Source organism: Streptomyces sp. NPDC028368 (assembly GCF_055565615.1).
On the sequence record NZ_JBVHTY010000001.1, the window covers coordinates 55,296 to 110,982 of the forward strand.

The 55,687-nt window shown below is 72.4% G+C and carries 51 protein-coding genes and 1 pseudogene (1 of these 52 running past the window's edge); 31 read left to right on the forward strand and 21 right to left on the reverse strand.

Features of this window, described 5'->3' with window-relative positions:
• On the forward strand, nt 1-169 hold the final stretch of the coding sequence (locus tag ACZ4S3_RS00290; RefSeq protein WP_467923975.1) for a LysR family transcriptional regulator. Its footprint begins 749 nt before the window's first position; only the last 169 of its 918 coding nucleotides appear in the window; its start codon lies off the left edge, out of view; the stop codon is at nt 167-169.
• 45 nt (nt 170-214) lie between these two features.
• Here ACZ4S3_RS00290 and ACZ4S3_RS00295 read toward each other — a convergent pair whose 3' ends face one another.
• Entirely contained in the window at nt 215-643 is a 429-nt protein-coding gene (locus ACZ4S3_RS00295) for an ATP-binding protein (protein ID WP_467923977.1), read from the reverse strand.
• A 219-nt stretch (nt 644-862) separates the two neighbouring features.
• Nucleotides 863-2,077 (reverse strand): 8-amino-7-oxononanoate synthase, encoded by a 1,215-nt coding sequence (locus ACZ4S3_RS00300; RefSeq protein ID WP_467923979.1) that lies wholly within the window; start codon nt 2,075-2,077, stop codon nt 863-865.
• A gap of 169 nt (nt 2,078-2,246) precedes the next feature.
• Here ACZ4S3_RS00300 and bioB point away from each other — a divergent pair, with 169 nt between their 5' ends.
• The 4 genes from bioB to ACZ4S3_RS00320 all read left to right on the forward strand — a co-directional run bounded on the left by bioB (nt 2,247) and on the right by ACZ4S3_RS00320 (nt 6,230).
• The gene (gene bioB, locus ACZ4S3_RS00305) at nt 2,247-3,407 is read left to right on the forward strand and encodes a biotin synthase BioB (protein WP_467923981.1); all 1,161 of its coding nucleotides are present in this window, start codon (nt 2,247-2,249) and stop codon (nt 3,405-3,407) included.
• Complete coding sequence (locus ACZ4S3_RS00310) at nt 3,400-4,707, forward strand: adenosylmethionine--8-amino-7-oxononanoate transaminase (RefSeq protein WP_467923983.1); 1,308 nt, start codon at nt 3,400-3,402, stop codon at nt 4,705-4,707. The genes bioB and ACZ4S3_RS00310 overlap by 8 nt, the downstream gene beginning before the upstream one ends.
• Before the next feature lie 31 nt (nt 4,708-4,738).
• Nucleotides 4,739-5,440: a dethiobiotin synthase gene (bioD, locus tag ACZ4S3_RS00315; RefSeq protein ID WP_467923984.1), complete on the forward strand. Its 702-nt coding sequence runs from the start codon at nt 4,739-4,741 to the stop codon at nt 5,438-5,440.
• Nucleotides 5,441-5,558: 118 nt separating this feature from the next.
• Nucleotides 5,559-6,230, forward strand: coding sequence for a class I SAM-dependent methyltransferase (locus ACZ4S3_RS00320; protein ID WP_467923986.1), 672 nt, complete (start codon nt 5,559-5,561; stop codon nt 6,228-6,230).
• Nucleotides 6,231-6,241: 11 nt separating this feature from the next.
• Here the strand turns inward: ACZ4S3_RS00320 and ACZ4S3_RS00325 are convergent, their stop codons facing one another.
• Both ACZ4S3_RS00325 and ACZ4S3_RS00330 read right to left on the reverse strand, forming a co-directional pair.
• On the reverse strand, nt 6,242-6,613 hold the full coding sequence (locus ACZ4S3_RS00325; protein WP_467923988.1) for a fic family toxin-antitoxin system, toxin component: 372 nt from the start codon (nt 6,611-6,613) through the stop codon (nt 6,242-6,244).
• A complete protein-coding gene (locus ACZ4S3_RS00330; RefSeq protein WP_467923990.1) occupies nt 6,610-6,882 on the reverse strand; it encodes a hypothetical protein in 273 nt (90 codons plus the stop codon). Before ACZ4S3_RS00330 ends, ACZ4S3_RS00325 begins: the two co-directional genes overlap by 4 nt.
• A gap of 206 nt (nt 6,883-7,088) precedes the next feature.
• Between ACZ4S3_RS00330 and ACZ4S3_RS00335 the strand changes: the two are divergent.
• The 5 genes and pseudogenes from ACZ4S3_RS00335 to ACZ4S3_RS00355 all read left to right on the forward strand — a co-directional run.
• Nucleotides 7,089-7,570 (forward strand): annotated as a pseudogene (locus tag ACZ4S3_RS00335) (TIGR03621 family F420-dependent LLM class oxidoreductase); the annotation flags it as partial.
• 190 nt (nt 7,571-7,760) lie between these two features.
• Nucleotides 7,761-8,222, forward strand: a complete 462-nt coding sequence (locus ACZ4S3_RS00340) for a GNAT family N-acetyltransferase (RefSeq protein WP_467923992.1) — start codon at nt 7,761-7,763, stop codon at nt 8,220-8,222.
• Between the two features lie 232 nt (nt 8,223-8,454).
• Nucleotides 8,455-9,798, forward strand: coding sequence for a hemolysin family protein (locus tag ACZ4S3_RS00345; protein WP_467923994.1), 1,344 nt, complete (start codon nt 8,455-8,457; stop codon nt 9,796-9,798).
• On the forward strand, nt 9,795-10,817 hold the full coding sequence (locus ACZ4S3_RS00350; protein WP_467923996.1) for a hemolysin family protein: 1,023 nt from the start codon (nt 9,795-9,797) through the stop codon (nt 10,815-10,817). Before ACZ4S3_RS00345 ends, ACZ4S3_RS00350 begins: the two co-directional genes overlap by 4 nt.
• 608 nt (nt 10,818-11,425) lie before the next feature.
• Nucleotides 11,426-12,262, forward strand: coding sequence for an SGNH/GDSL hydrolase family protein (locus tag ACZ4S3_RS00355; RefSeq protein ID WP_467923998.1), 837 nt, complete (start codon nt 11,426-11,428; stop codon nt 12,260-12,262).
• A 108-nt stretch (nt 12,263-12,370) separates the two neighbouring features.
• Here the strand turns inward: ACZ4S3_RS00355 and ACZ4S3_RS00360 are convergent, their stop codons facing one another.
• Nucleotides 12,371-13,816, reverse strand: a complete 1,446-nt coding sequence (locus tag ACZ4S3_RS00360) for an aromatic amino acid ammonia-lyase (protein WP_467924000.1) — start codon at nt 13,814-13,816, stop codon at nt 12,371-12,373.
• On the reverse strand, nt 13,816-15,174 hold the full coding sequence (locus ACZ4S3_RS00365; RefSeq protein WP_467924002.1) for an MFS transporter: 1,359 nt from the start codon (nt 15,172-15,174) through the stop codon (nt 13,816-13,818). The genes ACZ4S3_RS00360 and ACZ4S3_RS00365 overlap by 1 nt, the downstream gene beginning before the upstream one ends.
• 175 nt (nt 15,175-15,349) lie before the next feature.
• On the opposite strand from ACZ4S3_RS00365, the gene ACZ4S3_RS00370 reads away from it, so the two are divergent.
• From ACZ4S3_RS00370 to ACZ4S3_RS00390, 5 genes are all read left to right on the forward strand, one after another.
• Nucleotides 15,350-16,171 carry an IclR family transcriptional regulator gene (locus ACZ4S3_RS00370; protein WP_467924004.1) on the forward strand — a complete coding sequence of 274 codons (822 nt, stop codon included), beginning with the start codon at nt 15,350-15,352 and terminating at the stop codon, nt 16,169-16,171.
• Nucleotides 16,172-16,287: 116 nt separating this feature from the next.
• Nucleotides 16,288-17,964, forward strand: a complete 1,677-nt coding sequence (gene hutU / locus ACZ4S3_RS00375) for a urocanate hydratase (RefSeq protein WP_467924006.1) — start codon at nt 16,288-16,290, stop codon at nt 17,962-17,964.
• Nucleotides 17,961-18,947, forward strand: coding sequence for a formimidoylglutamase (gene hutG, locus ACZ4S3_RS00380; protein WP_467924008.1), 987 nt, complete (start codon nt 17,961-17,963; stop codon nt 18,945-18,947). The genes hutU and hutG overlap by 4 nt, the downstream gene beginning before the upstream one ends.
• A gap of 150 nt (nt 18,948-19,097) precedes the next feature.
• Nucleotides 19,098-20,336 carry an imidazolonepropionase gene (gene hutI, locus ACZ4S3_RS00385; RefSeq protein WP_467924010.1) on the forward strand — a complete coding sequence of 413 codons (1,239 nt, stop codon included), beginning with the start codon at nt 19,098-19,100 and terminating at the stop codon, nt 20,334-20,336.
• 14 nt (nt 20,337-20,350) lie between these two features.
• The gene (locus tag ACZ4S3_RS00390) at nt 20,351-20,602 is read left to right on the forward strand and encodes a hypothetical protein (protein ID WP_467924012.1); all 252 of its coding nucleotides are present in this window, start codon (nt 20,351-20,353) and stop codon (nt 20,600-20,602) included.
• A gap of 385 nt (nt 20,603-20,987) precedes the next feature.
• Here the strand turns inward: ACZ4S3_RS00390 and ACZ4S3_RS00395 are convergent, their stop codons facing one another.
• Nucleotides 20,988-22,556 carry an SMI1/KNR4 family protein gene (locus tag ACZ4S3_RS00395; protein WP_467924014.1) on the reverse strand — a complete coding sequence of 523 codons (1,569 nt, stop codon included), beginning with the start codon at nt 22,554-22,556 and terminating at the stop codon, nt 20,988-20,990.
• Nucleotides 22,557-22,784: 228 nt separating this feature from the next.
• Here ACZ4S3_RS00395 and purB point away from each other — a divergent pair, with 228 nt between their 5' ends.
• Together purB and mug are read left to right on the forward strand one after the other, a co-directional pair.
• On the forward strand, nt 22,785-24,218 hold the full coding sequence (gene purB / locus ACZ4S3_RS00400; protein ID WP_467924016.1) for an adenylosuccinate lyase: 1,434 nt from the start codon (nt 22,785-22,787) through the stop codon (nt 24,216-24,218).
• Nucleotides 24,219-24,232: 14 nt separating this feature from the next.
• Nucleotides 24,233-24,784: a G/U mismatch-specific DNA glycosylase gene (gene mug / locus ACZ4S3_RS00405; RefSeq protein WP_467924018.1), complete on the forward strand. Its 552-nt coding sequence runs from the start codon at nt 24,233-24,235 to the stop codon at nt 24,782-24,784.
• A gap of 10 nt (nt 24,785-24,794) precedes the next feature.
• Here mug and ACZ4S3_RS00410 read toward each other — a convergent pair whose 3' ends face one another.
• Nucleotides 24,795-25,256, reverse strand: coding sequence for a hypothetical protein (locus ACZ4S3_RS00410; protein ID WP_467924020.1), 462 nt, complete (start codon nt 25,254-25,256; stop codon nt 24,795-24,797).
• A 171-nt stretch (nt 25,257-25,427) separates the two neighbouring features.
• Between ACZ4S3_RS00410 and ACZ4S3_RS00415 the strand changes: the two genes are divergently transcribed.
• Nucleotides 25,428-26,585: an ROK family protein gene (locus tag ACZ4S3_RS00415; protein WP_467924022.1), complete on the forward strand. Its 1,158-nt coding sequence runs from the start codon at nt 25,428-25,430 to the stop codon at nt 26,583-26,585.
• Between the two features lie 58 nt (nt 26,586-26,643).
• On the opposite strand, the gene ACZ4S3_RS00420 is transcribed toward ACZ4S3_RS00415, so the two are convergent.
• On the reverse strand, nt 26,644-27,399 hold the full coding sequence (locus ACZ4S3_RS00420) for a GntR family transcriptional regulator (protein WP_467924024.1): 756 nt from the start codon (nt 27,397-27,399) through the stop codon (nt 26,644-26,646).
• Between the two features lie 173 nt (nt 27,400-27,572).
• On the opposite strand from ACZ4S3_RS00420, the gene ACZ4S3_RS00425 reads away from it, so the two are divergent.
• The gene (locus ACZ4S3_RS00425; protein WP_467924026.1) at nt 27,573-28,238 is read left to right on the forward strand and encodes an aspartate/glutamate racemase family protein; all 666 of its coding nucleotides are present in this window, start codon (nt 27,573-27,575) and stop codon (nt 28,236-28,238) included.
• Here the strand turns inward: ACZ4S3_RS00425 and ACZ4S3_RS00430 are convergent.
• On the reverse strand, nt 28,190-29,074 hold the full coding sequence (locus ACZ4S3_RS00430; RefSeq protein WP_467924028.1) for an RNA polymerase sigma-70 factor: 885 nt from the start codon (nt 29,072-29,074) through the stop codon (nt 28,190-28,192). The two genes, ACZ4S3_RS00425 and ACZ4S3_RS00430, sit on opposite strands and share 49 nt — an antisense overlap.
• 266 nt (nt 29,075-29,340) lie before the next feature.
• Here ACZ4S3_RS00430 and ACZ4S3_RS00435 point away from each other — a divergent pair, with 266 nt between their 5' ends.
• The 3 genes from ACZ4S3_RS00435 (at nt 29,341) to ACZ4S3_RS00445 (ending at nt 33,359) form a co-directional block, all read left to right on the forward strand.
• Entirely contained in the window at nt 29,341-30,171 is an 831-nt protein-coding gene (locus ACZ4S3_RS00435; protein WP_467924029.1) for an alpha/beta fold hydrolase, read from the forward strand.
• A gap of 129 nt (nt 30,172-30,300) precedes the next feature.
• Entirely contained in the window at nt 30,301-31,875 is a 1,575-nt protein-coding gene (locus tag ACZ4S3_RS00440; RefSeq protein ID WP_467924031.1) for an alkaline phosphatase D family protein, read from the forward strand.
• 83 nt (nt 31,876-31,958) lie between these two features.
• Complete coding sequence (locus ACZ4S3_RS00445) at nt 31,959-33,359, forward strand: GNAT family N-acetyltransferase (RefSeq protein ID WP_467924033.1); 1,401 nt, start codon at nt 31,959-31,961, stop codon at nt 33,357-33,359.
• Between the two features lie 68 nt (nt 33,360-33,427).
• Here ACZ4S3_RS00445 and ACZ4S3_RS00450 read toward each other — a convergent pair whose 3' ends face one another.
• Entirely contained in the window at nt 33,428-34,273 is an 846-nt protein-coding gene (locus ACZ4S3_RS00450; RefSeq protein WP_467924035.1) for an SDR family oxidoreductase, read from the reverse strand.
• Nucleotides 34,270-34,830: a PadR family transcriptional regulator gene (locus ACZ4S3_RS00455; protein WP_467924037.1), complete on the reverse strand. Its 561-nt coding sequence runs from the start codon at nt 34,828-34,830 to the stop codon at nt 34,270-34,272. The genes ACZ4S3_RS00450 and ACZ4S3_RS00455 overlap by 4 nt, the downstream gene beginning before the upstream one ends.
• 195 nt (nt 34,831-35,025) lie before the next feature.
• Between ACZ4S3_RS00455 and ACZ4S3_RS00460 the strand changes: the two genes are divergently transcribed.
• The gene (locus ACZ4S3_RS00460) at nt 35,026-36,720 is read left to right on the forward strand and encodes a DUF885 domain-containing protein (RefSeq protein WP_467924039.1); all 1,695 of its coding nucleotides are present in this window, start codon (nt 35,026-35,028) and stop codon (nt 36,718-36,720) included.
• Nucleotides 36,721-36,805: 85 nt separating this feature from the next.
• The gene (locus tag ACZ4S3_RS00465) at nt 36,806-37,711 is read left to right on the forward strand and encodes an ATP-grasp domain-containing protein (protein ID WP_467924041.1); all 906 of its coding nucleotides are present in this window, start codon (nt 36,806-36,808) and stop codon (nt 37,709-37,711) included.
• Between the two features lie 5 nt (nt 37,712-37,716).
• Here the strand turns inward: ACZ4S3_RS00465 and ACZ4S3_RS00470 are convergent, their stop codons facing one another.
• Nucleotides 37,717-38,256, reverse strand: a complete 540-nt coding sequence (locus ACZ4S3_RS00470; RefSeq protein ID WP_467924043.1) for a rhodanese-like domain-containing protein — start codon at nt 38,254-38,256, stop codon at nt 37,717-37,719.
• Between the two features lie 94 nt (nt 38,257-38,350).
• On the opposite strand from ACZ4S3_RS00470, the gene ACZ4S3_RS00475 reads away from it, so the two are divergent.
• The gene (locus ACZ4S3_RS00475; RefSeq protein WP_467924045.1) at nt 38,351-38,797 is read left to right on the forward strand and encodes an Lrp/AsnC family transcriptional regulator; all 447 of its coding nucleotides are present in this window, start codon (nt 38,351-38,353) and stop codon (nt 38,795-38,797) included.
• Nucleotides 38,798-38,870: 73 nt separating this feature from the next.
• On the opposite strand, the gene ACZ4S3_RS00480 is transcribed toward ACZ4S3_RS00475, so the two are convergent.
• Together ACZ4S3_RS00480 and ACZ4S3_RS00485 are read right to left on the reverse strand one after the other, a co-directional pair.
• Entirely contained in the window at nt 38,871-41,981 is a 3,111-nt protein-coding gene (locus ACZ4S3_RS00480; RefSeq protein WP_467924047.1) for an AAA family ATPase, read from the reverse strand.
• The gene (locus ACZ4S3_RS00485) at nt 41,978-43,144 is read right to left on the reverse strand and encodes an exonuclease SbcCD subunit D (protein ID WP_467924049.1); all 1,167 of its coding nucleotides are present in this window, start codon (nt 43,142-43,144) and stop codon (nt 41,978-41,980) included. Before ACZ4S3_RS00485 ends, ACZ4S3_RS00480 begins: the two co-directional genes overlap by 4 nt.
• 365 nt (nt 43,145-43,509) lie before the next feature.
• On the opposite strand from ACZ4S3_RS00485, the gene ACZ4S3_RS00490 reads away from it, so the two are divergent.
• Entirely contained in the window at nt 43,510-43,995 is a 486-nt protein-coding gene (locus tag ACZ4S3_RS00490) for an ATP-binding protein (protein ID WP_467924051.1), read from the forward strand.
• 32 nt (nt 43,996-44,027) lie between these two features.
• On the opposite strand, the gene ACZ4S3_RS00495 is transcribed toward ACZ4S3_RS00490, so the two are convergent.
• From ACZ4S3_RS00495 to ACZ4S3_RS00510, 4 genes are all read right to left on the reverse strand, one after another.
• Complete coding sequence (locus tag ACZ4S3_RS00495; protein WP_467925169.1) at nt 44,028-45,401, reverse strand: cryptochrome/photolyase family protein; 1,374 nt, start codon at nt 45,399-45,401, stop codon at nt 44,028-44,030.
• Nucleotides 45,402-45,431: 30 nt separating this feature from the next.
• Nucleotides 45,432-46,955, reverse strand: coding sequence for an SDR family oxidoreductase (locus ACZ4S3_RS00500; protein WP_467924053.1), 1,524 nt, complete (start codon nt 46,953-46,955; stop codon nt 45,432-45,434).
• Nucleotides 46,956-47,056: 101 nt separating this feature from the next.
• A complete protein-coding gene (locus tag ACZ4S3_RS00505; protein WP_467924055.1) occupies nt 47,057-48,565 on the reverse strand; it encodes an APC family permease in 1,509 nt (502 codons plus the stop codon).
• Nucleotides 48,566-48,704: 139 nt separating this feature from the next.
• Entirely contained in the window at nt 48,705-49,331 is a 627-nt protein-coding gene (locus ACZ4S3_RS00510; protein WP_467924057.1) for a YigZ family protein, read from the reverse strand.
• Between the two features lie 245 nt (nt 49,332-49,576).
• Between ACZ4S3_RS00510 and ACZ4S3_RS00515 the strand changes: the two genes are divergently transcribed.
• Both ACZ4S3_RS00515 and ACZ4S3_RS00520 read left to right on the forward strand, forming a co-directional pair.
• A complete protein-coding gene (locus tag ACZ4S3_RS00515) occupies nt 49,577-50,362 on the forward strand; it encodes a type VII secretion system-associated protein (RefSeq protein ID WP_467924059.1) in 786 nt (261 codons plus the stop codon).
• Nucleotides 50,363-50,522: 160 nt separating this feature from the next.
• Nucleotides 50,523-50,702 carry a hypothetical protein gene (locus ACZ4S3_RS00520; RefSeq protein ID WP_467924061.1) on the forward strand — a complete coding sequence of 60 codons (180 nt, stop codon included), beginning with the start codon at nt 50,523-50,525 and terminating at the stop codon, nt 50,700-50,702.
• A 45-nt stretch (nt 50,703-50,747) separates the two neighbouring features.
• On the opposite strand, the gene ACZ4S3_RS00525 is transcribed toward ACZ4S3_RS00520, so the two are convergent.
• Nucleotides 50,748-52,259: a serine/threonine-protein kinase gene (locus ACZ4S3_RS00525; RefSeq protein ID WP_467924063.1), complete on the reverse strand. Its 1,512-nt coding sequence runs from the start codon at nt 52,257-52,259 to the stop codon at nt 50,748-50,750.
• 431 nt (nt 52,260-52,690) lie between these two features.
• On the opposite strand from ACZ4S3_RS00525, the gene ACZ4S3_RS00530 reads away from it, so the two are divergent.
• On the forward strand, nt 52,691-53,773 hold the full coding sequence (locus ACZ4S3_RS00530) for a PP2C family protein-serine/threonine phosphatase (protein WP_467925171.1): 1,083 nt from the start codon (nt 52,691-52,693) through the stop codon (nt 53,771-53,773).
• Here ACZ4S3_RS00530 and ACZ4S3_RS00535 read toward each other — a convergent pair.
• Complete coding sequence (locus tag ACZ4S3_RS00535; RefSeq protein WP_467924065.1) at nt 53,739-54,488, reverse strand: hypothetical protein; 750 nt, start codon at nt 54,486-54,488, stop codon at nt 53,739-53,741. The two genes, ACZ4S3_RS00530 and ACZ4S3_RS00535, sit on opposite strands and share 35 nt — an antisense overlap.
• Nucleotides 54,489-54,698: 210 nt before the next feature.
• Between ACZ4S3_RS00535 and ACZ4S3_RS00540 the strand changes: the two genes are divergently transcribed.
• Together ACZ4S3_RS00540 and ACZ4S3_RS00545 are read left to right on the forward strand one after the other, a co-directional pair.
• Nucleotides 54,699-55,106, forward strand: coding sequence for a CoA-binding protein (locus tag ACZ4S3_RS00540; RefSeq protein WP_467924067.1), 408 nt, complete (start codon nt 54,699-54,701; stop codon nt 55,104-55,106).
• Between the two features lie 25 nt (nt 55,107-55,131).
• Nucleotides 55,132-55,659, forward strand: a complete 528-nt coding sequence (locus ACZ4S3_RS00545; RefSeq protein WP_467924069.1) for a GNAT family N-acetyltransferase — start codon at nt 55,132-55,134, stop codon at nt 55,657-55,659.
• The last annotated feature ends 28 nt before the right edge of the window (nt 55,660-55,687 follow it).

The window sequence follows — 55,687 nt, forward strand, 5'->3', positions numbered from 1 at the left end:
GATGATGGCGACCGGTGCGGTGACCCCGCTGGGGATCCGCCATCTGGCCCCTCCCGAGCTGTCCCGCACGGTCTCGGTGGCGTACCGCTCCGGCGGCGGCACCCCCGCCGCGGACACCCTGCGGGCCCTCCTGCACGGCGCGTTCACCCGGAAGTCCGCGGCGCCGTGACCAGGGCCTGTCCGACCCTGATGCACCGGACAGGCCCTAGGGCGCTCAGCGCACGCCGGCCGTCCACGGCATCGCGATACTGACCGTCTTGCCGCCGCAGGGGCTGGGGATGACCGTGAGCCGCCCGCCGGATTCCGCAGCGAGCGAGCGGATGATCACCATGCCCCTGCCGTTGTCCTGCTGGACCGCGGCGGGCAGCCGCCGGGGCCGGCGCGGATGGCTGTCGGTGACGCCGATCCGCAGCAGCTCGTCGCGGTCGAGGCGGAGCGCGACGGTGAAGGTCGGGGACTGGCCGAAGGTGTGCTGGACGGCGTTGGTGGCGAGCTCGGAGACGATCAGGCGGATGGCGTCGGCGGTGTCCGTATCGGCGGGCAGGCCCCATTCGGCGAGGACGTTGAGTGCATGCCGTCGGGCGAGGGAGACCGAGGCCGGGGCGCTCGGCAGAGTGAGTGTGGATTCCTGATGGTCTGCCATCGCGACGCCGTCCCTTTCCCGCCGAGGCCCGGCTCCGGCGTACTGCCGTGGGAACCGGGACGCCGACCGGGGATCCGATTCGGCCTCGGACTGGTGTATTGCGTCAGAGTGCCACCGTTGCTGCCGGTGGTGTGGGCGATCCACCAAGTTATCCAGATATCTGTCACTCACGACGGTGAACTCTGCGACGGAAAAGCGTATTTGGGGCGCCGGATGGCCTCAGAGCGAGGGCGCCGTGGCCACGATCGTGGCGACGGCCGCGTTGATCTGATCATTCGTCAGGTCGGCCCGCGCGGTGAGCCGCAGCCGGGAGATCCCGTCCGGCACGGACGGCGGCCGGAAGCAGCCGACCACGAGTCCGGCCTCCCGGCAGTCGGCCGCCCAGCGGACCGCCTGCTCCGGAGAGGGAGCCCGTACGGAGACCACCGCGGCATCCGGCCGTACCGCCGTCAGACCGGCCGATGTGAGCCGGGTGTGCAGCTCCCGGGCGGCCTCACGGACCCGGGTGGCGCGCTCGGGTTCGCGGCGCAGCAGCCGCAGCGCGGCGAGGGCGCCGCCGACGGCCGCCGGTGCCAGCCCGGTGTCAAAGATGAACGACCGGGCGGTGTTGACCAGATGCTCGATGACCCGGGCCGGGCCGAGCACCGCGCCGCCCTGGGCGCCGAGCGACTTCGACAGCGTCACGGTGGTCACCACATCGGCGGCACCGGCGAGTCCGGCGGCCGCCATCGCGCCGCGCCCCCCGTCCCCCAGGACCCCCAGGCCGTGCGCGTCGTCGACGACGAGGGCGGCTCCGTGTGCCCGGCAGACGTCGGCGAGGGCGCGCAGCGGCGCGGCGTCGCCGTCGACGGAGAACACCGAGTCGGTGACGGCGAGCGCCCGGCCGTCGTGGCCGGTCAGCGCGGCGCGTACGGCCTCCGGGTCGGCGTGCGGGGTCACTTGCGTACGGGCCCGCGAGAGGCGGCAGCCGTCGATCAGGGAGGCGTGGTTGGCCGCGTCGGAGACGACCAGGGTGCCGGGGGCGGTGAGGGCGGTGACGGCGGCGAGGTTGGCGGCGTAGCCGGAGGACAGTACGAGGGCCGCCTCGACACCGCAGAACGCGGCCAGTTCGCTCTCCAGCCGGGCGTGCAGTTCGGTGCTCCCGGTGACCAGCCGGGAGCCGGTCGCGCCGGCGCCCCACTGCCGGGCGGCCCGCGCCGCGGCGTCGGTGACCTCGGGGTGCCGGGCCAGTCCCAGGTAGTCGTTGCCGGCGAGGCACAGCAGCGGGGAGTCGGCGGGGCGGGGCCGCAGCGTACGGACCAGCCCGGCGCGCCGGCGCTCGGCGTGCGCCTCGTCGATCCAGTCGAAGGCCGCGCCGTACGGCTGCCGGTCGGGCTCGGCGGGGCTCGCGGGCGAGGGGTCGCGAAGCAGCGACGGGGCGGAGTCGTGCGGCATCGGCGTCCTTCGTCCGGCGGCCGCGTCTCTCGGCCTCGATTGTGGGCTGTCGATAGACGTTAGCGGTCGTTCAGCACGGCCACGGTGTGGTGATACACACACCCCGATCGCGACGCGTTGTGGGAATCCTCCTTGGCCGGGGGCGGGGGTGTACGTCAGGATCAACGCCATGGACCTGCTGAACACACTGGTGGACAAGGGACTGCGGCGCGAGTTGCCGACCCGTGAAGAGGCGCTCGCCGTGCTGGCGACCTCCGATGACGAACTGCTCGATGTCGTGGCCGCGGCCGGAAAGGTGCGCCGCCAGTGGTTCGGGCGGCGGGTCAAGCTCAACTATCTCGTCAACCTCAAGTCGGGCCTGTGCCCCGAGGACTGCTCGTACTGCTCGCAGCGGCTGGGGTCGAAGGCCGAGATCCTCAAGTACACGTGGCTGAAGCCCGATGACGCCTCGAAGGCGGCCGCCGCCGGGGTGGCGGGCGGCGCCAAGCGCGTCTGCCTGGTGGCCAGCGGCCGCGGTCCGACGGACAAGGACGTGGACCGGGTCTCGGAGACCATCTCCGCCATCAAGGACCAGAACGAGGGCGTGGAGGTGTGCGCCTGTCTCGGCCTGCTCTCCGACGGCCAGGCCGGCCGGCTGCGCGCGGCTGGGGCGGATGCCTACAACCACAACCTCAACACCTCGGAAGCCACTTACGGCGACATCTGCACCACTCACGACTTCTCGGACCGGGTCTCGACCGTCCAGCAGGCTCAGGCGGCGGGCATGTCCGCCTGTTCCGGGCTGATCGCCGGCATGGGCGAGACCGACGCCGACCTGGTCGATGTGGTCTTCGCGCTGCGCGAGCTGGACCCCGACTCCGTACCGGTGAACTTCCTGATTCCCTTCGAGGGCACCCCGCTCGCCAAGGAATGGAACCTCACCCCGCAGCGCGCGCTGCGCATCCTGGCGATGGTCCGGTTCGTCTGCCCGGACGTCGAGGTGCGGCTGGCCGGCGGCCGCGAGGTGCATCTGCGCAGCCTGCAGCCGCTCGCCCTGCATCTGGTCAACTCCATCTTCCTCGGCGACTATCTGACCAGCGAGGGCCAGGCCGGCAAGGACGATCTCGCGATGATCGCGGACGCCGGGTTCGAGGTCGAGGGCACGGACACGACGACGCTGCCGGAACACCGTGCGCAAGAGGCGGAGTCGGACGACGGGGCCGCCCGAGCCGTCCAGGCCGACGAGTCCCCCGCCGCCACGGTCCCCGCGCCCCCTTCCGACGAGGCCCGCCGGGGCCTGGTCTCGGTGCGCCGCCGCGGCGCCGGCACCGAGCTCCCGCCCAATGCCTGAGCCGTCCCGCACCCCCGGCGAACTCCTCGCGCTCGACCGGGAGCATGTCTGGCATCCGTACGGGCCGATGCCCGGCCGGGCCGAGCCGCTGCTGGTGGAGTCGGCGTCCGGTGTACGGCTGCGGCTGGCCCAACCCGTCGAGGGGCAGGCCGAGTTGGTGGACGGCATGTCGTCGTGGTGGTCGGCGGTACACGGCTACAACCACCCGGTGCTGAACGACGCCGCGCGCGGCCAGCTGGAGCGGATGAGTCATGTGATGTTCGGCGGGCTCACCCACGAGCCCGCCGTACGCCTGGCGAAACGTCTCGTCGACATCACTCCGGAACCGCTCCGGCACGTCTTCCTCGCCGACTCCGGCTCGGTGTCGGTCGAGGTCGCCGTCAAAATGTGCCTGCAGTACTGGCGCTCCCTCGGAAAGCCCCGCAAACAGCGGCTGCTGACGTGGCGCGGCGGCTATCACGGCGACACCTGGCAGCCGATGGCCGTCTGCGACCCGGACGGCGGGATGCACGAGCTGTGGCAGGGCGTGCTGCCGCGCCAGATCTTCGCGGACGCGCCGCCGGCCGGCTTCGATGCCGCGCCCGACGAGGCCTATGCGGCGCATCTGCGCGAGCTGATCGGCCGCCACGCCGATGAACTGGCAGCGGTGATCGTGGAGCCGGTCGTGCAGGGTGCGGGCGGAATGTCCTTCCACTCCCCGGCCTATCTGCGAGTGCTGCGCGAGGCCTGCGACGCGCACGGCGTGCTGCTCATCTTCGACGAGATCGCCACCGGCTTCGGCCGTACGGGGGCGCTCTTCGCCGCCGGACACGCGGGCGTCGCCCCGGACGTCATGTGCCTCGGCAAGGCGCTGACCGGGGGATATCTCACCCTCGCGGCAACGCTCTGCACATCGGAGATCGCGAACGGAATCTCCCGCGGCGAACTCCCCGTGCTGGCACACGGCCCCACCTTCATGGGCAACCCGCTCGCCACCGCCGTCGCCGACGCCTCCATCGGTCTGCTGCTCTCCCAGGACTGGGGGCAGGAGGTCAAACGGATCGAGGCGGGTCTGCGGGAGGGGCTGGCGGCTGCGAAGAGCGTCGCCGGGGTGCGCGAGGTACGCGTGCTCGGCGCGATCGGCGTCGTCCAGCTCGACCACGAGGTGGACATGGCGGCCGCGACGGCGGCGGCGGTCCGCGAGGGCGTCTGGCTGCGGCCGTTCCGGGACCTGATTTACACGATGCCGCCGTACATCACCGGTGACGACGATGTGGCGCGCATCTGCGCCGCGGTGTGTGCCGCGGCGCGCGAGGGCTGACGGCTCAAGGCTGAACTGGAGAGGCGACAACATGTCGGTGCTGTTCGTGACGGGCACGTGCACGGAGATCGGCAAGACCGTGACCACGGCCGCGATCGCCGCCGCGGCGCTCGCCCGGGGCCGCTCGGTGGCGGTGCTCAAACCCGCCCAGACGGGGGTCGCCGCCGACGAGCCGGGCGACGCGGCGGAGGTCGAGCGGCTGGCCGGGCCGGTCACCACGGTCGAACTCGCGCGCTATCCGGACCCGTTGGCGCCCGCCACGGCCGCCACGCGGGCCGGCCTGCCCCCGGTGCTCCCCCATGAGATCGCCGAGGCCGCCGCGAAACTGGACGCCTCGCACGACCTGGTGCTGGTCGAGGGCGCCGGCGGTCTGCTCGTCCGCTTCGACGCCGACGGCAACACCCTCGCCGACGCGGCCCGTCTGGCCGACGCGCCCGTCCTGGTGGTCGCCCAGGCGGGCCTCGGCACCCTCAACGCCACCGCCCTGACGGCCCTGGCCCTGCGCTCGTACGGCCTCCGCTCCCCCGGCGTCGTCGTCGGCAGCTGGCCCGCCGAGCCCGGCCTCGCCGCCCGCTGCAACCTCGCCGACCTCCCCAAGGCGGCGGACGCCCCCCTCCTCGGCCTGATCCCGGAGGGCTCCGGCGCGCTGCCGCCGATCGCCTTCCAGACGGCCGCCGGAGACTGGCTGGCGCCGGAGCTCGGCGGGTCGGGGGCGTTGCGTATCCCGTCGTGACGGGCGGGAAGACGCAGCGGGAAGCGGCCGGGGCGGGGGCGCGGCGTCGGCGGACTTGCGGTCCGCTCAGTGGGGAGACTGAGAGGAGGAGCGGACACCGTCGGCGAAAGGGGCCGTCATGTTGCGGCGCAGAAGCGTTTCCCGGGCCACCGTGCACCACCCGATTTTCGCCCGCTGCTATGCGCGCTGCTGCGGTCCGGCCACCGACCAGCGGCTGGGGCTGGCGGCGCTGCGTGAGCGGTTGCTGAGGGGTGCCGCCGGGCGGGTCATCGAGGTCGGGGCGGGGACCGGGCTGAACTTCGCGCACTATCCGGGGACGGTGTCGGAGGTGGTGGCGATCGAGCCGGAGGCCACCTTGCGCAAGGCGGCGCGGTCGGCGGCGGCGCGGGCCGAGGTGCCGGTGGATCTGGTGCCGGGGGTGGCGGAGGCGCTGCCGGTCAAGAGCGAGGCGTTCGATGTGGCGGTGGCATCGCTGGTGCTGTGTTCCGTACGGGATGTGGGGCGGGCGCTGGCGGAGCTGCGGCGGGTGCTGCGGCCCGGTGCCGAGCTGCGGTTCCTGGAGCACGGCCGGGCGCCGGGGCGGGGGTTGTCGGCGGTGCAGTGGTCGCTGGACCGCACCGTCTGGCCGCTGCTGACGGGCGGCTGTCACACCTGGCGGGATCCGCTCGGCGAGATCCGTGCGGCGGGGTTCGACGTGGTGCGCCTACAGCGGCTGACGGTGCCGGAACGGGGGCCGGCGCTGCCGGCGTCCCCGGTGGTGCTGGGTGCGGCGCGGCGGCCCCTCGACTGAGGCGCGGGTGTTCACACCGTCCAGGTGCGCAGTGCGTCCGCGATGGTGCGGACGTCCGCGGTGCCTTCCTTGACCAGGCGGGCGAGGTCGCGGACCCGTTCGGGAGAGGTGGCGATCTTCAGTCCGCTGGCGATGAGGTAGCCGTAGGCGACGGCGGTCGCGAACATCGCGTTCGAGCGCTCCAACGCCGGTACCTGGATGAGGAGTTGGAGCAGGGCCGCGGCGCGGTCCTGGGGGTCGGGGTAGACGGGGACGCCGAATATTTCCGCTTCGTGGCGGCTGACGGCGGCCACCAGGGCGCCCCAGTCGGTGACCTGGGGGTCGGAGGGGGTGTGCTGTTCGGCGATCAGGAGAAGCCAGGCGAGGTCGATGCGCAGCGTCACGTTGTGCCCGGCTGCCCATCCCGGTGCGGCGCCGCCACGGGGCCGCCGGCCCCGCCGGGCTCCGGGCCGAATTCCTCGGCGAAGACCCGCTCGTACTGCTTCATGAAGTCGGCGGCGGCCTCGACGAAGGTCTGGCCGGCCTCACCCGCGTCCCGCAGGACGAGCTCCTCGATATAGCGGTTCATGCTCACTCCCCGCTGCAGGGCGCGCTCCCGCGCCGCGTCGGCGGTGGCTTCGTCCACTCGGACGTTCAGTTGAGTCTTCGCCACGCTCTCACGCTAGCGCGGATCCGCTAGCAGGAGCAAGCGGCCGGGCCGCCGGCTCCGCGGCCCGCGCCCCACGTCCGGTGCGCCGCTCCGGGAAACCGGCCGGGAACGGGAAGGGGTGCCATGGCCACCGCATTCGAACGATCATGGCGGCATGGGCCATGGCCGGTCACGGCCCGCGCCGCTCACCCGCCCTCCAAGGAGGTTCCATGCCACGCCCGTTCCGCTTCGGTATCAATATGCTCGCCTCGATGACGGCAGGTCCTGGCGCCGGAAGTGCCACCATGCGGAGGAGTTGGGCTACGACGTCCTGCTGGTCCCGGACCATCTGGGCAGGCCGGCGCCGTTCCCCGCGCTGGTCGCCGCGGCGGAGGCCACCGAGCGCCCCCGGGTGGGGACCTTCGTCCTGAACGCGGGCTTCTGGAATCCGGCGCTGCCGGCCCGTGACGTCGCCGGCACCGACGCGCTCACCAGCGGGCGGCTGGAGCTGGGGCTCGGTACGGATTACGTCCGTGCCGAGCACGAGGCGGCCGGGCTGCCGTGGGGCTCACCCGGTGAGCGGGTGGACCATCTCCTCCGCACCATCGAGGAGTTGGACCGGCTGCTGGGCGACCCCGAGCATCTGCCGCAGCCCGCGCAGCGGCCGCGCCCGCCGCTGCTGATCGGCGGCAACGGCCCCCGGATGCTGCGGGAGCGGCGCGAGCGCTTCGGTTTCTTGTACATCACCGTCCTCGACGGGTTCCTGGACGCGTTCGCTCCAGTACTGGAGGAACTGAAGGGCAGCTGACCGGGGCGGCGAGGGCAGCCGGTCGCGGTCTCGGCCGCATCACGGGGCCGGAAAACGGTCGACAGCCTCGCCGGCACGGTGATGGGATCGCGGTATGAGTGATCTTCACATCCGGGCCGCGACACCGGCCGATCTCGATGCCGTACTGGCCTTCTGGAAGGTTGCCGCCGAGGGCACCAGCATCAGCGATGACACCGATGGTGTGGCCCGGCTGCTGGCCCGCGACCCCGAGTCACTGCTGCTGGCCATGGCGGTCCCCCCGGCTCGGGAGCAGTCGGGAGCGCGAGAGGAGGCGGGCGAGCTGGTGGGCACGGTGATCGCCGGCTTCGACGGCTGGCGCGCCTCCCTCTATCGACTCGCCGTGCACCCCTCGCACCGCAGGCAGGGCATATCGAGAGCGCTCCTCGAAGCAGCCGAGGAGCGTTTCGTGAAGCTCGGAGGGCGGCGCGGTGACGCCATGGTGCTCGAAGCGAACGACCTGGCCCAGCACGCGTGGGCAGCGGCGGGATACCGGCGTGAGGAGCAGTGGCGGCGATGGACAAAGCCGCTGGTCTGAGCATGGCCGGCCCGAGCCCGCCCCCGAATGTCGGGGGCGGGCTCTCCCTTCTCCTCATTCCGCCAACACCACCACTTTGCTGATCCTTTACCATGGAGGGACTTCAGACATGAAAGGTGTGTGAGCGTCCAGTCATGGGCGAACCTCCCAGTTGCCCGGCCGACAGCCGGGCACCCTCCCGACAGAGGGCGAACGTCCCGATCCTGTTCGATCATGGGACGGAGGTGACCCGATGACCGACCTGCTTCTGCTGGGCGTGGCGCTCCTCCTGACCGTGGCCTGTGGCATCTTCGTCGCGGCCGAGTTCTCACTGACGACCGTCGAGCGCAGCGACCTGGAACGCGCCGCCGAGCGCGGTGAGCGCGGCGCGGACAGCGCCCTCAAGGCCGTCCGCGGCCTCACCTTCCAGCTCTCCGGCGCACAGCTCGGCATCACCGTCACCGGCCTGGTCATCGGCATGCTCTCCAAGCCGGCCATCGCCACCTTGCTGGCCGGACCGCTCGCCTCGATCGGGCTGCCGCACTCCGCCGTGGAATCGGTGGCCCTGGTTCTCGGCACGGCGATCTCCACGGTCGTCCTGATGGTCGTCGGCGAGCTGGCCCCGAAGAACTGGGCCATCTCCAGTCCGCTGACGATCGCCAAGAAAGTCGCCACCGCCCAGCGCGGCTTCAGCGCCGCCTTCAAGCCGTTCATCAGGCATCTCAACAACGCGGCGAACCACATGGTCCGCCGGATGGGCCTCGAGCCCGCCGAGGAGCTGGCGTCCGCCCGTGGCCCGCAGGAGCTGGTGGCGCTGGCCCGGCACTCCGCCAAGGAGGGCGCCCTGGAACCGGACACCGCCGAGCTGTTCGTCCGTACCCTCAGTCTCTCCGAGCTGACCGCGGAGAACGTGATGACGCCACGGGTGCAGGTCGTGGCCCTGGAGGTGCAGTCCACGGCCGAGGACGTCGCCAATGCGACCCGCGCCACCGGTCTGTCCCGCTTCCCCGTCTACCGCGGCAGCCTGGATGCCGTCGTCGGTGTCGCACACATCAAGGACGTGCTGACGGTCCCGGCCGAGCGCCGCCCCCGGCACCCCGTCTCCGAGCTGCTGCGCGAGCCGCTGCTGGTCCCCGAGACACTGACCGTGGACCGGCTGCTGGACCGGCTGTCCGGGAAGCGCACCATGGCCGTGGTCATCGACGAGTACGGCGGCACCGCCGGTGTCGCGACGCTCGAGGACATCGTCGAGGAAGTGGTCGGCGAGGTCCGCGACGAACACGACCCGCTGGAGACCCCGGACCTCGCGCCCGCCGGGACCGACGCGGACGGCCGCAGCCTCTATCAGGCCGACGGCGCCGCCCGTACCGACCAGCTCGAACGGATCGGCCTCCGGCTCCCCGAAGGGCCGTACGAGACGCTGGCCGGCCTGATCGCCACCGAGCTCGGCCGGATCCCGGTGCACGGCGACACACTGCACGTGGCCGGCTGGACGATGGACGTACTCGATGCGTCCGGCCACCGCGCCGCGCGGGTGCTGCTGCACGCCCCGCCGCCCGGCAGCACCGGCGAGAGCGACCCGGAGGCCGGCCGATGACCGCCCTCCAGCTCTTCGTGGGTCTGCTGACGCTGGTCGTCAACGCCTTCTTCGTGGGCGCCGAATTCGCGCTGATCTCGGTGCGCCGCAGCCAGATCGAGCCGCACGCGGAGCGCGGTGACCGCCGCGCCACCAGCGTGCTGTGGGGCCTGCAGCATGTCTCGGCCCTGCTGGCCGCCGCACAGCTGGGCATCACGCTGTGCACCCTGGTGCTGGGCGCGGTCGCCGAGCCCGCCATCGCCCATCTCCTGGAACCGGTGTTCCACGCCGTGGGCATCTCGGACGCCCTGATCCACCCGATCTCGTTCGTGATCGCCCTGTCCCTGGCCACGTATCTGCACATGCTCTTCGGCGAGATGGTGCCGAAGAACATCGCGCTGGCCGAGCCGGTACGGAGCGCGCTGGCGCTGGGCCCGCCGCTGGTCGCCCTGACCCGTGCGCTGCGTCCGGTGATCTTCGCGATCAACGCGCTCGCCAACGGGCTGCTGAAGCTGCTGCGGGTGGAGACCAGGGACGAGGTGGCCGCGACCTTCTCGGACGATCAGCTCGCCAAGATGGTCGAGGACTCGCGGGCCGCCGGCCTGCTGGACGAACGGGCCCAGGAGCGGCTGCGCGACGCCCTGGAGCTGGGCCGCCGCCCGGTGCGGGACGTGGTGCTGCCGGCCGAGCGTGTCGTCGCCGCGCGCATGGGGGTCACCCCAGAAGACCTGGAGCGACTGGCCGCCCGGTCCGGTTTCTCGCGCTTCCCGGTCGTCGACGACAACAGCCGCATCCTCGGCTACCTGCACGTCAAGGACGCGCTGGACGCCCTACCGCGCGACCTGCCGTTCCCGGTGGGCGCGCTACGCCCGATCGCCCGCGTCAAGGCGGCGACGCCGCTGGACGACGTCCTGACGGCGATGCGCGGATCCCGTACACATCTGGCCGCGGTCATCGGCGACGACGGAACGCTGGCCGGGCTGGTAACGATGGAAGACGTCCTACGCGAGCTGGTGCTGCAGCGGCCGCCTACGGTTTGATCCCTCCCCACGATTCCGCTGCGCTTGGCTTTTGGCCCCACGTTGTTTGCTTTCCCGCCGTGGGGGGTCGCCGTTGCGCCTGCGGCCCCTCCGCTGCGCTTGGCGGGCCTCCCACGTTGTTGGCTTTCCCGCCGTGGTGGTTGTTCGCCGTTGCGCCTGCGGCGGGCGTGGTTTTGTCGGGTGCGGTGCCACGCCTCCGGACTCCGTCCTGCGGCGCGGCCCCTCCCACGGGTGGGTGGAAAACCGGGCCGGTGGGGGCGAGCGTTTCGTGGTCGGGTGCAGCCTGTGATCCACGTGGTGCACCCGACCACTGACATTCGCCCCCACCGGCCGTTCTTCTCCCACCCTCAACGGGGAGGGGGCGGGCCGTAGCGGCGGAGCCGTGTAGGGCCGGTCCCGCAGCCGAACAGCCCCGCGCAGCGGACACCGCCCGCCGCAGGCGCAACGGCGAAACTCCACCACGGCGGGACGGCCGACAACGTCGGGCCCCGGCAAAGCGCAGCGGAGGGGCCGCAGGCGTCACGGCGAAGAACCCCCACGGCGGGACGGCCGACAACGTGGGGCCCAGGCAAAGCGCAGCGAACGGGCAGGATAGGATCACCCGCGCCATGGAGATGAATGCCCACTACACCCGTTTCGTCGCGGTCGGCGACAGCTTCACCGAGGGAATGTCGGACGGGCTGCCCGACGGCTCGTACCGAGGCTGGGCCGATCTGCTCGCCGCCCGTCTCGCTGCCGTCTCACCCGGCTTCCGGTATGCCAATCTCGCGGTGCGCGGCAAGCTCATCGGCCAGATCGTCGACGAACAGTGCGGCCCCGCGGCCGCGATGGGCGCGGATCTGGTGACGCTGGTCGGCGGCCTCAATGACGTCCTGCGGCCCAAGTGCGACGTGGACCAGGTGTGCGCGCGGCTGTCGGACGCCGCCGGGCGGCTCGCGAAGGGCGGCGGGCAGCTGGTGCTGATGCGCAGTCCTGGCCGGCAGGGGCCGGTGCTGGAGCGGTTCCGGCCGCGGATGGAGCAGCTGTTCGCGCACATCGACGAGGTGGCGGCGCGGCACGGCGCGGTGGTCGTGGATCTGTACGCGTCCCGGGCGCTGTCCGATCCGCGGCTGTGGGCCGACGACCGGCTGCACCTCAACGCCGAGGGACACCGCCGGGTTACCGAGGCCGTCTGGCAGGCGCTCGGCCTGGCCGCCGAGTCGGACTGGGACGCGCCGCTGCCGGCCGCTGCGCCACCGGGCTGGGGCGCGCGGCGGGCCGCGGATCTGCGGTTCGCACGCGAGCATCTGGTGCCGTGGATAGGCCGTCGGCTCACCGGCCGGTCGTCGGGCGACGGCCGGGCGGGCGCCCATGTCAGCCCCGATCTGGGCAAACCCTTCTGGGTCACCCCTGCGGACCACTCGAACCCCGGCCCTGTGCCGGACTGGGGACGAGTGGGGGCGTAACCCGGAGCCCCTGGCCGGCTGCCCCGGACGGGGCCGCCCCGAGCGGAGCCGGGGTCACTGGGGGCGCCGCGCGTCGCGCGTCGCGAGCCTCGACCGCCCGCGCGGGTGTCAGACGGCGGCCAGCAGTGCGGCCGCGGCCTCGATGTCCGCGGTGAGGTTACGGTCGGCGAGGGACGGGTCCAGCGCCCGCGCCGCGCGATCGTGGAAGTCACGCAGTTCGCCGTCGCCCGCCGGGACGAGGCCGCGCATCCGCAACGCGCGGACCGCCGCGACCAGTTCACAGGCCAGGACGAGCCGGAAGTGCTCCACCGACTCCAGCAGCCGCCGGGCGCCGGTGGAAGCGAAGCTCGCATGCTCCTCCACCCCACGCGATATCACCGCGTGGCCGAGCGTCACCGGCTGTGCCGCGCCGCGCAGTTCGGCCAGGGCGGACTGCGCCGCGTACTCGGTGATCATGATGCCGCTGCTGCCGTCCTCGCCCTCGGCAAGGAAGGGCGGCAGTCCGGTGAAGGCCGGTTCCACCAGGATGCCGAGCCGGGTGGTCGAGAGTTCCGCGGTGCCCAGGAGTCCCAGCCGGAGCTGGTCGAGGGCCAGCCCGAGCCGGGCCAGGTGGAAGCCGCCGTGGTGGTGGTAGTCCTCCGCGTCGGCGTTGAGCAGCGGGTTCTCCACGGCGGCGTTGATTTCCACGGAGAGCACCTGGTCCAGCGCGGACCAGGCGTCCAGCGCCGTGCCGTGCACCTGAGGGAGGCAGCGCAGGCCGAAGGGGTCCTGCACCAGCGGCGAGTCCCAGTCCGCGGGGGCCAGCAGCTCGCGCATCCGCGCCGCGAGCAGTTGCGCTCCGGCGTGCGGACGGACGTCGTGCACATGCTGGGCGTACGGCTCGGTGGAACCGCGCAGCGCCGTCAGGGTCAGCGCGGCAACCAGCGGCACCCGGTCCAGCAGGTGCCCCAGATCGGTGGCGGCGAGCGCGGACTGACCGATGGTCAGCGCGCCACTGGACATCAGTGGCAGTGCGTCCCAGCGGGTCAGTGTCAGCGGCATGGGGGCGGGTCCGGAACCGCCCCGCCAGGGCAGTTCGCCGGCCAGAGTGAGGCCGAGCTCGCCGAGTGCGGAGAGGTCCCCGGTCCCGATCGCGCCCAGGGCGTGCACGGTGGGCAGGTGGCCGTGGGTGAGCGCCTCGGCGATGCGGTCCAGCACGGCGACGTCGATCGCCGCGCCGCCGCACAGCAGTTGGTTCAGCCGTACGGTGAGCATCGCGCGGGTCTGTTCGTCCGGCACCACCGGGCCGACACCGCCGCTGTGGCTGCGCAGCAGCCGCATCCCGAAGACGTCCATCGCGGAGTCCGGCACGCTCGCCGTCCGGTTGGCGCCCACACCGGTGGTGTAGCCGTAGACCCTGCGGCGTGCGGTGATCCGCTCGGCGGTCTTGCGGGCCTCCCGGACCCGTTCGCGGGCCTTGCCGTCGAGCAGGGGCCGGGCCTGGCCTCGGGCGAGGGAGGAGACCTGGGCGGCGCTGAGCGCGTGCCCGTCGAGGGTGAGGTGCATGGTTGCCATCAGTGGTGCCAGTCTTCGGCGGTGAGGGTGTTGCGGGTCTCCGGTGCCCAGACCAGGCTGACGATCGTGCCGAGCAGCAGCACCAGCGCCATCCCGCCCATGGACCAGCCCACGCCGAGCTGGGTCAGGCTGACCGGCAGGACGAAGGTGCCCACGGCCGAGGTGACGCGGCTGGTGCCGTTGAGGAAGCCGACTCCGGTGCCGCGCAGCGCGGTGGGGAACAGTTCGGCCGGGTAGACCTGGGTGATGTTGGAGGCCCCGGCCATCACGAACGTGTAGATGAGGAAGGGGACCATCAGCGCCCAGCCGGAGGCGCCGTTGAGGACGGCCATCGCCGCCAGGCAGACGGTGAGGATCGCGAAGGTTCCGATGGTGAACGGGCGGCGGCCCATCCGCTGCACGGGCCACAGCCCGATGACCCCGCCGAGCAGCAGGGCGACGTTGAGCACCAGGTTCTGGTTGTCGGCGTCGGAGATGTGCATGGTGCTCAGGATCTGCGACATGAACGTGTAGATCGCGAAGTAGGGAAGGACCTGGGCGCTGTAGAAGATGACGCCGAACCAGGTCTTGGCCGCCTGGCCGCGGGCGAAGAGTTCGCGGTAGCGGGCGGCGGGCGGTTGTTCGGCGGCCGCGGCCTGCGCGGTCTCGGCGGTGGCCGCGGACTGGCCGAGGTACTTGCGGCGGATCTGAGCGGCCTCGGCGGCGCGGCCGCGCGTGGCCAGCCAGCTCGGGGACTCCGGGATGCCGATCCGCAGCAGCAGCACCATGAGGGCGGGCAGCGCGCCGCTGGCCAGCAGCCAGTGCGCGGCGGTGTCGGTGATCGGGATGTAGGTGCCCAGGACGTTGGCCAGTACGTAGCCGACGGTCCACAGGACGGTGAGCGAGCCCAGCAGAACGCCGCGCAGCCGCCGCGGGGCGAACTCGGAGAGCAAGGTCGGGCCGACGGCGTAGTCCGCACCCAGGCCGAAGCCGATGACCAGCCGGAGCAGGAAGAGGACCAGCGGGCTGTGCGCCCAGAACTGGGCGGCGGAGGCGATCGCGATCAGCACGAAGTTGTAGAGGTACAGCTTCTGACGCCCGATGACGTCCGCCACCCGCCCGAGCAGGATGCTGCCGAAGAACAGCCCGATCAGCGCGGAGGCGCCGAGCAGTCCCTGCCACGCTCCGGACAGCTGCATCGTCGTGCCGAGCACGGGCAGGACGGCGCCGATGATCCCGAGGGCGTAGCCGTCGGAGAAGTTCGCCCCGAAGGTGGTGGCCGTTACCCGGAGGTGGAAGCCGGTGAGCGGTTCCTTCGGGGCGGCCCCCGGGGGAGCCCCTGCTGTGCGGTCCTCTGCCGCCGCCGTGTCCGTTGACATGCGTGCCTCCCGGCTCTGTTGAGTGAGGGGGGTGGGGGTCGGTGGGCGACAGCATGTATGAATTCAATCCGTCAAACAATAGGTTGAATGAAAGTTCCCATTCAGTTGCGCCTCAACCGGCCTGCCGGGGGCCGCATGTATTTCAGTGGTATATGTGCCGACAAGAGGTGAGTCCGTGAGTGAACGCGCGACAGGATCGAGCACCTCACCGGCCGTGGGGCGCGCCCTGGACATCTTGCTGTACCTCGCCGGCCGTCCAGGTCTTGTGCAGACCGCGGCGCTGGCCCGCGACCTCGGCATCCCGCGATCGTCCGCTTACCACATCCTGTCGGTCCTGGTGGATCGCGGCTTCGTCACCTACGTCCCCAAAGAGCAGGCGTACGGCCTTGGCCTCGCATCCTTCGAGATCGGCTCCGCCTATCTGCGGCACGAACCCCTGGAACGACTCGCGCGCCCCATCCTGCGTGACCTGTCGAACCGGCTCGGCCAGACCGTTCACCTGGGCATCCTCTACGGCGCGGAGACGGTCTACCTGCTCAAGGAGCGCCCCGCCACGGGCCGGTCCGGCGAAGTCGACGCGGCCCTCGTCACCGACATCGGTGTCCGGCTGCCGGCTCATCTGACGGCGAACGGCCGCGCCATCCTGGCCCACTCCCCCGAGCCCCAGGTCCGGGCGCTCTTCCCCCGGCCGGGCAGCCTCATCACGCGCACCGGCAAAGGCCCGCGCTCGCTCTCCGAGCTGCTGGGCCTGCTGGCACGGGATCGTGATCGCGGCTGGTCGGAAGAGGTGGAGCTGGTCTCCGAGGGGTTCCGCTCGATGGGCGTGGCGGCTTTCGACCACAACGAACGGCCGGTGGCCGCGCTCAGCAGCACCTGGCACCGGCACTACAGCCGGCACGACCCGGAGCATGTGCGTGACGTCCTGCAGCACGGTGCGGCACGCCTGACTGCCGCGGTGTCCGGCCACGCCCCCTCGGGACGGCCCGGGAGTGACTGACGGGGCGGACGAATCGGTTCTCGGATCCGAGAAATCGGACGGGTGCCGCTTCTTCCCGCCCGTCCCGTCGCCTGTCATGGGGCGCGGAACAGACCGGACCCCTGTCAGGAGGCAGCATGACCAGCGTTTCCCCCGATGCCCGCCGCATCCGCGCTCCCCGTAGCTCCGAACTGAACTGTCTGGGCTGGCAGCAGGAGGGCGCCCTGCGGATGTTCATGAACAATCTCGACCCCGAGGTCGCCGAGCATCCAGAGGACCTGGTCGTCTACGGCGGCACCGGCAAGGCCGCCCGCAACTGGGCCGCGTACGACGCCATCGTCCGCACCCTCAAGACGCTGAAGAACGACGAGACGCTGCTCGTACAGTCCGGCAAGCCGGTCGGCGTCATGCGCACCCACGAGTGGGCACCACGGGTGCTCCTCGCCAATTCCAACCTCGTCGGTGACTGGGCGAACTGGGAGGAGTTCCGGCGCCTGGAGCAGCTCGGCCTGACGATGTACGGCCAGATGACCGCCGGTTCGTGGATCTACATCGGCAGTCAGGGCATCCTGCAGGGCACCTACGAGACGTTCGGCGCGGTCGCCCGCAAGAAGTTCAACGGGTCCCTGGCCGGCACCATCACCCTGACCGCCGGCCTCGGTGGCATGGGCGGCGCTCAGCCGCTGGCGGTGACGATGAGCGACGGTGTCGCGATCTGTGTCGACTGCGACCCCACCCGTATCGAGCGCCGTATCGCCCACCGCTACCTCGATGTCGCCGCGGACGACCTGGACGATGCGCTCCGGCTCGCCCTCGAAGCCAGGGACGCCCGTAAGCCGCTGTCCATCGGCCTGGTCGGCAACGCCGCGGAGGTGTTCCCGAAGCTGCTGGAGATCGGTGCGCCCCTCGACATCGTGACCGACCAGACCTCGGCGCACGACCCGCTGGCGTATCTCCCCGTCGGCGTGAGCCTGGACGAATGGCACGAGCTGGCCCGCAAGGACCCGGCCGCCTTCACCGAGCGTTCCCGCGCGTCCATGGCCCAGCACGTCGAGGCGATGGTCGGCTTCCTCGACGCGGGCGCCGAGGTCTTCGACTACGGCAACTCGATCCGCGACGAGGCCCGCAAGGCCGGCTACCAGCGCGCCTTCGACTTCCCCGGCTTCGTCCCGGCCCACATCCGGCCGCTGTTCGAGGAGGGCCTCGGCCCGTTCCGCTGGGCTGCCCTGTCCGGCGACCCCAAGGACATCGAGGCCACGGACAAGGCCATCCTGGAACTGTTCCCGGACAACGAACACCTCCACCGCTGGATCAAGATGGCCGGTGAGCGGGTGGCGTTCGAGGGCCTGCCCGCCCGCATCTGCTGGCTGGGCTACGGCGAACGCCACCGCGCCGGTCTGCGGTTCAACGAGATGGTCGCCTCCGGCGAGCTGTCCGCGCCCCTCGCCATCGGCCGTGACCACCTGGACTCCGGCTCCGTCGCCTCGCCGTACCGCGAGACCGAGTCGATGCTCGACGGGTCCGACGCCATCGCCGACTGGCCGCTGCTCAACGCGCTGGTGAACACCGCCTCCGGCGCGTCCTGGGTCTCCCTCCACCACGGTGGCGGCGTCGGCATGGGCCGCTCGATCCACGCCGGCCAGGTCTGCATCGCCGACGGCACCGAACTCGCCGCCCAGAAGCTCTCCCGCGTGCTGACCAACGACCCCGGCATGGGCGTCATCCGCCACGTGGACGCCGGCTACGAACACGCCACCTCCGTGGCGCGGCAGCGCGGAGTGCGCATCCCGATGGCGGAGGACGACGCGAAGTGAGAACGGACAACACCGTGGCGACGGCCGTGGACGTGGCGCCCGAGCCCTGGACGGGCCGGGACGACGGGCCCGGGGCCGACAACCTGCGCTGGCACCATGCGGTCGGGTTCGATGCCGACCGCGCCGAGCCGGGCGATGTCGCGCTCGTCGGCTTCCGCAGCGATGAGGGAGTCCGGCGGAACAAAGGCCGCCAGGGTGCGGCGGACGGCCCTCGCGCGCTCCGCGGTGCCCTCGCGTCCATGGCACTGCCGTCGCCGGTGCAGGTGCTGGACGTCGGTGATGTGGAGGTGGGCGACGGCGACCTGGAAGGCGGGCAGCGCCGTCTGGGCCGGGTGATCACCTCCCTCGTCGACCGAGGTCATCCGGTGGTGGTGCTGGGCGGCGGCCACGAGGTGGCCTACGGCAGCTATCTGGGGCTCGCCGGCAGCCGCGCGCTGCGCGCGGGGGGCCGTCTCGGGGTGCTGAACCTCGACGCCCACTTCGACCTGCGCGACGATGCGCGGCCCAGCTCCGGCACGCCGTTCCTCCAGATGGCGCGGAGCGAGGAACAACGCGGGCGGCGGCCGAACTACTGGGTGCTCGGCGTGAGTCAGCCGAGCAACACACAGCGGCTGTTCCACACCGCGGACAAGCTCGGCGTGCGCTATCTGCCCGATACCGAGTGCGGTCTGCTCGGCCTGGCGCGCGTGGACGAGTTCCTCGGCGAGTTCCTCGCGAGCTGTGATGTCGTGCATCTCAGCATCGATCTCGATGTGCTCCCCGCCGCGGTGGCTCCTGGCGTCAGCGCCCCCGCCGCCTACGGAGTGCCGATGGACATCATCGAGCGGGTATGCGGCACGGTGGCGGCCGCCGGGAAGCCGGCCGTGTGCGACGTCGCCGAACTCAACCCGGACCTCGACGCCGACAGCCGCACGGCGCGTGCCGGCGCCCGCCTGATCCACCGCATCGTGACGTCCAGGAGCGCACCGTCCCACCAGGCCTGACCGGGGCGCGGGAGCCCGCGACGGGCCGGAGGAGAGGGCCCATCCGCCGAATCCTCCGCGCCCGTGGCCACCGAGCAGGTCGCCGGGCCGCGTGATCCGGACAGCCGCAGCCCGGCGACCACCCACCGCCCTCACCCGGGAGTTCCCCGTATGACACAGCACCATCACGCCATCGCACCGGACCGCAGCACCGCCGGCCGGCCGGACAAGGGGACAACACTCCTCACGAACATCGGCGCCCTGGTGACCAATGACCCCTGCCGTGGCGACGGCGCCCTCGGCCTGATCCGCAACGCGGCACTCCTCATCGACGGTACGGACATCGCCTGGGTCGGCCCCACCGGCCAGGCACCGGCGGCCGACAGCCGAATCGACGCACAAGGCCGGGCGGTGATTCCCGGTTTCGTCGACTCGCACTCCCACCTGGTCTTCGCCGGCGACCGCACGGCGGAGTTCCACGCCCGGATGTCGGGCCGTTCCTATACCGCCGGCGGGATCCGCACCACCGTCGACGCCACCCGCGCCGCCACCGACGACGAACTGCACGCCATGGTGGACCGCCATGTACGCGAGGCGCTCCGGCAAGGCACCACCACCATCGAGACCAAGTCCGGGTACGGCTTGACGGTCGAGCAGGAAGCCCGCGCCCTGAGCATCGCGGCCTCCCACACCGATGAGGTCACGTTCCTGGGGGCGCACGTCGTACCGAGCGAGTTCGCCGACGACCCGGCCGGCTACGTCGACCTCGTCACCGGCCCGATGCTCGACGCCTGCGCACCGTACGCCCGCTGGGCGGATGTCTTCTGCGAGAACGGAGCCTTCGACGGTGACCAGGCCCGTGCCATCCTCGAGGCCGCGGCCGAGCACGGGCTCCTGCCCAGGATTCACGCCAATCAGCTGTCGTACGGGCCCGGTGTTCAGCTGGCGGTCGAGCTGGGGGCCGCCTCGGCCGACCACTGCACCCACCTCACCGATGCCGACATCGACGCCCTCGCACAGGGGCACACCGTCGCCACCCTGCTGCCCGGGGCGGAGTTCTCCACCCGTGCGCCCTATCCCGACGCGCGTCGTCTCCTCGATGCCGGTGCCCCGGTCGCCCTGTCCACGGACTGCAACCCGGGATCTTCCTTCACCAGCTCCCTGGCTTTCTGCATCGCGCTGGCCGTACGGGAGATGGGCATGACACCCGACGAGGCACTCTGGTCGGCGACCGCCGGCGGTGCGCTCGCACTGCGCCGAGGCGACGTCGGCCGCCTCTCCCCCGGGGCGCGTGCCGACCTGGTCGTCCTGGACGCCCCCTCCCACGTCCATCTTGCCTACCGCCCCGGGGTGCCGTTGGTCGCCGCCGTCTGGCGGGCAGGCCAACGCCTCGCCCCACGCGCCGTGTGAAAGGAACCAATCCGATGGGTGACACAGCCGCCGAGGCGGCAAGCCCGACCCCCGACCCGCTGACCGCCAGCGTGTACAACAGCGTCGGCCAGCTGCGCGCCGATGCCTGGAGCTCGCTGGCGGATGACCTGAACCGGGCGCTGGGGACCGATACGTACCGCAGTTCCCCACCCCTTCAGGACGGCCCCGAGGAGGGCAGCCGCCGAGGCACCGCAGGCCGGCGCCCCCGCGGCAAAGCCGTACTTCGAAGTCCTCGTCGTCGGTGATCTCGATGACGCCGAAGCGGACACGCTGCGCCAGGAACTGCGCCAACTGCGCCGCGATGAGGACGAGTTCGTCTACGACCTCGTCATGGCTCCCAGTTTCGAGGACGCGGTGATCACGGCGCTGGTGAACTCCAGCGTGCAGGCGGTGGTGATCCGCCACCGGTTCGCCGACCGGTCCCGGCACGACGTACAGGTGGTCCGGCACTTCTTCGACGGCATGGCCACTGAAGGCATCCCCGAAGAGCAGCGATACGAGCAGCAGTACGAGCAGCGGTACGAGCAGCGGGCACAGGCACTGGGCGCCCGGCTGCTGGCGCTACGGCCCGAGCTGGACCTCGGGGTCACCAGGGCCTCGAGCCGGTACGGGTCATCGAGATGCCGGGGCTCACCCGCCGTCAGATCCGAGGGTTCCGGTGGCGCGGAGCGCGTCCCCGGTGCTCAGTCCGAGGCGGGCCGACCAGGTGAGGGCCTCGTCGAGTGCGGCGTCGTTGTCGGCCAGGCGGGCGGCGGCGAGGGTCGGCGGCGCCTTGCCCTCGTCCAGCAGGACGGTCCACTGCCGTGCGGTGAGGGCCAGGTAGCGCAGGTCGGGGAGGTCGGCCAGGACGGTCAGGTCGCGGACGTCGGCCCCGGAGAGGTCCAGGCCGCGCAGGTGCGGGACGGTACGCAGCGGGGCGAGGTCGATCGGGGCGGTGGTCCCCAGGTTCAGGGAGGTGAGGGTGCGGTGGCCGGCAAGCGAGGTCAGGTCGCCGCCGTCCAGGGTGAGGCGCAGGGACTCGACGGGCAGCGTGCGGATCGGCGTCAGGTCGGCGGTGGCGCAGCGGTTGAGGTGCAGGAGCCGCAGGTGGGGGGCGGCGGCCAGGGGGGCCAGCCCGACCGGGCTCTCGGCATCGTTGAGGTGGAGGGCCTGAAGGCCGGCCGGGATCTCGTCGGGGATCTCGCCAATGATGCTGGTGGGGCCGAGCCTGCGGGCGGGCGCCGGCAGGGCGAGGTCGTCACCGTCCTTCTCGTAGGCTCCCCGCTCCAGCTGCTCCAGGTGGTGGCCGAGCAGCGAGGTGATCGAGTCGGCGACGTAGGCCGGGCCGTCGTCGTAGTCGCGGCCGATGCGGATGACCTGGCCGGGGCGGCCGTCCCGGGCCGGGGCCAGGTCCACCGCCAGGTAGTTGCCGTCCTCGCCGGAGCCGAAGGGCAGCCAGCCCGGGTGCCCTCCGCAGCGCCGGACGGTGTCGGACGGGTCGGTGTCCAAGACGACCGCGTCCCAGGCCAGGTCCCAGCCGTACCAGGCCGGCTCGCGCTGGTCGGCGTGGACGGCGACCAGGCGGTCCAGGGCCAGCCAGGCGTTGCCTCCGAGCAGGCAGCGGTGCTCGTAGCCGATGCCGTCGCCGTTGGCGATCAAGTACAGCGCCCGCAGGTCGGCGGGCAGCGGCCGCCCGATCCGGCGTTCGGCCTCGTCGAGCGCCGCGGCGGACACGGGCGGCGGCAGTTGCTCGGGCCGCCCCAGGATCGCGGCGCGCCGCTCCGTATAGGCGTGGAACCGGGCCGCCGCCAGCTCTGGATCGCCCTCCGGGGCAGCCGTCCCCTGCTCCTGGTCACCACCGGGCTGGGGCAGCCGGTAGCCGGGATCAAGGACGGCCTGAAATCCGCCGCCCTGCCCACGCAGGCTGGTGATCGCGTCGGTGAACGCGACGACTCGGTACTCTCCCGACGGCCGGCACTCGATCTCCAGAGTGGTTGACTCCCAGCCCCGGACCTCCCGCACCGCCTCCGCCAGCTTGCTCAGCTCCGCGAAGGGTGTCGGTACCGGGTTGCGCCACGGGAGCGTGCCGGGGACGTCGTAGACGCCGGACGCCGAGACGCGGCCCGGTCCCGCCGTGGCAGCCAGTACCGCCCGCGTCCAGCCCGTAGGCGCACTCGCGACGACCTCCTCGGCGATCCGCCGTGCGACCTGGTCAACCATGTCATGCTCCTGTCGTGTCGGCTCTGCCGGTCATCATGGCAGTGGGCTATGACAGGCAGTGAGCTATGACAGGCAGTGGGCCATGACAGGGACAAGCCGTGTGCCATGGCAGAAGGCCGGGCCTACGAGGGCCGACGCCGCGGATTGCGCTCGCTCCGCGGGCTTGGAGGAACGCACAGCCCAGGCCGGGGCGCTGGCCTGCGTAAACCGCCAGTAGACTCTGGCCATGTGACTGCTAAGCCTCGCATCCCCAATGTTCTGGCCGGCCGCTACGCCTCCGCGCAGCTGGCCGTGCTCTGGTCCCCCGAGTACAAGGTGAAGCTGGAGCGGAAGCTGTGGCTTGCCGTACTGCGTGCGCAGAAGGACCTCGGCGTGGAGGTCCCCGAGCAGGCGCTGGCCGACTACGAGCGGGTCCTGGAGAACGTCGACCTGGCCTCCATCTCCGAACGCGAGAAGGTCACCCGGCACGACGTCAAGGCCCGGATCGAGGAGTTCAACGCCCTCGCCGGTCATGAGCAGGTCCACAAGGGCATGACCTCCCGCGACCTGACGGAGAACGTCGAGCAGCTGCAGGTGCGGCTGTCGCTGGAGCTGATGCGGGACCGTACGGTCGCCGTCCTGGCGCGCCTGGGCTCGCTGGCCTCCCAGCACGCCGAGCTGGTCATGGCGGGCCGCTCTCACAATGTCGCGGCGCAGGCCACGACGCTGGGCAAGCGCTTCGCGACCGCGGCGGACGAGCTGCTGGTGGCCTACGGGCGGCTGGAGGAGCTGCTGTCCCGCTACCCGCTGCGCGGCATCAAGGGCCCGGTCGGCACCGCCCAGGACATGCTCGACCTGCTCGGCGGCGACGCCGCCAAGCTCGCCGAGCTGGAGCAGCGGATCGCCTCGCACCTCGGCTTCGGTCGGGCCTTCACCTCCGTCGGCCAGGTCTACCCGCGCTCGCTGGACTACGACGTGGTCACCGCGCTGGTGCAGCTCGCCGCCGCCCCCTCGTCCATCGCCAAGACCATCCGGCTGATGGCCGGGCACGAGCTGGTCACCGAGGGCTTCAAGCCCGGCCAGGTCGGCTCCTCGGCGATGCCGCACAAGATGAACACCCGCTCCTGCGAGCGCGTCAACGGCCTGATGGTGATCCTGCGCGGCTATGCCTCGATGGCCGGTGAGCTCTCCGGCGACCAGTGGAACGAGGGCGATGTGTCCTGCTCCGTGGTCCGTCGCGTCGCCCTCCCCGACTCGTTCTTCGCGCTGGACGGCCTGCTGGAGACGTTCCTGACCGTGCTCGACGAGTTCGGCGCCTTCCCCGCCGTCGTCGCCCGCGAGCTGGACCGCTACCTGCCGTTCCTCGCCACCACGAAGGTGCTGATGGGTGCCGTACGGGCCGGGGTGGGCCGCGAGGAGGCGCACGAGGCGATCAAGGAGAACGCGGTCGCGTCGGCGCTGGCGATGCGCGAGCAGGGCGCGGAGCGCAACGAGCTGCTCGACAAGCTGGCCGCGGACTCCCGGATCCCGCTGGACAAGGCGCAGTTGGACGCCCTGATGGCGGACAAGCTCTCCTTCACCGGTGCGGCCGCCGACCAGGTGGCGTCCGTCGTCGCCCGGATCGAGGAGATCGCCAAGCAGCACCCCGAGGCCGCCGCGTACACCCCGGGCTCCATCCTCTGAGCCGGTCCGCCGACGTGCGCTTCACCCCCGAAGAGCTGCAGGCCGCTCGCGATCGCCTCGTCCCGGACGTGGCCGCGAGCGGTCTGCGGGTCCTCTTCTGCGGTATCAACCCCGGGCTGATGACGGCCGCCACCGGCCACCACTTCGCCCGTCCCGGCAACCGTTTCTGGCCCGTCCTGCACGCGTCCGGTTTCACGCCCCGGCAGTTCCGGCCCGCCGAGCAGGAGGAACTGCTCGCGCACGGGCTCGGCATCACCAATGTCGTGGCCCGGCCGACCGCCAAGGCGGACGAGCTGACCGCGGAGGAGTACCGCGAGGGCGGACGGCTGCTGGCCGAGAAGGTGGCGCTGCTGCGGCCGCGCTGGCTCGCCGTCGCGGGCGTCACCGCCTACCGCGTCGCCTTCGGCGACAAGCACGCCGCGATCGGCCCCCAGGAACGCACCCTGGGCACCACCCGCATCTGGGCGCTGCCCAACCCCAGCGGTCTGAACGCCCATTGGACGCTCGCGACCATGGCGCAGGAGTACGGACGGCTGCGCGCGGCGGCCTTCGGCGACAACGCCTGACCCGGCGGGTTCACTCCCCTATCGCCCCCACCTCGGTCATCGCCCCCTCCTCGGCTATCGCCGCCAGCACCTGGCACGGCTGCTCCGGCCCGGCCTGCCCCGCCCCGACCGCCACCCAGCGGCCCTCGACCCGCCAGGTGTGCAGCCGGGGCACCAGCCCGCACAGGACATCCAGCGGCGGCCCGACCGGCAGCCCCATCGCCACCCGCTCCAGGGACCCCGCGAGATCGACGACGCCGGGCCCGCCCCACCGTAAGGACAGCACCTCGGTCAGCGCCGCCAGCCCGGCCGCGCACTCCTCGCGTATCTCCCCGGCGTCCGCCGGCTCCGCATCCCACAGCGGCCCGCTCTCCCACAGCCGCACCACATGGAACCCGGGCCCGCTGACGCCCGTCGCGGACCGCTCCCGCCGGGCCGGGAACGCCCGTCGGCGCCATGCGTCGATCACCGTCACCTGCTCACCAGTCGTCATACCGTCAGTAAACCGCCGGGGTCTGACAATTGACCGTTCGCCAACCGCCCCCGAAGGCCGCCGCCCCTCCCGTGGCCCGCACCACCGCCCGCCCCGCCACCGCCCAGGTCTCGCCGCACACCCGCTGACCGGCTACGATCCGCCAGACACGCGACGCGAGGGAGACTGACGTTGGGGCGGCTCACGGGTGGGGACCCCTCCCTGCTGCGACGGATCAACTCCGCGGTGGTGCTGTATGCCCTGCGCGCCGCGGACTCCCCCACGCTCACCCACCTCGTCCAGGTGACGGGGCTCTCCCGGCCGACGGTCGAGGGCGTGGTGGAAGGGCTCATCGAAGCGGGGCTGGTGGCCGAGGCGGCCGCCGAGGAGGGCGAGGCGCGCCGCCAGGGACGCCCGGCCCGCCGGTTCCGGTTCCGTACGGAGGCGGGCCATCTGCTGGGCATCGAGATCGGCCCGCACCGTATCGCGGCCCAGCTCTCGGACCTGGGCGGGCAGGTGCTGGACTCGGCACAGCGCCCGGTGGCGGAGACCGCCGCGGCCGACGAGCGGCTGGAGCGGGTCCGTACGGTCGTGGCCGATCTGCTGCGCCGCGCCGGCGTGCCGCGCAGTTCGCTGCGGGCGGTCGGCGTGGGCAGCCCGGGAATCGTGGAGGCGGACGGCACGGTACGGCTGGGGACGGCGCTGCCCGGCTGGACGGGCCTGCCGCTCGGCGAGCGGCTGCGGCGGTCCTTCCGCTGCCCGGTGCTGGTCGAGAACGATGCGAACGCCGCGGCGGTGGCCGAGCACTGGAAGGGTGCGGCGGCCGCGTCCGACGATGTGGTGTTCGTGCTGGCGGGGCTGAGTCCGGGGGCCGGTTCGCTGATCGGCGGGCGGCTGCACCGGGGGTTCGGCGGGGCCGCCGGGGAGATCGGCGCGCTGCATCTGCTGGGGCGGGAGGCGACGCCGGAGACGCTGCTGTCGACCACCGGGAAGCCGCTGCATCCGCTGGACGAGGCGCAGGTCGCGGAGGTCTTCGCGCTGGCCCGGGACGGCGATGTCCGGGCGCGGGAGGCGGTGGACCGCTTCATCCGGCGGCTGGTGCACGATGTCGCGGCCCTGGTGCTGGCGCTGGACCCGGAGCTGGTGGTGATCGGCGGCTGGGCGGCCGGACTGGCCGGCGTACTGGAGCCGCTGCGCGGGGAGTTGGCGCGTTACTGCCTGCGTCCGCCGGAGGTCGCCCTGTCGGCGCTGGGCGAGGCGGCCGTCGCCACCGGGGCGCTGCGGCTCGCGCTCGACCATGTCGAGGCCGAACTCTTCGCGGTGGAGGGCACGGTGACCGGGCGCCGATAGGGCCGACGCACGCGGGCCCGCGCCGAAGTCCCGGCGCGGGCCCGTGAAGCGGAACGGATCAGCCTGCCAGCAGCGCGACCGCGTCGCTCTCGCCGAAGGTGAGGCGGCAGGTATCTGCGCGGTACGTCGAGACGGCCACGGCGGTGGTGCGGCCTCCGGAGACGTAGCGGGTGGTGACGACGAGCACCGGCGCGCCGGGCAGCCGGTCCAGCTGCTTGGCGTCCTCCGCACGCGCCGAGCCCAGCTCGACGGTGCGGTCCTGGCCCTCCAGCTCGCGTTCCTGCAAGGCGTTCAGGACGGCACGGGCGCGGGCCGGGGCATTGAGCGCGGCCACCGTGGAGCAGCCGGGGACGACGGCCGAGGGCACGTACAGCAGCTCGGCGGCGACGGGCCGGCCGTCCGTGACCCGGCTGCGGCGGACGATGTGGACCCGGTCGCCGGGGGCCGTCTCCAGGAGGCGGGCGACGGTGGCGGGCACCGTCTCGGTCTCGGTGGCGTCCAGCGGCTGCCATTCGTCGCCGGGGCTGCCGGGGGCTCCGGGCCAGGTGTGCCGGGCGGGATCCACGGCGACGCCGACACGGGGCGGTGCGACGGTGGTGCCCACGCCGCGGCGGCGCTGCAGTCTGCCTTCCAGCTCGAGCTGTTCGAGCGCCTGCCGGAGCGTGGCCCGCGCGACGCCGAACCGCGCCGCCAGGTCCCGCTCGTTGGGTAGGATCTCGCCGACCGCGAACTCCGAGTCCAGCGCATCGCTGAGCACGGTCTTGAGGTGCCAGTACTTCGGCTCCGGCGCCGTTTCGAGCTGCGTGGTCCCCACCCTGTCCTCCGCACTGCGGCGCGCCCGGTGATGAGCGCTTCTTTATTAAAGGTTGTTGCAGTATCCCGACGATATGGCCGGTCCAAACCTTGGTCAAGACCAATCCGCGTCCGGTTTCGCGCCGTGACCGACGCGCTCGCCGTCCGCCGCGCCGCCCCGGTACCCTCACGATCATGCTCGCCCTGCTGCACACCTCGCCCGTCCATGTCCCGGTCTTCGACGCACTGCGCGACGAGGAGGCCCCCGGCCTCGCGCTCCGGCACCACGTACGCCCCGAACTCCTCGACCGGGCACGGAAGCAGGGGCCCGACGCGGTGGCGCAGGAGGTCGCGGCGGCGCTCGCCGGGGTGCTCCGCGAGGGGGCGCGGGCGGCGCTGTGCACGTGCTCGACGCTCGGTTCGGTGGCCGAGGCGGCCGGTGTCGCGCTCGGCCTGCCGGTGCTGCGGGTGGACCGGCCGATGGCCGCGGCCGCGGTGGCCGCGGGCCCGCGGATCGCGGTGCTCGCCACGGTGGCGAGCACGCTGGCTCCCACCCAGGATCTGATCGCCCAGGAGGCCGAGCGGGCCGGGCGCGAGGTGCGGGTGCACACGGTGCTCGTGCCGGGTGCCTGGGAGCGGTTCGAGGCGGGCGATACGGAGGGGCATCTGGCGGCGGTGGCCGCCGCGGCACGGGAGGTGCCGGCCGCCGATGTGATCGTGCTGGCGCAGGCGTCGATGGCGCCCGCGGCCGACCGTCTCGCGGACGGCGTGCCGGTGCTGTCAAGTCCGCGGCTCGGCCTGCGGGCCGCCGCTCAACTCGCCGCCAGCGACACCAGCTTGTCGGGATTGCGCACGATGTAGACCGTCTGGATCCGGCCGGCCTCGACGTCGAGCTGGATGACGGTGTCCGGCGTGCCGCCGATATGCGCCAACAGCGCCATCCCGCCGTTGAGTTCGAGGAAGGTGAACTCCGTACCGGGGGGCTGGGACTTGGCCACACCGAACAGGAACCGGGCGACCTTGTCGGCGGACTCGATGATCCGCAGCGGGGCCTTGGCCTTGCCCCCGCTGTCCCCGACCAGCCGCGCGTCCGCCGCCAGCAGCTTCAGCAGGGCCGCCAGGTCGTCGCCGGCCGCGGCCGCCATGAACCGCTCGGTCAGATCGCGCTGACGGTCCGGATCGACCTCGAAGCGCGGCTTGCCCTCCGCCACGTGCCGGCGGGCCCGCCCGGCCAGTTGGCGCACGGCGGCCTCGCTGCGGTCCAGGGCGGCGGCGATCTCCGCGTACGGATAACCGAAGGCCTCGCGCAGGACGAACACGGCGCGCTCCAGAGGGGAGAGCGACTCCATGACGACGAGTACGGCGAGGGTGACGGACTCGGTGAACACCGCCCGCTCGGCGGTGTCGGGTGCGGTGCCGCCGATGTCGGTGGCGAGGGGCTCGGGGAGCCAGGGGCCGACGTACGACTCGCGGCGGGACTGCACCTGGCGAAGGCGGTCGATGGCCAGCCGGGTGGTGATACGCACCAGAAAGGCGCGCGGTTCGCGCACCTCGGCGCGGTCGGCGGACGACCAGCGCAACCATGCGTCCTGCACGACGTCCTCGGCGTCGGCGACCCGGCCGAGCATCCGGTAGGCCACGCCGTGCAGCACGGGGCGGTGTTCTTCGAAGACATCGGTCGCGGAATCCGTCAGCACCCTTCCATCCCACCGGGTTCCCGCCCGCCTTGTCCAGCGCGAACGGCACGGAACGGCGGTACGGGAGCGTGGCGTACGGCACAGTGCGGCGCGGTCCCGGGCGGTACCGGGGCAGGAAGCGGGCTCGTCCCAGCCGCCCCATACCCCTCAGTAGCTATTGCTGGCATCGTGTCTGCGACCCGGTCCGCGAGCCGCCCGGCGACCGGATCCGCCCGCCCGCCGACAGCCCGCGTCACCCCCATGCCGTCTCCAAAGGAGCCCCCCTCATGACCGCCTCGGTCTCCTTCGCCCGTGTCCGCCCCGCCGGCCGGCCGCCGTTCACGGTCGCCTACGAGCGCAAGGGGGCGGGCGATCCCATCGTCCTGCTGCACGGCATCGGCCACCATCTGCAGGCCTGGCGGCCGGTCTGCGACATCCTCGCCGCCTCCCACGAGGTGATCGCCCTGGACCTGCCCGGCTTCGGTGCCTCACCCGCGCTGCCCGGCGGAACCTCCTACGACCTGTCGACGGTGGTCCCGCTGCTCGCCGCGGCGTTCACGGAGCTGGGCCTGGACCGCCCGCACGCGGTGGGCAACTCGCTCGGCGGGCTGCTGGCCCTGGAGCTGGGCCGCGCTCGGGCCGTACGGTCGGTCACCGCACTGTCGCCCGCGGGCTTTTGGACTCCGGCCGAGCGGCGGTACGCCTTCGGGGTGCTGCGCGGCATGTACGCGGGCGCGCAGGTGCTGCCGGATCCGGTGGTGGAGTCGCTGGCCCGGTCCGTCATCGGCCGGGCCTCGCTGACCGGGACCATCTACGCCCATCCCGGCCGCCGTTCGGCCGCGGCGGTGGTGGCGGAGACCCGGGCGCTGCGCGAGGCGCCCGGGTTCGCGCCGACGCTGGCGGCCGGGCGCGAGGTCCGGTTCACCACCGATGTGCCCGACGTCCCGGTGACCATCGGCTGGGGCAGCCGGGACCGGCTGCTGCTGCGCCGTCAGGGCGTACGCGCCAAGCACACGATCCCGGGCGCCCGCCTGGTGCGGCTGCCCGGCTGCGGCCATGTCCCGATGAATGACGATCCGGCGCTGGTGGCCCGTGTCATCCTCGACACGGTGGGCTGACGCCGGCACCGGCTCCCGCGCGGCGCACCCGGCGTTCGGGCCCCCGACACCTCGCGTTCGGGTGCCCGGCATCGGCCCCCGGTACGAACAGCACAGCACCCAAGGTCGGTCCGACGATGGAGGTTTGAGATGGCGCAGGGATTCGGCGGCGGCTTCGGCAGGCGGTCGTTGTTGCGGGGTGCGGCGGCCGGTTCCGGAGTGCTGGCGCTGCCCGCGCTCGCCTGTGCCGCGCCCGCGCAGGCCCGGAGCGGGCGGCCGAGCGCCGAGTGGGGTGTGCAGGTCGGGGATGTGACGACGTCCTCGGGGCTGGTGTGGGTCCGGTCGAACCGGCGGGCCCGGATGATGGTGCAGACCGCCGCGACGGAGTCGTTCCGCGGCGCCAGGACCTGGCACGGCCCGGTTCTCGGGTCCGGTACGGACTTCACCGGGGTCACCTCGCTGCACGGGCTGCCGTCCGGTGAGCAGATCCACTACCGGGTGCTGCTCGCCGACCCTGACGACCCCCGGCGCTCCGGTGAGCCGGTCACCGGGACGTTTCGTACGGCGCCCGAGCACCGTAGCCAGAATCTGCGCTTTTGCTGGTCGGGGGATCTGGCCGGGCAGGGCTGGGGCATCAATCCCGACCGTGGCGGCTATCGCATCTACGAGGACATGCGGCGCCGGAACCCGGATTTCTTTCTGTGCAGCGGCGACAACATCTACGCCGACAACCCGATCACGGAGCGGGTGACGCTGCCGGACGGGCGGATCTGGCGGAATGTGACGACCGAGGAGAAGTCGAAGGTCGCCGAGACGCTCACGGAGTTCCGGGGCGCGTTCCGCTACAACCTGCTGGACGACAATCTGCGCCGGTTCAATGCCCAGGTGCCCACGATCACCCAGTGGGACGACCACGAGGTGCACAACAACTGGTATCCGGGGCAGCTGCTCGACGACGACCGGTACACCGTCAAGGATGCGGATGTGCTGTCGGCGCGGTCGCTGCGCGCATTCAGCGAGTACTTCCCGATCCGTACGCTGCGGGCCGACCAGGGAGGCCGGGTCTACCGGGTGGTGCGTCACGGCCCGCTGCTGGATGTGTTCGTCCTGGACATGCGCCGCTACCGCAACGCCAACTCGCCGGGGCGGCAGACCGATGACCCGCAGGGCATCCTCGGGGCCGAGCAGCTGCGCTGGCTCAAGCGAGAGCTGTCGCGCTCACGTGCGGTGTGGAAGGTGATCGCCTCCGACATGCCGCTGGGGCTGGTCGTGCCGGACGGCAAGACCGACTTCGAGGCGGTGGCGCAGGGCGATCCGGGCGCTCCGCTGGGGCGCGAACTGCAGCTGGCCGAGCTGCTGCGGCACATCAAACACGACCGGGTGACCGGCACCGTATGGCTGACGACGGACGTCCACTACACGTCGGCGCAGCATTACGCACCGGAGCGGGCCGCGTTCAAGGACTTCGAGCCGTTCTGGGAGTTCGTGTCCGGGCCGCTGAGCGCGGGCGGGTTCCAGGCGCTGAAACTGGATGGAACGTTCGGGCCCGAGCAGCCGTTCATCAAAGCGCCGGACCGTGCGAACACCTCCCCTGCGGAGAGTCCGCAGAACTTCGGCGAGATCGATATCGACGGGGGAAGCGGGGAGCTGACGGTGCGGCTGCGTCAGGAGGGCGGAGAGGTGTTGTTCAGTAAGGTGCTGCAACCAGGACGGGTAGGGCAGTAGGGACCAATGGGCCGATTGCGTCTTTTACCCGTCGGACACAAAGTGTTGGCGATCAGGCAACACCGGTCGGCAAGGCTGTCTGCATGACTGATGCAACCTCTGCCAAGTCCGCCCGCCGCCATCACTGGCGCCGGGAGATCGTCGAGCTCGCCGCCCTGTTCACGGCCGTGGCCGTGGCGGATGCCGTAGCCAATACGGTCGCCCACGGCCCCTCGGGCCCGGTGCTGCTGTGCGCCGCCGCGGTGGCGCTGGTGGCCACGGCCGGCTTCCACGTCTGGTGGTCACGCCGCCACGATCACGCCCCGCCGCCGACCGATACCGGCGCCACGGCGCCGGCCTCCCCCGCCGGCCGGTCTTCCGAGGCCGGCAGGCCGGAGGCCACGCTGTGGCGGATGCGGACCACGGTCCGGGACCTGCCGGGCAGCCTGGCCGCCCTGTGCACGGCGCTGGCCGCCCGGCAGGTGGACATACTCAGCCTGCAGGCCCACCCGCTGTCCCATGGCACGGTCGATGAATTCCTGCTGCGCGCTCCGGCCACGCTCGCCCCCGCGGAGCTCACCCGTACGGTGGCCGGTGCGGGCGGCCTGCACACCTGGCTGGAGCGTGCAGACGCCCACGATCTCGTGGACGCCCCGACCCGGATGCTGAGCCTGGCGACCCGCACGGCCCTCGATTCCGCCGAACTCCCGCTGGCGCTACGGCAGTTGCTGGGGCGCTGCACGATCCATTCGGTACCCGCGCGCTCGCTGCGCGGGCAGCCGCTCGCCGAGCAGGTGCCCGCCGAGGGCGTGCTGGCCGAGCACACCATGAAGTTCCGCGATCCCTCCGGGGGTTCGCTCACCATCGAAAGGCCGCAGTTGCCGTTCACGCCCACCGAGTTCGCCCGTGTGCGCGCCCTGGTCGACCTGGACACCCGCCTCGGGCAGCGGGTGCCGCCGCGGCGTGATGTCCTGACGCTGCCCGAGGGCAACGAAATCACCATCCGCCGCGCCGCCACCACCGACCAGGCCGCCGCCCGCGAGATGCACGACCGCTGCTCCGCGGCCACGCTCGCGCTGCGGTACCACGGCCCGGTCTCCGACGCGGACCGTTACCTGGGGCATCTGCTGAGCCCGCGGTTCGGCCGCACGCTAGCGGTGGAGACCGCATCCGGCCGGCTGGTGGCGCTCGGCCATCTGCTGTGGGACGGCGACGAGACCGAGGTCGCGCTGCTGGTCGAGGACGCCTGGCAGCAGCGCGGGATCGGCGCGGAGCTGCTGCGCCGGCTGGTGGCGATGGCGGCCGAGGCGGGCTGCGAGAGCGTGTACGCCATCACCCAGGCCTCCAACACCGGGATGGTGGCGGCGATGCGCGGCCTGGGGCTGCCGCTGGACTACCAGATAGAGGAAGGCACTCTGGTGATCACCGCGCGCCCGGCCGGGGTGCCCGACCGGGCGGCCGCCCTCGAGACGGTACGGCCCCAGCAGGGCTCCGTCCGCCGCTGAGCCGGGGCCGGCCGCCGGGGTGAGGTGCACTCACTCCCCGGCGGCCGGCCGTGTTGTGCTGCGACGTGTCAGAACCGCTCCCGGTGCCGCCGCGCCCAGTCGTGGAAGGTGCGGGCGGGCGCTCCGGTGATCCGCTCGACGGTGGCGTGGACGGCCGACAGGGACGCGTCGAGCCCGGCGGCACGCACCGCCATGATGCCGTCGGCGACCTCGGCGGGCACGCCACGGCCGATCAGCTCCCGCCGGGCGGCGTCCGGCGCCACCTCCACAAAGCGCAGCGGCCGCTCCAGGACGTCGGCGAGGATGCCGACCTGCTCGGCCGGCGACAGCGCCTGGGGACCGGTGAGCCGGTAGGCCCGCCCGTCGTGCCCGGAGGTGGTGAGCACCATCGCGGCGACGGCGGCGATGTCGTCCGGGTCGATGACGGCGTTGCGGCCGTCGCCGTAAGGGGCGTGGACGGCGTTTTCGGCGCGGATGGTGTCCGCCCAGTGCAGGGCGTTGGACATGAAGCCGACGGAACGCAGGAACGTCCAGGCCAACCCGCTGTCGCGCACGGCCTGTTCACCGGCACGATGCCAGGTGGCCAGAGGATCGGTCGCCGTTTCGTCGCCGGCGCGGGCGACCGAGAGCTTGACGATGCGCTGGACCCCCGCGCGGGCGGCGGCGCGGGCGAGGTGGCCGTCGTGGGCGGGGATCTCGGGGCCGCCGGAGAGCAGGAAGACCTGGCTCACCCCGTCCAGGGCGGCGGGCAGGCTGTCGGGGTCATTGAGGTCCGCGCGCACCACGTCGACGCCGTCGGGCAGGCCGGCGATACCGGGCCTGCGGGTCAGCGCCCGTAACGGTGCGCCGGCGCCGCGGAGCCGGTCGAGCAGGGCGCTGCCGACGGTGCCGGTGGCACCCGTCACAAGTATCACGACGGTTCGTCTCCTTCGTCCGCTGACCGTGGGCGCAGCCGCGCCAGCACGGTGTCGTGCCACGCCAACTCGGCGCGCAGGCGCGCCAGGCAGTGCTCGAAGATCATCGGTTCGAGCCCGACCAGATCCGGAAGGGCGACGCGGAACTCTTCTTCGAACATCGCCAACCGGTCGGCCACCGACCGGCGTCGCGTCTCGAATGCCGCGGCGAGCTGTTCCTCGTCGAGGTCCGAGGTGTACTGCAGCGCGAGATCGACCGGATCCGCTCGCAGGTGCGCGGTGCGCAGTGCGGCGTCGCGCTGGGCCGCCAGCTCCCGGCGGCCGTCCGCGGTGATCTCGTAGACGGTCCGTTCCGGCGGATTGCCCACCTTCTCGGTGCGCGCCACCGCCACCAGCCCTTCATCGGCCATTCGGCGCAGCGCGTTGTACAGCGATCCGGGTTTGACGTCGGTCCACAGTTCGGTGCGGTCGAGCTGCGCGCTCCGCCGGATCTGGTACCCGTGCATCGGGCCCCGGCGGGCCAGCGCGCTCAGCGCGAAGAGGCGTGTGCTGTTCACGACCATATTCAAACGCGACTATGAGTTCATAGTCAAACGCGACTATGACCGAGGGGAACGGAGCCGGACGGAGACGAACCAGGGCGGCGCACGGACGGCCGGACCACCCCGCCGGGCAACAGCCCCGCAAAGCGACAGGCACGTTCTGCTTATTGATGGTGACGCGACGGGGTGATCCGTACGAAGATGGCCCGCATGCCCCACACCACTTCTTCCGACGGCGGCCCGCTGCCCCGCCAGATCGCCGATACCTATGTCGACGCTCTTGTCGACCTGGACCCGATCACCGGCACCTTCCTCGGCATCCCCGAGAGCTCCGGCAAGCTCCCCGACTTCTCGCCCACGGGTCAGGAGGCGCTCGCCCAACTGGCCCGTACGACGCTGGAGAAGCTCACCGAGGCCGAGGCCCGGCCGGGCGCCGACAGCCCCGCCGAGCAGGTCTGCGCGCGGCTGCTGCGCGAGCGGCTGACCGCGGAGCTTGCGGTGCACGAGGCGGGCGAGGGCCTGCGCACGGTCAGCAACCTCAGCTCGCCGCTGCACCACGTCCGCGAGGTGCTCACGATCACCCCCACCGAGACGGACGAGAACTGGGCGGCGATCGCCCAGCGGCTGCGGGCCGTACCGGCCGCGCTGGAGGGCTACCGCGCCTCCCTCGACGCCGGCCTCAAGCGGGATCTGCCCGCGGGCCCGCTCCAGGTCACCACCGTCATCGGCCAGTTGGACGAGTGGATCGGCACGGACCGCAGCTGGTTCGCCGAATTCACCGACCCGGGCCCGGACGCGCTGCGCGCCGAGCTGACCGAGGCCGCCGGGGTCGCCACCGGCGCCCTGGTGGAGCTGCGCGACTGGTTCCGGGACAGCTACGCCCCGGCCATCGCGGGCGCACCGGACGTGGTGGGCCGGGAGCGCTACACCCGGCTGGCCCGTTACTACAACGGCGCCGACCTCGACGCGGACGAGGCGTATGCGTACGGCTGGTCCGAGTTCCACCGGCTGCTGGCCGAGATGGAGACCGAGGCCGAGAAGATCCTGCCCGGCGCGAAGACCCCCTGGGAGGCGCTGGCCTGGCTCGATGAGCACGGCGAGGCGGTCGAGGGCGTCGAGGAGACCCGCCAGTGGCTCCAGTCCCTGATGGACGAGGCCATCGACTCGCTCGACGGCACCCACTTCGAACTCGCCGAGCGGGTACGGAAGGTGGAGTCCCGGATCGCGCCGCCCGGCAGCGCCGCGGCCCCCTACTACACCCAGCCGTCGCTGGACTTCTCCCGTCCCGGCCGTACCTGGCTGCCGACGATGGGCGAGACCCGCTTCCCGGCGTACGACCTGGTCTCCACCTGGTACCACGAGGGCGTACCCGGACATCACCTCCAGCTGGCGCAGTGGGCGCATGTCGCCGACCAGCTCTCCCGGTACCAGACGACGGTGGGCATCGTCAGCGCCAACGCCGAGGGCTGGGCGCTGTACGCCGAGCGCCTCATGGACGAACTGGGCTTCCTGACCAACGCCGAACGGCGCCTGGGCTACCTCGACGCCCAGATGATGCGCGCGGTCCGCGTCATCATCGACATCGGGATGCATCTGGAGCTGGAGATCCCGGCGGGCTCCCCCTTCCACCCGGGTGAGCGCTGGACGCCGCAGCTGGCACACGAGTTCCTGGCGAGCCACTGCAGCCGCCCCGCCGACTTCGTCGAGAGCGAGATCATCCGCTACCAGGGCATGGCCGGCCAGGCGATCGGCTACAAGCTCGGTGAGCGGGTCTGGCTCCAGGGCCGGGAGGCGGCGCGCGCCCGGCACGGCGCGGACTTCGACCTCAAGGCCTGGCACATGGCGGCGCTCTCGCAGGGCTCGCTGGGGCTGGATGATCTGCTGAGCGAGCTGTCGGCGCTCTGACGACCGCGCGGTGTCCGGCCACACATATCCCGATATCCCGATATCCCGTTGTGACCGGACACCGCCGCCCGTAGTGTCCGCCGGCATGACCACCGATCGCCTGTCGGCCCCGCCGCTCTTCCTCCTCTCCGGCGACCCTCTGCACCCGAGGCGCACCGACCCGCACTTCGCGGCCGAGGCCGCCGCGGTGCGGTCGGCGGGCGCGGCGACCGCGGTGCTCGACCACGAGGCGCTGCTGGCCGGGGACGCCGAAGCGGCGGTGTCCCGGGTGCCGCGTGCGGCCGGACCGGTCCGGTACCGCGGCTGGATGCTGCCCGCCGACCGCTACACCGAGCTGGCCGCGGCCCTCGCCGCCCGCGGCTGCCGTCTGCTCACCTCCCCCGCCGCCTACCGCACCGCCCATGAACTCCCCGGCTGGTACGGCACGTTCCGCGCCCTCACCCCGCGCAGCGCCTGGCTTCCCTGCGCACCCGGCCGGCCGCCGTCCCCCTCCGCGCTGGCCCGGCTCGCCGAGCCCTTCGCGGGCCGCCCGCTCGTCGTCAAGGACTGGGTCAAGTCCCGTAAGAACGAATGGGAGGAGGCGGCCTACGTCCCGGACGCGGCCGACACCGAACGGCTGGCCTCGGTCGTCGGCCGCATGGTGGCCCTCCAGGAGGAGTTCCTGACCGGCGGCGTGGTGCTGCGCGCCTTCGAGGACTTCGAGCGAGCGGCGGGCGAGGCACGCGTGTGGTGGATCGACGGCGAGCCGGCGCTGACCACCGCGCACCCCGACACACCGGCGCTGCGGCCGCTCCCCGATCCGTCCCATGTAGCGCCTGTCGTACGGGAGTTGGGGCTGCCCTTCGTCACCACGGATCTGGCGCTGCGCACGGACGGCGTCTGGCGGGTGGTGGAGGTCGGCGACGGCCAGGTCAGCGGCCTGCCGGACGGCGCGGACCACGCGCGGCTGTTCGAGGCGCTGGCCGGGGCCCCGGTCCCCCGCGCCCGGTAGGGACGTCAGCAGCCGCAGTCATCGGCCCCGATGGGCGCGGTCAGCGGGTCGGCCGGGCGCTGCTGCGTGCCCTCCCAGGTGGCCACCTCGTACCCCTCGCGGATCCAGTACTCGATGCCGCCGAGCATCTCCTTGACCTGGTAGCCCAGGCGGGACAGCGCAAGGGCGGCGCGGGTGGCACCGTCGCAGCCGGGGCCCCAGCAGTAGACGACGACCGGGACCGCGGGGTCCAGCAGCCCGCCCGCGTCCTGGGGGATACGGGCGGTGGGCAGGTGGACGGCGCCGGGGACACGGCCCTGGTCCCAGGCCGCGGTGCTGCGGGAGTCGACGACGACGAAGTCGGTGGCGCCGGCCGCGAGCGCGCCGTGCACATCGGCGACGTCGGCGTGGAAGGCGAGGCGCGCGGCGAAGTAAGCGGCGGCGTCGGCGGGCGAGGCCGGGGGCACGGCAAGGACGAGGCTGGGGCCGGGCTGTGCGGGCTGTGCGGGCTGTGCGGGCTGTGTGGGCTGTGTGGGCTGTGTGGGCTGTGTGGGCTGTGTGATCATGGCTGACAATTTACGGTTCGCCGGGCGGGCCCAGAAGTGATGATCACCGGCAAAACTCTTGATCTGCCGGGGATTTCACTGCTAGACAGCGGGCATGACCGGCTATTCCCCCGACGCCACCGACTGGCGCATCCTCGACGTCCTGCAGCACAACGGCCGCGCGGGCTACGCCGAGCTGGCGCGCGCCGTGAACATGTCCGCGAGCGCCGTCACCGAACGGGTGCGCCGCCTGGAGGAGGCCGGGGTGATCTCGGGCTATGCGGCGGTGGTCGACCCGGAGCGGATCGGCCTGTCGGTCCTCGCCTTTGTGCGGCTGCGCTATCCGAACGGCAACTACAAGCCCTTCCACGACCTGCTGGAGACCACGCCGGAGATCCTGGAGGCGCATCACGTCACGGGCGACGACTGCTTTGTCATCAAGGTCGCCGCCCGGACGATGAAACATCTGGAGGAGGTCTCGGGCCGGATCGGGGCGCTGGGCGCGGTGACGACCAGCGTCGTCTACTCCTCGCCGCTCCCCCGCCGCCCCGTCGGCCACTGAGCGTCGCAGGCCACTGACCGCCATCGGCCACCGAGGCCCGTCGGCCACCGGCCGGCCACCGGGCCCGTACGGCTCAGCCCGGCACCCGGTGCCGCACCGTCGAGCCCGCCCGGTCCTTGACGACCTCCAGCTGGGCCGGGATGCGGGTGCGCAGGTCGGCGACATGGCTGACGATGCCGACGCTGCGGTCGCGTTCGCGCAGCCCGTCCAGGACGTCCAGGACCTCGTCCAGGGTCTGCTCGTCCAGGCTGCCGAAGCCCTCGTCGATGAAGAGGGTGTCCAGGCGGGTGCCGCCGGCCTCGTCGGTGACGACATCGGCGAGGCCGAGGGCGAGGGCGAGCGAGGCGAAGAAGGTCTCGCCTCCGGAAAGGCTGGAGGTGTCCCGCTCGTGACCGGTCCAGGCGTCGATGACGTGCAGGCCGAGCCCGGAGCGCCGGGCGCCGCCGGCCCGTTCGTCGGAGTGGACGAGGGTGTAGCGGCCGGACGACATCCGGTGCAGCCGGGCGCTGGCCGCGGCCGCGACCTGCTCGAGCCGGGCGGCGAGGACGTACGACTCCAGGCGCATCCGCCGTTCGTTCTCGCTGGAGGTGCCCGAGGCGAGCCCGGAGAGCCGGGCGATGCGGTCGTAGTCGGCGCGCAGCGGGGCCAGTTCGCGGGCGTCGGTGTCGGCGCGGGCGGAGAGCCGGTCGAGTTCGCCGCAGCGGTCGCGGGCCGCCGCCTGGGTCGCGGCGGCGGTGCGCAGCCGTTGTCCGGCGGCCTCGTGCGCGCTGCGCGCGGCGTCCGGGTCCGCGGGCGGCAGGGCCGCCGCGGCGATCCCCTCGGGGTACGCCAACTCCGCTTCCACCGTGGCCGCTTCGGCCTGCCACTCGTCCAGCCGCTGCTGCAGCGCTCGCCACTCGCCGTCGCGCAGCAGCGCCTCGGCGGCGGACTGCGGGCCGTCGAATCCGGCGCGGCAGGCGGCGTCGGACAGCCCGGCGTCGGCATCCTCGAGGCGCTCGGCACAGGCGCCTGCCGTACGGGACGCCTCCGCCGCGGCGGCGAGCAGCGTCACCTGCCGCTCCAGTCGGCCGGCGCGCTCGGCCACGCTGGCGCAGTCGCCCCGCGCCCGGGTCAACTCCTCTTCCAGCGCCGCCCGTTCACGATCGAGCGCCTCACGGTGTGAGGTGCGGGCGGCGGTCCGGCGCTCGGCCTGCTGCTGCTCGGCGCGGCGCCGCTCGTATTCCCGCTCGGCGCGCCCGGACGCCTCGCGCGCGGCGTGCAGGTCGGCACCGGCCGCATGGTCGCGCGCGTGGTCCCTGCGCAACGTCTCGGCCCGGTCGGCCAGTTCGGCGGTCGGGGCGTCACCGGCCGTGGCGGCGGCACCGGCCAGCGCTTCCCTGGCCGACTGGCGGCCGGTCTCCGCCGCTTGCCGGGCGTCCTCGGCGCGGCGGTACGCGGCGAGCGCGGCCTCCTCGGCCGCCCGGTCGACATGTCCGGCGCCCGCACGGGCCGGGTCGGGGTGGTCGGTCGCGCCGCACACCGCGCACGCCTCGCCGTCCCGCAGCCCGTCGGCGAGTTCGGCGGCGATACCGCGCAGCCGCCGGTCCTTGAGGTCGAGCCAGTTCTCCTGGGCCGTCGCGGCGCGCTCCCTGGCGTGCAGCAACTCCCTTTCGGCGGAGTGCACTTCGCCGTCCAGACGGTCGCGCCGACGAGCCGCCGCCAGGCGGTCGGCGGCCGACTGGAGCTGCGTGGCGAGCTGTTCGGCGCGGGCGGCGGCCTCCTGGGCCGTCTCGATGCGCCGCTGATGACTCTCGCGGGCGGTGTCCCAGCCCGCCAGCCATTCCGCGGCGTCCAGCAGCGTCTGGTCGTCGGCGCGTGCCTCACGGTCGAGTGCGGCGCGCTCCAGACCGATGTCGGCGGCCCGCCGCTCGGCCCGTCGGGCGACCGCCAGCGATCCCAGGTCGCCCCTCGCCGCCCTTTCCAGCGCGGCGAGCCGGTCGCCTGCGGCCTCCGCGAGGCCGGCCGGCAGCGCGGCCCTGGTCTGCCGCTCGGCGCTCCGCGCGGCGTCCAGCTCGCGCCGGGCGGCGTCGCGCAGCGCGAGGGCGGGGGCGACATCGGCCGCCGCACGGGCCCGCTCCAGCCTGCCGCGCATGCGGTCGCGCTCATCGGCGCGGGCTTCCAGCCGGTCGGCCCGCCGCCGGGCATCCTCGTAACGCCGCTGGAGCCGGTCCCGCTCCCGCGCCTCCTCCAGCCGCCCGGCGGCGATCCGCTCCGCCGCCTCGGCGGCCCGCACCGCGGCCTGCGCGATCTCCAGCCGCTCCCGGGCGCTCACCCGGGCCACGGCGGCCCGCACCAGCACGGCGTCGGCGAATCCGGGCTCACCAGGGCCGGGGGCGGCGGGCCGCTCGGCGCCCCGGCTCTGCTTCGGTACGGTCCCCGCCGACCGGCCGCGCCCGCGCCCCGTCCCGTCCTGAGCTGCTTGAACTCCCGCCTCCGGCAAGGGAATTGACGGTTCATCGAGGTCGGAATGCGCGCCGGCCGCCTGCGCCATCCGGTGGGCCAGCGCCAGCAGCCGGTCGTCGCCCGCCGCGACCCGGTCGGCGGCGGCCTTGCGGCGCGCGGTGAGCTGGTCCTCCAGGGCGGCGAACCTACGGGTGTCGAAGAGCCGCCCCAGCAGCCGGGCGCGGGCCTCCGCATCGGCCCGCAGAAAGCGCGCGAAGTCGCCCTGCGGCAGCAGCACCACCTGGCAGAACTGCTCCTTGCTCATGCCCAGCAGCCGGCCGATCTCCTCGCCGATCTCCTGATGCGAGCGGCTCAGCGCCTTCCACTGGCCGTCGGCCCCGTCCAACTCCCGCAGCCGGCTCTGCGCCTTCTCCCGGGTGGTCCCGCTGCCGCGCTTCTTGGGACGGGGCTGCTCGGGCAGCCGGGTGATCTCCAACCGCCGTTCGGCCACGGTCAGTTCGAGCACGACCTCGGTCAGGGTCAGCGGCTCCGCCAGATCGCTGCGCAGCGCCTGGCCGCTCTGCCGCGCGCCGGGCACCGACCCGTACAGCGCGAAGCACACGGCGTCCAGGACGGAGGTTTTGCCCGCCCCCGTAGGACCGTGCAGCAGGAAGAGACCGTCCCGCGACAGCCGGTCGAAATCGATCACCTGGGTACGGCCGAAGGGGCCGAAGGCGGTGAGGGACAGCCGGTGCAGCCTCATCGCGCCACCTCGTGGACGGTGTCGTCGAGACGTACGTCATCGATGGCCGACCGCAGTTCGGCCCGCTCGTCCGCATCGGCCGCGCGTCCGGCCCGCACATGTTCCACGAAGTCCTCGGCGATCTCCTGGTCGCTGCGCCCGCGCAGCCGCTGGGCGTAGGAGGCGAGCGTGCGGGCGGGGCCCTCGTCGGGGTCGAAGACGAGGCTGACGATGTGCGGGAAGCGAGCGGCGAGCCGGGCCATCGGCTCGTGGGGGCGGAAGCTGTCGGTGAGCGTCGCCTCCACCCATGCCGCTTCGTGTCCGGCCAACGCCGGGTCGTCGAGCAGCCGCTCCAGCGGTCCCCGGATGCGGGCCAGCGGGCGCGGCACCGGGCAGTCCACCCGCTCGGCGGTCACCGCGCCCGCCGCGTCGAGGTCGACGATCCACGACGACTTGCGGTGGCCGGCCTCGGAGAAGGAATAGGCGAGCGGCGAGCCGGAGTAGCGGACCCGCTCGGTGAGCCTCTGACAGCCGTGCAGATGGCCTAGCGCGGCGTAGTCGACGCCGTCGAACACGGCCGCGGGTACGGAGGCGACCCCGCCGACCGTGATGTCACGCTCACTGTCGCTCACCGCGCCCCCGGTGACGAAGGCGTGTGCGAGCACCACGGAGCGGGTGCCCGCCGGGCGCGCGGCCAGGTCGGCGCGTACCCGGTCCATCGCCGCGCCCAGCACCTCGGCGTGATCGGCGCGCCGGGCGCCGAGTGTGTCGCGGACCATGGCGGGCTCGAGATACGGCAGTCCGTAGAGGGCCACCGGGCCGTACTCGTCCTCGAGCAGCACCGGCGTACCGCATGCGGCGGGGTCGGTGCGCAGGTGGATGCCGGCCTGCCGCATCAGCCCGGATCCGACGCCGAGCCGCCGTGCGGAGTCGTGGTTGCCGGAGATCATCACGGTCGGGACGCCGAGGTCGGCAAGGCGGTGCAGGGCCTCGTCGAAGAGCTGTACGGCGGCGAGCGGCGGGACGGCACGGTCGTAGACGTCGCCCGCTACGAGCACCGCCTCGACGTTGCGGTCCTGGACCGTCTCGACGAGGTGATCGAGGAATGCGCGCTGGGCGGTGAGCAGGCTCACGCGGTGAAACGACCGTCCCAGATGCCAGTCGGAGGTGTGCAGGACTCTCACGTAACCGCCCCGGGACGCATCTCTTGTCTTCTCCTCACAGATCCCCGCACCCGGCGCCGGAGCAGCGCATCGCTGCCGGACGCCGGCGACCACGCCGGCTTCCGGCAGCCCGCGGTCCCTCACGGCCTCATCCTTTCACCCGCGCCGGTGCGACCGTCGCCGGTCCGGGAGATCCGTGTCCGGGAATGCGGTCCGGTGCCCCACTCCGGCCCGAATCATCCGTCCGCCCGACTCATCCGTCCGCGCCGCATAACGGAACGTGACCGGGGTAGATGGCGCCTGCGACCGGGACGCACGTCGCGCGGCAGGTCAACGCCGTGGCCGGACTCCGCCCGGCAGTGATCGCGAGAAGGGATTGACGCTACGTGAACAGCATCTGGGCGACGAACCTGATGAGCGGCGCCGTGGCCCTTCATCCGAACCCGTCGCCGCCGGCCCACGCGGTGACCCTGGACAGCTGCCCGCGGGCGGCGGCCACCGCACGGGACGCCGCCACGAGGTTTCTGGCGGATCTGCAGCCACCGGTGTGCGACGAGGCCGCCGACACCGTGGTACTCGTCGTCTCCGAACTCGTCACGAACTCCGTACGGCACGCCGGCGGCACCTCGTGTGCGCTGCGGCTGGCGATCTGCGGGGATGCCGTGGTGGTGTCCGTGACCGACTCCAGCCCCGCCGCGCCCGTGGGACGCAGCCCCGACGTCGACGGGGAGAGCGGCGGCTTCGGGTGGCCGATGGTCCGCCGGCTGGCGGTCGCCACCTCCGTCTGCGTCACGCCGCGGGGCAAGACCGTGCATGCGCTCCTGCCCTGCCGCGCCCCGGGAAGGCCCCAGCGGCCGCCCCGGGCGGGATGACGGGGTGCCCGGCGTCCGCCCGGGGGTGCCTTTCAGCCCTTGCCGCGGGCCCGCCGGAAGCGGGCCAGGCCGTCGGAGAGGCCGACGAGCGGTGCGGGGTAGTCCAGGCGTGCACGGTCGGGTCCCCGGAGCTTCCAGGGTTCGTGGACGGCGGGTCCCTCGAGCGTACGCAGCTCCGGCACCCAGCGGCGTACGTAGTCGCCGTCGGGGTCGTACCGCTTGGCCTGGATCACCGGGTTGAGGACCCGGTTGGGCCGGCTGTCCGTGCCGGTCCCGGCCATCCACTGCCAGTTGAGCTGGTTGTTGGCGACATCGCCGTCCACCAGCAGTTCCAGGAAGTGCCGGGCGCCGATCCGCCAGTCGACGTAGAGCGTCTTGGCCAGGAAGCTCGCGGTCAGCAGCCGACCGCGGTTGTGCATCCAGCCCTCGTACGCCAGCTGCCGCATGGCGGCATCGATGACGGGATAGCCGGTCCGGCCCCGCTTCCACGCCTCGATCTCCTCGGCGGCCGACCGCCGGCCGCGCCAGTGGTCGTGACGGGTGCGGTAGTCGGCCGCCGCCGCTTCCGGCCGGGCGGCCAGCACCTGGTGATGGAAGTCCCGCCAGCACAGCTGCCGTACGAAGGCATCGGCACCGGGCCCGCCGCTCTTGCGTGCCCGGTGGACGAGTTCCACCGGGGAGAGGGTGCCGAAGTGCAGATGCGGGGAGAGCCGGGAGGTGGCGTCGCCCCCGAGGTCGTCGTGGCGGTCCTGATAGCCGGCCAGTGCGCCGCGCTGCCAGGCCGCGATCCGCCGGCGTCCCTCGCTCTCACCGCCCGCGGCGAGGCCCGGTGAGACTCCCGGTACGCCCGTGCCGGACGGGACCTCCTCGGATCCGATCCGGTCCGGGACCCGTACGACGCGCGGTGCGCCGCGCGGAGCGCGCCGGTGCTGCCGCGTCCACTGGCGGAAGTACGGCGTGAACACCGCGAAGTGATCCGATGCGGCGGGCGTCACGGCGCCCGGCGGGACGGCGGTGATCACCGCGTCATGGACCAGCAGGGCGCGGCCGTCCGCTTCCAGCGCCGCGCGCAGCCGCTCCTCCCTGCGCTGCGCGTAGCCGCTGACACCGGCCGCCAGATGCACCGTGCCGGCACCCGCCTCGGCGGCGACCTTGCACACCTGCTCCACCACGTCCCCGGACCGCACCACCAGACGGCCGCCGCGCGCCCGCAGCCCGTGGTCCAGATCGGTCAGGCAGTCACCGAGGAAGGCCTCCCGGTTGGGCGCGGCGAAGCCGGCGGCGGCGATGGCGGCATCCCGTACGAACAGCGGCACGACCTCCCTGGAGGTGTCCAGGGCCGCCCTCAGCGGCGGATGGTCGTGCAGCCGCAGATCGGAGGTGTAGAGGACGACGGAGACTCCCATGGCGGGCATGGTGCGCCACTCCTGGCCGGATCACTTCGCCTGCCGCGCCGTGCGGCCGGGCCGCGCGGCGCCGGCGGCCCGCGCGATGTTGCGGGCCATGCCGCCGAACACGACGGCGTGGAACGGCGAAACGCTCCACCAGTACGCGTGCCCCAGCAGCCCGTGCGGGTGGAACAGTGCCCGCTGCCGGTAGTGGGTGCCGCCCGATGCGCCGTACTCCACCCGCATCTCGAGCCAGGCCAGGCCCGGCAGCCGCATCTCGGCGCGCAGCCGCAGCAGGCGGCCCGGTTCGATCTCCTCGACGCGCCAGAAATCCAGCGAATCGCCCACCCGCAGCCGGTCGGCATCGCGCCGACCGCGGCGCAGCCCGACCCCGCCGACCAGACGGTCGAACCAACCGCGTACCGCCCAGGCGAGCGGGAAGGAGTACCAGCCGTTGTCGCCGCCGATGGCTTCGATGACCCGCCACAGCGCGTCCGGCGAGGCGTCGACGGCCACCTCGCGGCGATCGGTGTAGAGGCTGCCGCCGGCCCAGTCGGGGTCGGTGGGCAGCGGGTCGCTCGGCGCGCCCGGCACGGACGCGGAGGACCAGCGGGTGGTGACGTCGGCCTCCTGCACGCGTTGCAGGGCCAGCGACAGCGCGGCGGGGAAGGCGATCGGGCGCCCCGGCCGGTCGGAGACGTACGTCGCGATGTCGTGTTCCCGGCAGACGACCTCGTGCCGCAGCGATTCGGTCAGCGGCCGGGCGATGGCCCGCGGTACGGGTGTCACCAGCCCGACCCAGAGGCTCGACAGTCGCGGCGTGAGCACCGGCACCGGCACGATCAGCCGCTTCGGCAGGCCGGAGAGCGCCGCGTAGTGCCGCATCATGTCCAGATACGTGACGACGTCGGGGCCGCCGATGTCGAAGGTGCGGTTCACCTCGTCCGGCATCCGTGCACTGCCGACGAGATAGCGCAGCACGTCACGGACGGCGATCGGCTGGGTCCTGGTCCGCACCCAGCTCGGGGTGACCATGACCGGCAGCCGCTCGGTGAGATAGCGCAGCATCTCGAAGGACGCCGAGCCGGAGCCGATGATGACCGCCGCACGCAGGACCGTGGTCGGCACCCCGGAGCCGAGCAGGATGCGCCCCACCTCCGCGCGCGAGCGCAGGTGGGGGGAGAGCTCCCGCTCCGGTACGCCGGCCGGGGTCAGGCCGCCCAGGTAGACGATGCGCTGCACGCCCGCCGCGCGGGCCTGCTCGCCGAAGATCCGGGCCGCCCTGCGGTCGGTCTCCTCGAAGCGGGATCCGGTGCCGAGGGCGTGCACCAGGTAGTACGCGACGTCGATGCCCCTCATCGCCGGGCGCACCGACGCCGCGTCGGTGACGTCGCCGCGCACCACCTCGGCGCGGTCGGCCCAGGGGTGGTCGCGCAGCTTCTCGGGGGAACGGGCCAGGCACCGGACGCGGTATCCGGCGTCGAGGAGTTCCGGCACCAGCCGGCCGCCGATGTAGCCGGTGGCCCCGGTCACCAGGCACCGGGCCCGCGGCTTTCCGTCCCGCTTCGTCATGCGGTGCCTCCGCCCGGCTCAGGCCGTACGCGTGCCGGTCGTGCTGGGGGGCTCGTCCGCCGCAGCAGACCGTCACCACCCATAATGGGCTCCTTCGGCGGCTACGCCGACTCGGCGTCCGGAACGCCGCCCTCGGCCGGAACGGCCCCCTCGTCCGGAACGCCCTCCTGCGGATGTCCCGCCACCTGCCGCTCCAGATAGTCCTCGCTGATCCGCTTCGGCCCGAACGGCCATTCCTTCTCATGGCGCGCCCACAGCACAAAGGCCACGATGCCCGCCGCCACCCAGGCCAGCGACCATTCGATGGGGTGCCGGCCGGGCGAGTTGCGGTCCGCGTAGCCGTAGATCACCAGCCAGCCGGCCGACGCCACGATGCTCGGCAGCGGGTAGAGCCACATCCGGTAGGGGCGGCGCAGCCCCGGCTGCCGGCGACGCAGCACGGTGACCGCGGCCACCTGGGACAGTGCCTGGACGATCACCATGACGGTGGTCAGCAGCTGGATGATGGTGGCCAGGTCGGTGTGCCGGCCGATGAGGAAGCCCGCGGCCATGATCAGGCCCATGGTCAGCAGCCCCAGTACGGGGAAGCGGTGGCGCGGGTGGAGGGTGCCGTACGGGCGGAAGAAGACCCGGTCGCGGGCGGCGTCGTAGGGAACCCGGGAGCCGCCGAGCAGCCCGGCGAGGACGGAAGCGACGGCGGTGACCAGGATCAGCACCGTGACGGCGGCGGCGGGCCCCTTGCCCCAGGCCTTCTCCAGGACGGCGGAGGCGACGGAGGAGGATGCCGGGTTGTCCGGGTCGAGCATGTCCTGCCAGTTGACGACGCCGAGGGTACCGATCTGCAGCAGCAGGTAGATCGTCATGATGCCGAGGATCGAGCAGATGACGGCGCGCGGGATGGTGCGGCCGGGCTGTCTGATCTCGGCGCCCATGTAGGCGATGGTGTTGTAGCCGAGGTAGTCGTAGATGCCGATGGTCAGGCCCGCCGCGAAGCCGATCCAGAAGTGACTCGACGTCAGCTCGAAGGCGTGCGCGGGGTAGGTGAAGGCGCGCTCCGGGCTGAAGTGGGTGAAGGCGGCGACGATGACGAGGGTCACGGAAGCGATCATCACCGTCCACAGCACGACGGTGAGCCTGGCGATGCTCTCCACCCGCCGCCACAGCACCACGACGATGCCCACGGTGACGACAAGACCGACGGCATCGCCCTGCCCCCGGGTCATATCGGGCCACAGATAGCCCAGGTACTGCACAAAGCCGATCACGCCCGTCGACATCCCCAGGGGGATGAAGAGCATGGCCGTCCAGACGAACAGAAACGGCATCAGCTTGCCGGTGCGGTACTGGAACGCCTGCCGCAGATAGACATAACTGCCGCCCGCGCCCGGCAGGGAGGCGCCCAGTTCGGCCCAGATCAGCCCGTCGGCGAGCGCCAGGACCGCGCCCGCGAGGAACCCGATGACCGCCTGCGGCCCGCCGAACGCCGCGACCATCAACGGGATGGTCACGAAGGGGCCGATGCCGCACATCTGGCTCATGTTGATGGCGGTGGCCTGGAACAGTCCGATACGACGGGCGAATCCCGCGCGCTCGTCGAGGAGTTCAGGCATGGGGCTGCCCTTTCTCGTGCCGGCTCCACCACCGGATCGCGGCTGTGCTCACCGCGCCACAGGCTGACACGGCCGGCGGCCCTGCGCACCGGTTGGGACAGGAATTCCCGGCCCTCGGGTCACCGGCGCGGCCCGCCCCTCACAGTTCCCCGTACGCCTCGCCGCCGACCTCGAGCACCGCCGTACCGGCCGTCGTGTCGGCCAGCCACGCACGGAAGGCGTCCAGGTCGGCCTCCGGCAGCCCGACCTCGATGCGGACATCGGCACCGTAGGTGACCTCGCGCACCGCGCGCCCCGTCGTGCGCAGGTCGTTCTCGACCCGGCCGGCCCGCTGGTGGTCGACGCTGATGGTCACCAGCCGGAAGCGCCGCCGGGTGACGGTGCCCAGCGCGTCCAGCGCCTCGCCGACGACGCCTCCGTAGGCCCGGATCAGGCCGCCGGCCCCCAGCTTGACGCCGCCGAAGTACCGCGTGACGACGGCGACCACATAGCGCATCTCGCGCCGCACCAGCATCTGCAGCATCGGCACGCCGGCGGTGCCGCCCGGCTCGCCGTCGTCGCTCGCCTTCTGGATGCCGCCGTCGGCGCCGAGGACGTACGCGAAGCAGTGGTGGCGGGCGCCGGGGTGCTCCTTGCGGATGCGCGCGATGAAGTCCTGGGCCTCGGTTTCGCTCGCCACGGGCGCGAGCGCACAGAGGAAGCGGGACTTGTTGATCTCGATCTCATGGACACCCTCGTGCGCGAGAGTGCGGTACTGCTCCTGCATCGCACCACCCTATGCGGCCCCGGTGAACCGCGGACACCGGCCGGTCCCGGGGGCCGCGGCGCGCTGCGGTGTCCGCCGTACGGGCGCAGGGCGCACGGCCAGGCGGCGTACCCAGGGGCGCCGCACGGTGCGTCGGGACGACGTCCGAGCCCCCCGTGGGCAGGGTGAGCCCAGGGCACAGGCCTTGTGTTTTCGGGGTCCGCTCGTGCACTCAGGAACGGAACGGCGGGTTGGCGGAGGGCTTCATGGACAAGAGCACACAGTCGGCGATGACGGCGGGCGTTCCCGTGACGGGCGACGAGATGCCCGAGCCGCCGCCGGAGGTCGTCGAGGCGGCGCGCACCGCACCCGATCACTGGCTGGCGATGGTCGACCTGACCTGGCAGGGCGAGGGCGCGCCGCCGCTGTGGGCGCTGATCGGGCAGTGGCGGTCGGGGCCGACCGGCGAGATCGAGGAATGGCGGGACAATCCCGAGTACCGGCCGTCGCCGCAGGCGCTGGACTGGGCGGATCCGGCCGACGCCGTCGACAAGGCGGTCCAGCTCGCCGCCACCGGTTACGGTCCGGCCCAGGATGTCCATACGGCGCTGGCCCGTGCGGAGGTGTCGGTGCTGGTCACCGCCACCGGAACAGCGCTGGCCGCGGCCTCTCCGGAGGGCACCCCGGTCATCCCCGTCTACACCTCCCCCGGCTACCTCGAATCGGTGGGACGGCTGCTCTACGACCGGCGGCCGGTGGCCGAGCTCGTCGAGCAGCTGCCGCCGGGGCATGCCCTGTATCTGAACCCGACCGGGCCGGTGAGCATGCTGGTGGAGACCGAGCCGCTGCGGGCGGCGATCGCGGCAGCCGGTACCGGGGCCGGGCGGCGGGCGGACGAGGCACGCGAGCCGGCCGCCTCGGGTGCGCTGCGCCCGGGTACGGCCGCCGCCGGGATCGAGCCGGTGAGCGGCGGCGCGGCGATCGGCAAGCCGGCCCGCACCGCGAACGACGGCACGGTCGTCGGAGCCGGGGTGGTCGGCGGCGCCACCTGACCCCCCGCGCAGGGACTCGCCCCGCCCTTCTTCCCCTTCGGGCGGGGCGTCTGCGTGTCCGGGCTTCCTGGCCCGGGTTCCTGAACGGATCTCCTGGTCGGGTTTTCCCGGCTTCGTCCCGGAGCCGGGCGCCGGTCGCGCGGCGGCCGTGCTGGGTGTCGTGTCGGTTTTCTCCCCGCTGATCCGCGAACTGAAAGGGATCCGCCAACAGTTCGACCGCCCGTACATAGCGGATTCGAGCGCTTACGAAGCCGAATTCGCGGTACGGGCCACCCCCGTCGATGAGCAGGTCACGGCGACGGTGGAGTGGTGGCGTGAGCGACTGGCCACCGCCGCGTGAGGCGATTCAGGCCATCGAGGCCCCGCTTCGGGCGGGTGCCGGAGGCTATTCGCGAAGACGCATTCCCTTGACGGCGGTGTCGAAGACCGGCCGGTACTGGTTCCATTGGGCGTTCGGTGCGGAGAGGTAGACCACGTACTGAGTGCCGTCAGTGCCGGAGAAAGCCAGTTCCACCGCCCGGAATTCCCGCAACTGGCCCGGGAAGGTGAACTCCCAATACCCCGCGGGCCGTCCCCGGAATGTCGTGGGGCCCATCCTCACCCGCTCATAGCCCGGGTTGTCGCGCCGCGTCTGATCCTCTTCGGTCTCACGCCAGTGCCGGAGAGGATCGGATCCCGCGAACTCGACGACGTCGACCCTCAGGCCCACCAGGCCGGAGGGATCCACGTAGGCGACTTCACCGCCGGCCACATCCTTGCGCTTCCAGCCGTCCCGTACGGGGACGGAGAAGCCCTGGCCTGCCTTCTTGAGGTGGTATCCGGCGGGAAGCGGTGGCGGCGGGGAAGGGCGGGGGCTGGAAGGGCTGCTGGGGGAGGCGGCCGTGGACGGTTGGCCGCTCGTCGCGGCGGCACCGTCCCGGGGCCACAGCAGCACGCCGCCCGTCACGGTGGCGGCAACCACCATCACTGCGACGCACCACAGCGCGGTACGCCGACTGCGCTTGCCTCCTCGTACCGGGGCCGCGGGAGCTTCCAGGCGTCTCGGGCGCGTGGACGGCTCGAAGGGCGCGGTCCGCGTGCCGGCCGCATCGCGGAGGAGGGCTTCGGCCTCGTGCGCGTCCATGCGCCGGCCGGGTTCCTTCACCAGCAGGCCCTCGATCACCGGGGTCAAATCCCCGGCGTTGCGCGGGGGTTCGTGTGCGTCGGCGGCGATGGCGTAGGCCGTCTCGATCAGGGTGTCCCGTTGGAACGGGTGGCGCCCTTCGACCGCCTGGTACAGCGTCGCTCCGAGGGACCACAGGTCGCAGGCGGGGCCGGGCTCGGCGATCCCGCTCCGGAGGCGTTCCGGCGCGAGGTACTGGATCGACCCGACCAGCTCGCCGGTCCTGGTCAGTGACGGTGTTCCGGACTCCACGGCGATCCCGAAGTCGGTGAGGACGATGCGCCCGTCGTTCCCGAGCAGAACGTTGGCGGGCTTGACGTCCCGGTGCAGCACTCCGGCGTCATGTGCGGCGCGCAGCGCGGCGGCCATGGCGCGGCCGATCCGGGCCGCTTCGTCGGGTGGCAGCGCGCCTTGCCGCTTCAGGACGTCGCTCAGGGTGGACGACGGTATGTACTCCATGACGATGCACGGCAGGCCCTCGTGGTCGACGACGTCGTGCACCACGATCACGTGGGGGTGGGTGATCCGGGCGGCGCTGCGGGCCTCGCGGCGGGTGCGCTCGTAGAGCGTCTGGATCTCATCGTCGTGCAGATGCGGCGGCACGTGCAGTTTCTTCACGGCGACGTGCCGACCGAGCAGCTCATCCTCGGCCCGCCACACGGTGCCCATGCCGCCGCGACCCACCTGCTCCACCAGCCGATAACGGTCGGCTACGAGCCGCCCCAGATCGGACACTGTGAGACCTTCGCCTTCTCTGCACGCCTGAACAGTTGCGGGAGCACCTTAGCCCGCGCTGATTGCATGGCCATGCCAGCGGATTTCCCAGGATCCGGCACCACCTTCCAAGCCGACGAGGCAGGTCCCTGGGCACGCGGGACAACTGCCGTAGCGGCTCCCGTTGTTCGCCCGACAGGGGATCCGCCGGCGGGCCACCGGTCCCGTCGCCGGGGATTCCGAGGAGGTATCGAATTCACCGGTGAACCGCCCCTGGTCACGGGTGGGAGGGTGCCTGCAACGAGCACATCCGGCCCACAAGGCGTATATGTGAAGCCATCGGAAGTACACACGTGGTGCGGTGAGCCAACCCGTGCGGTGGCTCCGTTCCCTCCGGGTCGCGAGCGTGGCCCGGCAGCAGGAGATGCCCTGTGAAAGTCCTGCAACCCACGCTGGCGAAGGTGCCGTGGATGCTCGCGGCACTGGCCCTCGTGGCCGGTATCCTGCTGGACCTCTTCGCGCCCCAGCCGTATACGGGACTCCCACTGCTGGCCGCCGCGCCGCTCGTCGCGGGCGCCACGCTCTCCTTCCGCTCCGCGCTCGCCGTCGTGTGTGTCACGTGCCTGGTCTCGGTGGCGGTGGATATCGAACGCGGACGTCCGGTGACGCCCTTGTTGGTCGATCTCGCCGTGGTCGGCTTGATCGGCGTGCTGGCCCTCGGGGTCAACCGGCTCATCGTGCGGCAAGGGCACGATCTGGCGCTGGCCAGGGATGTCGCGGAGGCCGTCCAGCGGGCGGTGCTCCCGGACCCGCCGCGGGAGGTCGGGCCGCTGACCGTGGCTGCCGGGTATACGGCGGCGCAGGCCGAGGCGCGGATCGGCGGTGATCTCTTCGCGGTGCAGGAGACGCCGTTCGGAGTGCGGATGATCATCGGGGATGTGCGGGGCAAGGGTATTGCGGCGGTCGCCGTCGTGTCCGTCGCGATCGGGGCGTTCTGTCAGGAGGCCGAGTATGCCCCCACCTTGGTCACGCTGGCTCGGCGGATGGACGAGGCGCTGGCCAGGGCAGCGGCCCGGAGCGGCCCGGTGATCTCCACGGAAGGCTTCACCACCGCCGTGCTGGCCGAGGTCTCCGCCGACGGCGAGGTGCTGAGCCTGGTGAACCGCGGGCACCCGCCCCCGTACCTGCTGCACGACGGACAGTTCATACGGCTCGACCCGACCGCCCCACAGCTGCCTCTCGGGGTCGGGCTGGGCGATCTCACTCCTGCCGGCTCCGCGCCTGTCGACGTGGTGCGGCTGCCCCCGGGGGCCTCGCTGCTGCTGGTCACCGACGGTGTCACCGAGGCGCGGGACCAGCGGGGGACGTTCTACGATCCGGTCGACTCAGGGCGCCTGCGCAGGCGGTTCACGGACCCCGACGCACTGGTGGAGGCCCTCACCAAAGACGTCAGCCGCTGGACCGAGGGTAAGCACGAGGACGACATGGCCATCCTGGCGCTCACCCGGCGCCGCCGCCCTTCCCACGCCGCCTGATCTGGTACGCGATCGCCCCGGCACACGCGGCGAACATGATGGCGCACAGATACACGAGAGCCGATTCACCTTCGATGAGGTCGACTTTTCCTTCTGTGTACGTGCAGGTGACGGACGGCGGAAACACGCTGTGACCGACGTCCAGAATCTCGCCGGCCGGCGCCGAGGAGAGGTGGTCCACCTGCCAGGCGAGGCATGTGTTGTGCAGATCGGTGCGGGACAGCGTCATCACGGGGTTGATTCGGACCGCCCAGATCACCCCGGCCACGACCGGTGCCCAGATCGCCCCGGCGCGCGTCCAACGGGAGGCCCGCGACGCCCTGTTGACCAGCATGCCGGCGACGGCCGTCACCACGGCAGCGATACCCGCCCACATCACCCAGGTACCCAGGCCGGTGGGATGCGACGGTCCGTACGTTCGCGAGTCGGTCCAGTAGCAGGCGACATCCGGCGGGAACGCGTCAACGGTCACATGCGTCAACGGGAAGTCGTCGTCGAGGGTTCTTCTGCCGCACACCTCAACCGAGTGCGTGAAGGCGAACCCGTACAGGACGGCTCCGGCATATCCCACCGCCGCCACATAGGCACCGATGACGGCCCACCGGGCCTGCGTGGACGGACCGCGCCTGGTCACCCACAACGCGTAGGGGAAGGACCCGATCGCGAACAACAAAAGGCTGATCAGCGGCATACCGAAGAACGCCAACAGATCCATGGTCCCTCCCGTCGGTACCCCTGGGAGAGAAGACGATCAAGAATGGTGATCGGTTCGCTCCTCGAGGAGCCCCCCGGCCATGGCAGCCGCAGCACACCCCACCGAGGTCAGGGCTCCCCCACTCACGCCCCACAGGGTTGAGCAGGAATCAGCGAGGCCGACTACCCGTTGTGCCGTAGCGGGACCGTGGACTACTAACAGGAGGCACCCATGCACGACGACCGGACGGCCATCCGCAGGATCCTCGCCGAGCTCGGAGACACCTGGGCGGTCGTGGGGTTGTCCGCGAACCGACAGCGCGCCGCGTACGGCGTCGCGGAGGTACTGCAGCGTTTCGGCAAGCGGATCGTCCCCGTGCACCCGAAGGCCGAGACCGTACACGGGGAAGTGGGGTATCCGTCCCTCGAAGCCGTCCCCTTCACCGTCGATGTCGTCGACGTCTTCGTGCGCAGCGACCTCGCCGGAGCCGTCGCCGACGAAGCCGTCACCATTGGTGCCAAGGCCGTATGGTTCCAGCTCGGTGTGAGGGACGACGGCGCGTATCACCGCACCCGCGCCGCCGGCCTCGACATGGTCATGGACCGCTGTCCGGCCATTGAGATACCCCGTTTGGGCTGAGCGCGGGGTGCGTTAGCGTCCGTACATGATCGCGCTGCGTGCCGCCCTCCCCGAGGATGCCGCCGAACTCGTCCGGCTGCGTCGTCTGATGTTCCGTGCCATGAACGGGCGTGATGAGCCGGGGAATTGGGAGCGGGACGCGGAGGCGGTGGCGCGTCGGCAGCTGACCGGTCCTGATGCGCCGCTGGCCGCTTTCGTGGTGGACGGCGAGGCGTCAGGTGCCCCGCATCTGGCGGCGTGTGCGGTCGGGCGCGTCGAGGAGCGGCTGCCCGCGCCCGGACATCCGTCGGGGCGCTTCGGCTTCGTCTTCAGCGTCTGTACGGACCCCCGCTACCGCGGCCGGGGCTATGCGCGCGCCACGACGGAGGCGCTGCTGGCCCACTTCGCCGAGCGGGGCGTCACCCGGGTCGATCTGCATGCCACGGACGACACCGAACCGCTGTACCGGAGCCTGGGCTTCACCGAGCACTCCACGCCGCTGTCGCTGGATCTGCGCTCCCGAGAGCGGGCCGGGAGAATCGGGCCGGCCGAGCAGCCCGAGCGGGTCGAATAGCGGCCGCCGGCGGCGGAGTCGGCCGACG

What these genes read in the sequence shown, in the direction of transcription:
- ACZ4S3_RS00295 (WP_467923977.1), bottom strand. Translation starts at nt 643, where the DNA reads ATGGCAGACCATCAGGAATCCACACTCACTCTGCCGAGCGCCCCGGCC.
- ACZ4S3_RS00300 (WP_467923979.1), bottom strand. Translation starts at nt 2,077, where the DNA reads ATGCCGCACGACTCCGCCCCGTCGCTGCTTCGCGACCCCTCGCCCGCG.
- bioB (WP_467923981.1), top strand. Translation starts at nt 2,247, where the DNA reads ATGGACCTGCTGAACACACTGGTGGACAAGGGACTGCGGCGCGAGTTG.
- ACZ4S3_RS00310 (WP_467923983.1), top strand. Translation starts at nt 3,400, where the DNA reads ATGCCTGAGCCGTCCCGCACCCCCGGCGAACTCCTCGCGCTCGACCGG.
- bioD (WP_467923984.1), top strand. Translation starts at nt 4,739, where the DNA reads ATGTCGGTGCTGTTCGTGACGGGCACGTGCACGGAGATCGGCAAGACC.
- ACZ4S3_RS00320 (WP_467923986.1), top strand. Translation starts at nt 5,559, where the DNA reads ATGTTGCGGCGCAGAAGCGTTTCCCGGGCCACCGTGCACCACCCGATT.
- ACZ4S3_RS00340 (WP_467923992.1), top strand. Translation starts at nt 7,761, where the DNA reads ATGAGTGATCTTCACATCCGGGCCGCGACACCGGCCGATCTCGATGCC.
- ACZ4S3_RS00345 (WP_467923994.1), top strand. Translation starts at nt 8,455, where the DNA reads ATGACCGACCTGCTTCTGCTGGGCGTGGCGCTCCTCCTGACCGTGGCC.
- ACZ4S3_RS00350 (WP_467923996.1), top strand. Translation starts at nt 9,795, where the DNA reads ATGACCGCCCTCCAGCTCTTCGTGGGTCTGCTGACGCTGGTCGTCAAC.
- ACZ4S3_RS00355 (WP_467923998.1), top strand. Translation starts at nt 11,426, where the DNA reads ATGGAGATGAATGCCCACTACACCCGTTTCGTCGCGGTCGGCGACAGC.
- ACZ4S3_RS00360 (WP_467924000.1), bottom strand. Translation starts at nt 13,816, where the DNA reads ATGGCAACCATGCACCTCACCCTCGACGGGCACGCGCTCAGCGCCGCC.
- ACZ4S3_RS00365 (WP_467924002.1), bottom strand. Translation starts at nt 15,174, where the DNA reads ATGTCAACGGACACGGCGGCGGCAGAGGACCGCACAGCAGGGGCTCCC.
- hutU (WP_467924006.1), top strand. Translation starts at nt 16,288, where the DNA reads ATGACCAGCGTTTCCCCCGATGCCCGCCGCATCCGCGCTCCCCGTAGC.
- hutI (WP_467924010.1), top strand. Translation starts at nt 19,098, where the DNA reads ATGACACAGCACCATCACGCCATCGCACCGGACCGCAGCACCGCCGGC.
- ACZ4S3_RS00390 (WP_467924012.1), top strand. Translation starts at nt 20,351, where the DNA reads ATGGGTGACACAGCCGCCGAGGCGGCAAGCCCGACCCCCGACCCGCTG.
- ACZ4S3_RS00395 (WP_467924014.1), bottom strand. Translation starts at nt 22,556, where the DNA reads ATGGTTGACCAGGTCGCACGGCGGATCGCCGAGGAGGTCGTCGCGAGT.
- ACZ4S3_RS00410 (WP_467924020.1), bottom strand. Translation starts at nt 25,256, where the DNA reads ATGACGACTGGTGAGCAGGTGACGGTGATCGACGCATGGCGCCGACGG.
- ACZ4S3_RS00425 (WP_467924026.1), top strand. Translation starts at nt 27,573, where the DNA reads ATGCTCGCCCTGCTGCACACCTCGCCCGTCCATGTCCCGGTCTTCGAC.
- ACZ4S3_RS00435 (WP_467924029.1), top strand. Translation starts at nt 29,341, where the DNA reads ATGACCGCCTCGGTCTCCTTCGCCCGTGTCCGCCCCGCCGGCCGGCCG.
- ACZ4S3_RS00440 (WP_467924031.1), top strand. Translation starts at nt 30,301, where the DNA reads ATGGCGCAGGGATTCGGCGGCGGCTTCGGCAGGCGGTCGTTGTTGCGG.
- ACZ4S3_RS00445 (WP_467924033.1), top strand. Translation starts at nt 31,959, where the DNA reads ATGACTGATGCAACCTCTGCCAAGTCCGCCCGCCGCCATCACTGGCGC.
- ACZ4S3_RS00460 (WP_467924039.1), top strand. Translation starts at nt 35,026, where the DNA reads ATGCCCCACACCACTTCTTCCGACGGCGGCCCGCTGCCCCGCCAGATC.
- ACZ4S3_RS00465 (WP_467924041.1), top strand. Translation starts at nt 36,806, where the DNA reads ATGACCACCGATCGCCTGTCGGCCCCGCCGCTCTTCCTCCTCTCCGGC.
- ACZ4S3_RS00470 (WP_467924043.1), bottom strand. Translation starts at nt 38,256, where the DNA reads ATGATCACACAGCCCACACAGCCCACACAGCCCACACAGCCCACACAG.
- ACZ4S3_RS00475 (WP_467924045.1), top strand. Translation starts at nt 38,351, where the DNA reads ATGACCGGCTATTCCCCCGACGCCACCGACTGGCGCATCCTCGACGTC.
- ACZ4S3_RS00480 (WP_467924047.1), bottom strand. Translation starts at nt 41,981, where the DNA reads ATGAGGCTGCACCGGCTGTCCCTCACCGCCTTCGGCCCCTTCGGCCGT.
- ACZ4S3_RS00495 (WP_467925169.1), bottom strand. Translation starts at nt 45,401, where the DNA reads ATGGGAGTCTCCGTCGTCCTCTACACCTCCGATCTGCGGCTGCACGAC.
- ACZ4S3_RS00500 (WP_467924053.1), bottom strand. Translation starts at nt 46,955, where the DNA reads ATGACGAAGCGGGACGGAAAGCCGCGGGCCCGGTGCCTGGTGACCGGG.
- ACZ4S3_RS00505 (WP_467924055.1), bottom strand. Translation starts at nt 48,565, where the DNA reads ATGCCTGAACTCCTCGACGAGCGCGCGGGATTCGCCCGTCGTATCGGA.
- ACZ4S3_RS00510 (WP_467924057.1), bottom strand. Translation starts at nt 49,331, where the DNA reads ATGCAGGAGCAGTACCGCACTCTCGCGCACGAGGGTGTCCATGAGATC.
- ACZ4S3_RS00515 (WP_467924059.1), top strand. Translation starts at nt 49,577, where the DNA reads ATGGACAAGAGCACACAGTCGGCGATGACGGCGGGCGTTCCCGTGACG.
- ACZ4S3_RS00535 (WP_467924065.1), bottom strand. Translation starts at nt 54,488, where the DNA reads ATGGATCTGTTGGCGTTCTTCGGTATGCCGCTGATCAGCCTTTTGTTG.
- ACZ4S3_RS00540 (WP_467924067.1), top strand. Translation starts at nt 54,699, where the DNA reads ATGCACGACGACCGGACGGCCATCCGCAGGATCCTCGCCGAGCTCGGA.
- ACZ4S3_RS00545 (WP_467924069.1), top strand. Translation starts at nt 55,132, where the DNA reads ATGATCGCGCTGCGTGCCGCCCTCCCCGAGGATGCCGCCGAACTCGTC.